Origin of the sequence: Actinokineospora auranticolor, from assembly GCF_002934265.1 — a bacterium.
In the GTDB taxonomy this organism is placed as follows: Bacteria; Actinomycetota; Actinomycetes; order Mycobacteriales; family Pseudonocardiaceae; genus Actinokineospora; species Actinokineospora auranticolor.
On the sequence record NZ_PTIX01000004.1, the window covers coordinates 1 to 57,671 of the forward strand.

General features: G+C 71.1%; 43 protein-coding genes, 3 tRNA genes, 1 other RNA gene and 1 pseudogene (1 of these 48 running past the window's edge). 31 read left to right on the forward strand and 17 right to left on the reverse strand.

Translation table 11 applies throughout. The features are described from left to right. Positions 1–1,007 precede the first annotated feature (1,007 nt). Both CLV40_RS08605 and CLV40_RS08610 read right to left on the reverse strand, forming a co-directional pair. Positions 1,008–2,315, reverse strand: a complete 1,308-nt coding sequence (locus tag CLV40_RS08605) for an ABC1 kinase family protein (RefSeq protein WP_104478719.1) — start codon at positions 2,313–2,315, stop codon at positions 1,008–1,010. Positions 2,316–2,397: 82 nt separating this feature from the next. Next, positions 2,398–3,576 carry a TOMM precursor leader peptide-binding protein gene (locus CLV40_RS08610; RefSeq protein WP_146107969.1) on the reverse strand — a complete coding sequence of 393 codons (1,179 nt, stop codon included), beginning with the start codon at positions 3,574–3,576 and terminating at the stop codon, positions 2,398–2,400. A gap of 111 nt (positions 3,577–3,687) precedes the next feature. Here CLV40_RS08610 and CLV40_RS08615 point away from each other — a divergent pair, with 111 nt between their 5' ends. Beyond that, a complete protein-coding gene (locus tag CLV40_RS08615) occupies positions 3,688–4,218 on the forward strand; it encodes a M48 metallopeptidase family protein (RefSeq protein WP_104478720.1) in 531 nt (176 codons plus the stop codon). A gap of 745 nt (positions 4,219–4,963) precedes the next feature. On the opposite strand, the gene CLV40_RS08620 is transcribed toward CLV40_RS08615, so the two are convergent. Then, complete coding sequence (locus CLV40_RS08620) at positions 4,964–6,289, reverse strand: zinc-dependent metalloprotease (protein WP_104478348.1); 1,326 nt, start codon at positions 6,287–6,289, stop codon at positions 4,964–4,966. A 79-nt stretch (positions 6,290–6,368) separates the two neighbouring features. Between CLV40_RS08620 and CLV40_RS08625 the strand changes: the two genes are divergently transcribed. Beyond that, complete coding sequence (locus tag CLV40_RS08625) at positions 6,369–7,484, forward strand: YlbL family protein (protein WP_245931174.1); 1,116 nt, start codon at positions 6,369–6,371, stop codon at positions 7,482–7,484. Between the two features lie 23 nt (positions 7,485–7,507). Here the strand turns inward: CLV40_RS08625 and CLV40_RS08630 are convergent, their stop codons facing one another. Beyond that, positions 7,508–8,065, reverse strand: coding sequence for a PPA1309 family protein (locus tag CLV40_RS08630; RefSeq protein ID WP_104478349.1), 558 nt, complete (start codon positions 8,063–8,065; stop codon positions 7,508–7,510). Positions 8,066–8,316: 251 nt separating this feature from the next. Here CLV40_RS08630 and CLV40_RS08635 point away from each other — a divergent pair, with 251 nt between their 5' ends. Together CLV40_RS08635 and CLV40_RS08640 are read left to right on the forward strand one after the other, a co-directional pair. Continuing rightward, positions 8,317–11,322 carry a UPF0182 family protein gene (locus tag CLV40_RS08635; protein WP_104478350.1) on the forward strand — a complete coding sequence of 1,002 codons (3,006 nt, stop codon included), beginning with the start codon at positions 8,317–8,319 and terminating at the stop codon, positions 11,320–11,322. A gap of 398 nt (positions 11,323–11,720) precedes the next feature. Next, a tRNA-Met gene (locus CLV40_RS08640) sits at positions 11,721–11,794 on the forward strand. Between the two features lie 233 nt (positions 11,795–12,027). On the opposite strand, the gene CLV40_RS08645 is transcribed toward CLV40_RS08640, so the two are convergent. Then, a tRNA-Met gene (locus CLV40_RS08645) sits at positions 12,028–12,101 on the reverse strand. Positions 12,102–12,919: 818 nt separating this feature from the next. Here CLV40_RS08645 and CLV40_RS08650 point away from each other — a divergent pair. The 7 genes from CLV40_RS08650 (at position 12,920) to lon (ending at position 20,139) form a co-directional block, all read left to right on the forward strand. Next, positions 12,920–13,420: a PadR family transcriptional regulator gene (locus CLV40_RS08650; protein WP_104478722.1), complete on the forward strand. Its 501-nt coding sequence runs from the start codon at positions 12,920–12,922 to the stop codon at positions 13,418–13,420. Positions 13,421–13,472: 52 nt separating this feature from the next. Continuing rightward, entirely contained in the window at positions 13,473–14,573 is a 1,101-nt protein-coding gene (prfB, locus tag CLV40_RS08655; protein ID WP_104478351.1) for a peptide chain release factor 2, read from the forward strand. Between the two features lie 90 nt (positions 14,574–14,663). Next, a complete protein-coding gene (gene ftsE / locus CLV40_RS08660; protein ID WP_104478352.1) occupies positions 14,664–15,353 on the forward strand; it encodes a cell division ATP-binding protein FtsE in 690 nt (229 codons plus the stop codon). Positions 15,354–15,412: 59 nt separating this feature from the next. After that, the gene (gene ftsX / locus CLV40_RS08665; protein WP_104478353.1) at positions 15,413–16,315 is read left to right on the forward strand and encodes a permease-like cell division protein FtsX; all 903 of its coding nucleotides are present in this window, start codon (positions 15,413–15,415) and stop codon (positions 16,313–16,315) included. Positions 16,316–16,325: 10 nt separating this feature from the next. Then, entirely contained in the window at positions 16,326–16,802 is a 477-nt protein-coding gene (gene smpB / locus CLV40_RS08670) for an SsrA-binding protein SmpB (protein ID WP_104478354.1), read from the forward strand. Between the two features lie 10 nt (positions 16,803–16,812). After that, positions 16,813–17,739 carry an amidohydrolase family protein gene (locus CLV40_RS08675; RefSeq protein WP_104478355.1) on the forward strand — a complete coding sequence of 309 codons (927 nt, stop codon included), beginning with the start codon at positions 16,813–16,815 and terminating at the stop codon, positions 17,737–17,739. Between the two features lie 39 nt (positions 17,740–17,778). After that, entirely contained in the window at positions 17,779–20,139 is a 2,361-nt protein-coding gene (gene lon, locus CLV40_RS08680; RefSeq protein WP_104478723.1) for an endopeptidase La, read from the forward strand. Here the strand turns inward: lon and CLV40_RS08685 are convergent. Then, complete coding sequence (locus tag CLV40_RS08685) at positions 20,093–21,430, reverse strand: acyltransferase family protein (protein WP_104478356.1); 1,338 nt, start codon at positions 21,428–21,430, stop codon at positions 20,093–20,095. The two genes, lon and CLV40_RS08685, sit on opposite strands and share 47 nt — an antisense overlap. Before the next feature lie 344 nt (positions 21,431–21,774). On the opposite strand from CLV40_RS08685, the gene CLV40_RS37825 reads away from it, so the two are divergent. After that, positions 21,775–24,507: a S8 family peptidase gene (locus CLV40_RS37825; RefSeq protein ID WP_181043391.1), complete on the forward strand. Its 2,733-nt coding sequence runs from the start codon at positions 21,775–21,777 to the stop codon at positions 24,505–24,507. 48 nt (positions 24,508–24,555) lie between these two features. Here CLV40_RS37825 and CLV40_RS08695 read toward each other — a convergent pair whose 3' ends face one another. Both CLV40_RS08695 and ssrA read right to left on the reverse strand, forming a co-directional pair. Then, complete coding sequence (locus tag CLV40_RS08695) at positions 24,556–24,828, reverse strand: ankyrin repeat domain-containing protein (protein WP_219823935.1); 273 nt, start codon at positions 24,826–24,828, stop codon at positions 24,556–24,558. A 231-nt stretch (positions 24,829–25,059) separates the two neighbouring features. After that, positions 25,060–25,432: a transfer-messenger RNA gene (gene ssrA, locus CLV40_RS08700) on the reverse strand. Positions 25,433–25,598: 166 nt separating this feature from the next. Here ssrA and CLV40_RS08705 point away from each other — a divergent pair. Genes CLV40_RS08705 through CLV40_RS08715 form a run of 3 tightly spaced genes read left to right on the forward strand, consistent with a single transcriptional unit; the run spans position 25,599 to position 28,043 of the window. Further along, entirely contained in the window at positions 25,599–26,270 is a 672-nt protein-coding gene (locus CLV40_RS08705; protein WP_104478358.1) for a sensor domain-containing protein, read from the forward strand. Position 26,271: 1 nt separating this feature from the next. Continuing rightward, positions 26,272–27,411, forward strand: coding sequence for a sensor histidine kinase (locus CLV40_RS08710; protein ID WP_104478359.1), 1,140 nt, complete (start codon positions 26,272–26,274; stop codon positions 27,409–27,411). After that, positions 27,399–28,043 (forward strand): response regulator transcription factor, encoded by a 645-nt coding sequence (locus CLV40_RS08715; RefSeq protein ID WP_181043392.1) that lies wholly within the window; start codon positions 27,399–27,401, stop codon positions 28,041–28,043. The genes CLV40_RS08710 and CLV40_RS08715 overlap by 13 nt, the downstream gene beginning before the upstream one ends. 242 nt (positions 28,044–28,285) lie before the next feature. Here CLV40_RS08715 and CLV40_RS08720 read toward each other — a convergent pair whose 3' ends face one another. After that, positions 28,286–28,762, reverse strand: a complete 477-nt coding sequence (locus tag CLV40_RS08720) for a SixA phosphatase family protein (protein WP_104478360.1) — start codon at positions 28,760–28,762, stop codon at positions 28,286–28,288. A gap of 94 nt (positions 28,763–28,856) precedes the next feature. Here CLV40_RS08720 and CLV40_RS08725 point away from each other — a divergent pair, with 94 nt between their 5' ends. Further along, positions 28,857–30,431, forward strand: coding sequence for a sensor histidine kinase (locus tag CLV40_RS08725; RefSeq protein ID WP_181043393.1), 1,575 nt, complete (start codon positions 28,857–28,859; stop codon positions 30,429–30,431). Then, on the forward strand, positions 30,428–31,096 hold the full coding sequence (locus tag CLV40_RS08730) for a response regulator transcription factor (RefSeq protein WP_104478362.1): 669 nt from the start codon (positions 30,428–30,430) through the stop codon (positions 31,094–31,096). The genes CLV40_RS08725 and CLV40_RS08730 overlap by 4 nt, the downstream gene beginning before the upstream one ends. Here CLV40_RS08730 and CLV40_RS08735 read toward each other — a convergent pair. From CLV40_RS08735 to CLV40_RS08750, 4 genes are all read right to left on the reverse strand, one after another. Further along, a complete protein-coding gene (locus CLV40_RS08735; RefSeq protein ID WP_104478725.1) occupies positions 31,056–31,697 on the reverse strand; it encodes a DedA family protein in 642 nt (213 codons plus the stop codon). The genes CLV40_RS08730 and CLV40_RS08735 overlap by 41 nt on opposite strands. Positions 31,698–31,717: 20 nt before the next feature. Next, entirely contained in the window at positions 31,718–32,455 is a 738-nt protein-coding gene (locus tag CLV40_RS08740; protein WP_146107970.1) for a hypothetical protein, read from the reverse strand. Beyond that, complete coding sequence (locus CLV40_RS08745) at positions 32,455–33,357, reverse strand: ABC transporter ATP-binding protein (RefSeq protein ID WP_104478364.1); 903 nt, start codon at positions 33,355–33,357, stop codon at positions 32,455–32,457. The genes CLV40_RS08740 and CLV40_RS08745 overlap by 1 nt, the downstream gene beginning before the upstream one ends. Positions 33,358–33,438: 81 nt before the next feature. Further along, positions 33,439–33,903, reverse strand: a complete 465-nt coding sequence (locus CLV40_RS08750; protein ID WP_245931175.1) for a DUF2127 domain-containing protein — start codon at positions 33,901–33,903, stop codon at positions 33,439–33,441. Positions 33,904–34,179: 276 nt separating this feature from the next. Between CLV40_RS08750 and CLV40_RS08755 the strand changes: the two genes are divergently transcribed. The 3 genes from CLV40_RS08755 to CLV40_RS08765 are packed head-to-tail and all read left to right on the forward strand — an operon-like array spanning position 34,180 to position 35,717. After that, the gene (locus CLV40_RS08755) at positions 34,180–34,548 is read left to right on the forward strand and encodes a P-loop NTPase family protein (protein WP_146107971.1); all 369 of its coding nucleotides are present in this window, start codon (positions 34,180–34,182) and stop codon (positions 34,546–34,548) included. A 17-nt stretch (positions 34,549–34,565) separates the two neighbouring features. After that, complete coding sequence (locus CLV40_RS08760; protein WP_146107972.1) at positions 34,566–35,063, forward strand: hypothetical protein; 498 nt, start codon at positions 34,566–34,568, stop codon at positions 35,061–35,063. Positions 35,064–35,105: 42 nt separating this feature from the next. Next, positions 35,106–35,717 carry a tetratricopeptide repeat protein gene (locus tag CLV40_RS08765; RefSeq protein WP_104478726.1) on the forward strand — a complete coding sequence of 204 codons (612 nt, stop codon included), beginning with the start codon at positions 35,106–35,108 and terminating at the stop codon, positions 35,715–35,717. On the opposite strand, the gene hrpB is transcribed toward CLV40_RS08765, so the two are convergent. Continuing rightward, positions 35,714–38,101 (reverse strand): ATP-dependent helicase HrpB, encoded by a 2,388-nt coding sequence (gene hrpB / locus CLV40_RS08770; protein ID WP_104478368.1) that lies wholly within the window; start codon positions 38,099–38,101, stop codon positions 35,714–35,716. The genes CLV40_RS08765 and hrpB overlap by 4 nt on opposite strands. A 111-nt stretch (positions 38,102–38,212) precedes the next feature. On the opposite strand from hrpB, the gene CLV40_RS08775 reads away from it, so the two are divergent. Next, complete coding sequence (locus CLV40_RS08775) at positions 38,213–38,668, forward strand: MauE/DoxX family redox-associated membrane protein (protein WP_281261654.1); 456 nt, start codon at positions 38,213–38,215, stop codon at positions 38,666–38,668. Positions 38,669–38,683: 15 nt separating this feature from the next. Further along, positions 38,684–39,514, forward strand: coding sequence for a DsbA family protein (locus tag CLV40_RS08780; RefSeq protein WP_104478369.1), 831 nt, complete (start codon positions 38,684–38,686; stop codon positions 39,512–39,514). 4 nt (positions 39,515–39,518) lie between these two features. On the opposite strand, the gene CLV40_RS08785 is transcribed toward CLV40_RS08780, so the two are convergent. Continuing rightward, on the reverse strand, positions 39,519–40,829 hold the full coding sequence (locus tag CLV40_RS08785) for a phenylacetate--CoA ligase family protein (RefSeq protein WP_104478370.1): 1,311 nt from the start codon (positions 40,827–40,829) through the stop codon (positions 39,519–39,521). Between the two features lie 131 nt (positions 40,830–40,960). On the opposite strand from CLV40_RS08785, the gene CLV40_RS08790 reads away from it, so the two are divergent. The 4 genes from CLV40_RS08790 (at position 40,961) to vanX (ending at position 43,974) form a co-directional block, all read left to right on the forward strand. Further along, positions 40,961–41,033 (forward strand) — tRNA-Ala (locus CLV40_RS08790). A 337-nt stretch (positions 41,034–41,370) separates the two neighbouring features. Then, positions 41,371–42,339 carry a D-lactate dehydrogenase VanH gene (vanH, locus tag CLV40_RS08795; protein WP_374066448.1) on the forward strand — a complete coding sequence of 323 codons (969 nt, stop codon included), beginning with the start codon at positions 41,371–41,373 and terminating at the stop codon, positions 42,337–42,339. After that, positions 42,332–43,369, forward strand: a complete 1,038-nt coding sequence (gene vanA / locus CLV40_RS08800) for a D-alanine--(R)-lactate ligase (RefSeq protein ID WP_104478372.1) — start codon at positions 42,332–42,334, stop codon at positions 43,367–43,369. The genes vanH and vanA overlap by 8 nt, the downstream gene beginning before the upstream one ends. Next, positions 43,366–43,974, forward strand: coding sequence for a D-Ala-D-Ala dipeptidase VanX (vanX, locus tag CLV40_RS08805; RefSeq protein WP_104478373.1), 609 nt, complete (start codon positions 43,366–43,368; stop codon positions 43,972–43,974). The genes vanA and vanX overlap by 4 nt, the downstream gene beginning before the upstream one ends. Here the strand turns inward: vanX and CLV40_RS08810 are convergent. Further along, the gene (locus CLV40_RS08810) at positions 43,971–45,062 is read right to left on the reverse strand and encodes a sensor histidine kinase (RefSeq protein WP_181043394.1); all 1,092 of its coding nucleotides are present in this window, start codon (positions 45,060–45,062) and stop codon (positions 43,971–43,973) included. The two genes, vanX and CLV40_RS08810, sit on opposite strands and share 4 nt — an antisense overlap. After that, positions 45,055–45,744, reverse strand: a complete 690-nt coding sequence (locus tag CLV40_RS08815) for a response regulator transcription factor (protein WP_104478374.1) — start codon at positions 45,742–45,744, stop codon at positions 45,055–45,057. The genes CLV40_RS08810 and CLV40_RS08815 overlap by 8 nt, the downstream gene beginning before the upstream one ends. 88 nt (positions 45,745–45,832) lie before the next feature. On the opposite strand from CLV40_RS08815, the gene CLV40_RS08820 reads away from it, so the two are divergent. The 5 genes and pseudogenes from CLV40_RS08820 to CLV40_RS40715 all read left to right on the forward strand — a co-directional run. Beyond that, positions 45,833–46,318, forward strand: a complete 486-nt coding sequence (locus CLV40_RS08820) for a M15 family metallopeptidase (protein ID WP_104478375.1) — start codon at positions 45,833–45,835, stop codon at positions 46,316–46,318. Positions 46,319–47,239: 921 nt separating this feature from the next. Then, complete coding sequence (locus CLV40_RS08825) at positions 47,240–48,070, forward strand: winged helix-turn-helix transcriptional regulator (protein ID WP_342752253.1); 831 nt, start codon at positions 47,240–47,242, stop codon at positions 48,068–48,070. 339 nt (positions 48,071–48,409) lie between these two features. Beyond that, positions 48,410–49,258 carry a prephenate dehydrogenase gene (locus CLV40_RS08830; protein ID WP_104478377.1) on the forward strand — a complete coding sequence of 283 codons (849 nt, stop codon included), beginning with the start codon at positions 48,410–48,412 and terminating at the stop codon, positions 49,256–49,258. A gap of 134 nt (positions 49,259–49,392) precedes the next feature. Then, positions 49,393–51,333: an ABC transporter ATP-binding protein gene (locus CLV40_RS08835; protein WP_104478378.1), complete on the forward strand. Its 1,941-nt coding sequence runs from the start codon at positions 49,393–49,395 to the stop codon at positions 51,331–51,333. A gap of 44 nt (positions 51,334–51,377) precedes the next feature. Further along, a pseudogene (locus CLV40_RS40715) lies at positions 51,378–57,671 on the forward strand (amino acid adenylation domain-containing protein); it runs 3,041 nt beyond the window's last position.

Sequence of the window (57,671 nt, forward strand, 5' to 3'; positions counted from 1 at the left end):
CACCGGAGCTACCCGCGGGTGATCAAACGGAAAATGAGCAACTTCCCGGTCAAACGCGCACGACACCGACAACAACTCCGAAACAGCCGACCACCTCACTCGAACATCACCCTCACCCCGCCCAGCACGACCCGACACCGCCGCCGACCAGCCGAAACCACCTAACCGACCAGCATTGCGCCTAGGCAGGCATCGCGTTGGTGACCCGAATCCTTGTGCAGGCACGTCGCTGCGACGGCATCTTCGCCATGCCCGCACCAAGACCCATTGCCGACACCTTGAGTCCACAACCCAACCCGCTGCGGCTTGACAACCACATCGGGAATCATTGGAGGGCCTGTGCGGGGTTCGGGGCGGTGGTCTTCGTGTCAGCAGAGGTGCGTGGCTGGCGTGTGGCTGATCAGTACCGAGGCCCTGGACTTCTCGTCGAGTTCGTGCGGCGGCTGGCGAAGCCGGAACGAAGCTGGCTGGGTGGGCGGAGCTGTGCCCCTGACGGGCGCGGCTGTTCGCTGGAGCCAGTCCACGTGCGGGCTGTCGGGCGATCGGTAAGTCACCCGGCACGCACACTCAGCCTGACCACGCCCAGGTGTTGTGCCGAGCGGTCGCGGCCCATGGTCACCGGTGCGCGACTTGGCTCCGGACACCGCGAGGGGTTTGAGCAGACAGGCAGCCGGAGGACAGCTCAGACTGGGCCGGGAGCCGTGACGACGTGTTTCGTCGGTTGCTTCGAGGTCGAAGCCGGTGGCTGGCGACTGTGCCCGAAGGGGCGGCTTGTCCGGCCGCGGGGTTGCTGGTCGCGGCGTAGCCTGCTTAGCCGTGAGCGACGACGGCAGAGCCGAGGTCTGTTCCCGTTGTGGTCGGTCTCGGGCCGATGCCTCCGTGGTGGAGGCGTTGGCTTGGGTTCGGGAGCAGGACGGGGGTGGGGTGCGGTGGTTGTGTTCGGCTTGTGCGCGGGCTCATGTGCGGGACATCGAGGGGAAGTTGCCGCCTGAGTACTGGTCGGGGAGCTAGTTCTCGTCGGCGAAGCCCGGTTGCCACCGGGAGATGATGTCGCGCATCGAGAACTCGGCGTCGAGTTGGCAGAGGATGCCGGTGGCGCCCGCGGTGACGCGCTGGATCAGCAGGTACTGGGGTGGCAGGTTCAGCGAGCGGCCGGTCTTGAAGTCCTGGCCGCGCAGGTCGCCGACCCGTTCGGCTTGGCGTTGCATCCAGTGGCGGGTGAAGTGGAAGGTCTCCACCGACGCGGGTTCGGCGAACGGGGCCAGGTAGGCCAGCACGTGCTCCGGGTCGAGCCGCATGCCTTGGCGGATGAAGCCCTCGTCGCGCATCAGCTCCATCAGCTCGGCCGAGTCGCCTTGCAGCGCCAGGCGGGTCATCCGGCCCAGGGGGCGGGGCAGGCCCTCGGGGAGCCGGGCGACGGCGCCGAAGTCGATGGCGCAGAGGCGGCCGTCCGGGGTGAGCATGAAGTTGCCCGGGTGCGGGTCGGAGTGCAGCAGCCCGGCGCGCGCGGGGGACGAGAAGTGGAACTCCGAGAGGAGCCTGCCCGCCAGGTCGCGCTCGGCGCGGCTGCCCTCGCGGATGATCGCGGCCAGCGGCTTGCCGTCCACCCACTCGGTGATCGTCACCTTCGGCGAGCTGGCCACGACGCGCGGGACCAGGACCTGCTCGTCCCCGGCGAACGCCTTGGCGAAGCGCCGCTGGTTGTCCGCCTCGGCGCGGTAGTCCAGCTCCTCGGTCATCCGGTCGGTGAGTTCCTGCAGCAGCGGCTTGATCTCCATGCCCGGCGCGAACGGCTGGAACAGCCTGCTGAACCGCTGCAGCTGCCGCAGGTCCGACAGCAGCGCCTCGTCCGCGCCCGGGTACTGGACCTTGACGGCGACCGGCCTGCCGTCGTGCCACACGCCGCGGTGGACCTGGCCGATGCTGGCCGCCGCGGCGGGCTGGTCGTCGAACTCGGCGAACCGCTCCCGCCAGCCGCGGCCCAGCTGCTGCGCCATCACCCGGTGCATCGCCGGGGTGCTCATCGGCGGCGCCGCGGCCTGCAGCTTGGTCAACGCCTCCCGGTACGGCTCGGCCATGTCGTCGGGCACCGCCGCCTCGAACACCGACAGCGCCTGGCCGAACTTCATGGCGCCGCCCTTGAGCTGCCCCAGCACCTCGAACAGCTGCTCCGCGGTGCGCGCCGAGAGCTCGGCGCTCACCTGCTCCGCGCTCTGGCCTGCCAGCCGCTTCCCCCAGCCGCCGACGGTCCGGCCCGCGACCCCCAGCGGAATGCTGGCGAGCCGCGCCGTGCGCGCGACGGTCTTGCGTGGCATCTCGGTCACCGGTCGATTGTCCCTTGTCGAGGCAAGCGGTCGCAGAGGAATACGTCGCGCGGCACCTGTCGACCAGCACACATCAACGTCCGATATCTCCCCTATCGATGAGTTTGGGGGAGCTTTCGGCGGTCGACCGCCCCGGCGGCCGACGGGAACCGGTGGTGGGTTGTTGGCGGCGAGCGCCCGGGAGCAGGTGCCGGTACGTGGGGCGGGTCGCCGCGCGGCACACGCACTCGGGGTGCGGCTCCCACGCCGTGCGCCGCAGCGTGGCGGCGAACGCGTCCACGGCCACGGTGGCGTTCCACGTGCTCGGCGGCGGCGTCCACGGGTCGCGCAGCCACGCCACCGCGCGCAGGGCCTGCGCCGCCGCGACCCCGGCGGTGACGTGCGCCGTCGCCAGGTCGGCGGGTTGGCTGCGGCCCGCCAGCTGCGCGGCCACCAGCGGCCAGCACGGATCCGCCCGGGCCCGGTGGTGGTCCAGGCAGCGCACGCAGCAGCTCAGCCCCGGCACCACCAGCGGCCCCACCAGCCCCTCGCCGTCCCGGCTGCTCACGCACAGGTGCGGCAGCCCCCGTTCGGCCAGCCCGGCCACCACCACCGGGTCCGGCACCAGCGCGTCGGTCAGCAGCACCAGGTCGGGGCGGACGTTGGTGAATCCACGCGTGTTGACCGACGGGTCGGCGCGGCGGACCGCGTCGTGCGCCGCCGCCCGCCGCGCCCGCCCGACGTCGTCGGTCCGCAGCTCCGCGCCCACCTCCGCGGCCGTCACCACGCCGGACGCCCGCACGGTCACGTGGCCCACCCCGGCCTGGGCCAGCAGGCAGGCGACGGCCACCGCCAGCCTGCCGTCGCCGCGCACCTCGACCCCCGCGTCGCGGCGGTCCGCGGGCAGCGGCGCGACCGGCCGCCACGCGGCCAGCGCGTCGTCCGCCAGGAGCCTGCTCGCCACGGCCGGGGCGGGCGCGGCGGCGTCCTCGACCACGCCGCGCGCCGTCAACTCGCCCAGCAGCTCGCGCAGCGCCGACCGGTCCGGCGGGCCCAGCCCGGCGAGCAGTTCGGCCGTGGTCCGGCCTCCGGTGAGGTCTACGGCGACCGCGACGACCGGGGCGGGCAGGTCGCCGATCAGCAGCGCGCGGCGCGGGTCGAGGCCGAACTGCACCTCGCCCGCGCGCCGGTGCAGCACGGCCACCCCCGGGCGCACGCGCGGGCGGTCGGGGAGCCGATCCCCATGGGGGAGCACGGATTCGCTCTCAGTCATGTGCTCAGCGTGGCCGATGGGGCCGTTCGGCTGCCGGAAGTTGTCCACAGGCGAGAGTCACACCCGCCCGGTCCTCCCGCGATGTCGGTGTCGCCCCTTACGGTTGTGGTTGTGGCCGAACCACAAGTCGAGGTGCGCCGGAGCAAGCGCAGAACCCGCACCGTCACGGCGTACCGCGAAGGCGACACCGTGATCGTCCTCATCCCGGCTCGGCTCTCCAAGAAGGAAGAAGCCCACTGGGTCCAGGAGATGCAGCGCAGGCTGCTGCGCAACGAGTCCCGCAGGCGCTCGCCCGCGCGCACGTCCGACGACGCGCTGCTGGAGCGGTGCGGGGAGTTGTCGGGGCTGTACTTCGGGGGGCGGTGTACGCCCAGGTCGGTGCGGTGGGTGCCGCCGATGCGGACCCGGTGGGCGTCGTGCACACCGGCTGATCGGACGATCCGGGTGAGTGAGCGGTTGCGGACGGCGCCGTCGTGGGTGTTGGACTACGTGCTGGTGCACGAGTTGGCGCATTTATTGGTGCCGGGGCACGGGGCGGACTTCTGGGAGTTGGTCAGCGCGTATCCGCGGACGGAGCGGGCGGTGGGGTACTTGGAGGGGTTGTCGGCGGCTGCGGGGTGGGGGATCGCCGGCGACGACTGAGGCCGGGGTCGGTTGGTGAGCGGTTCTCGCGTTCTGGGTGGTTCGGTCGGTGTCGGGGCAGCGGTTCGCCGCTGGTCCCGCACGGTGATGTTCCGACCCGGCGTGGTGCGGTTCTCTCGTGGTCTGGGCGCGAGTGTCGAGCTGCGCTCGATGGGGTGAATTGTCTTTGCGCGGGGCCCCTACGAGCCTGCGGTGGGGCAAGAGCGGTGGGGATGGGCGAGCCACCCCACCCGCAGGGAAGCTTGGGCGGACTCGTCCCCCACGCAAAGACAACCCACGCCCATCGAGCAGTTCTTGGGAGCGCGAAGAGTTGGGCGGGGTCGGGTTGGCACACGTCGGCGGGTAGCGGGTTCACCTTGGTGGGGTGGAGCCGGTTTGCCGGGGTGGCTGTGCGGTGTGGGCGAGTGCGGCTTGGGCGGTGGGCAGCAGGCTCGGCTTGGCCGGGAATCGCCTGGTCGGTGGCTATTTCAACACCCCGCCCGGACCCAGGACGGCCCCCGCCCTCCTCTGGGGGGACAGCCCTGCTCCAGTCTATCGGCGCTGGGGTGGTCGGGAAGGGGGCACGGAAACCTGTGGATGGACGCCGGGGATGTGGATAACCCGCTGAGAGCGGATCTGGGCGGGGCGGGCTTGGCCGGCGCAGTGGGGTGGTGTGGTGGTGGGCGGCTCGGGTGGGGGAGCTGCTGGGGGATCGATGGAAGAAGGGCCGGGGGACCCCCGGCCCTTTCACCTCAGTCTGCTGCCGTCAGGACTCGTCTTCGTGCTGGTCGCGTTCGGCTTCCTCGGTGCGTTTCAGTTGGGCGATCGGGTCGTCTTCCAGGGTGTCCGCGCCGCCCAGGCGGTCGCTGAACTCCAGGGGGTCGTCCAGGTCCGACGCCGTGGGCATCAGGTCCGGGTGGGCCCAGAGGCCATCGCGCTTGTCGATGCCGTGCTGGTCGGTCACGAGTCGCCAGAGGGAGGTGGCGGCTCGGAGGCGGCGGGGGCGCAGTTCGAGGCCCACGAGGGTCGCGAAGGTCTGTTCGGCCGGTCCGCCCGAGGCGCGGCGGCGGCGGAGGGTTTCGCGCAGCGCGTCGGCGCCGGGGAGGCGGTCACCGACCGCGTCGCCCACGACGATGTCGACCCAGCCCTCGACCAGGGCCAACAGGGTTTCGAGGCGGGTCAGGGCGGCCTTCTGCTCCGGGGTGGTCTGCGGTTCCAGCAGACCCGACTGCATGGCCTGCTCGATGGTCTCCGGGCTGCTCGGGTCCACCTGGGTGGCCAGCTGTTCCAGCGCCGAGATGTCGACCTTGATGCCGTCGGCGAACTCCTCGACGGTGGCCAGCAGCCGCTGGCGCAGCCACGGCACGTGCGCGAAGAGGCGCTGGTGGGCGGCCTCGCGCGCGGCGATGAACACCATCACCTCGCTGGCCGGGCGCTCGAGGCCCTTGGTGAACTCCTCGATGTTGGCGGGCAGCAGCGCCGCCGTCCCCACCGGGCCCAGCGGCAGGCCGATGTCGGTCGCGGTGAGCACCTCGGAGCCGAGCTGGGCCAGCGCGTTGCCCAGCTGCGAGCCGAAGGCCATGCCACCCATCTGCCCGACCATCGCCAGCAGCGGACCCGCCTGCTGCTTGGCCTCCGCGGGCAGCGCCTCGACCCAGGCGCCCGCCATCCGCCTGGCCACCGGGTCGCACAGCCGCTGCCAGGTGGGCAGCGTGTGCTCGATCCAGTCGCGCGCGGTCCACGCCCTGGTGGCCGTGGCGCCCGCGGGCAGCGTGGTCACCGGGTCCAGCCACATCTCGGCCAAGTGCACCGCGTCGGTGACGGCCTTGGCGGCCTCCGGCGGCGCGGTGAAGCCGATCTGGCCGCCGAGCTTCTGCACGGCGATCTGCTTGGCCAGGTCGTAGTTGACCGGCCCGCTCGACGAACCCGCCTGGCTGATCATCTGTCCGAGCTGGCTCAACATCTGCCCGAGCTGGTCGAACGGGTTCCCCCCGGCACCGCCCGGACCACCCGGACCCGGGTTGTTCGGGTCCTTGTTCTTGTCCCGGTCGTCGGGGTCCGGCGCGCTGAAGCCGAACGTGAACTCGCTCATGGGTCCACGGTACGCGGCGTCGCCAGCCGCGCGCCGTCCGGTGATCCGCCGTCGGCGAACGCACGTACCCTGTGCGTTTGTGAGCACCGCACCGGATGCCCCAGCGACCCAGCAGCCCACCCCGGACGCCGGGTCGCCCCCGGCGCCGTCCCCACGGACGCTGTCCCGGCGGGGGTGGACGGTCATCGTGGCCTTCGTCGTGTCGCTCGGCCTGTTGCTGGTCGGCCTGCTGGTGCCCATCCCGTACGTGTCGCTTGGCCCCGGCCCGACCTACGACACCCTCGGCTCGGTCGAGAACGTCCAGGTCGTGTCCGTCGACGGCGCGCCGACCTACCCGACCAGCGGTCAGCTGCGGATGACCACCGTCTCGGTGAACAGCGAGATCACCCTCTTCGGCGCGCTCGGCCTCTGGGTCAGCGGCCGCTACGCGCTGGCCCCCCGCGAGGACTACTTCAAGCCGGGGGAGACCGAGGAGCAGATCGAGCAGCAGAACACGAAGATGTTCCAGGACTCGCAGAGCAACGCCGAGATCGCCGCGCTGCACCACCTCAAGTACCCGACCAAGCCCATCGCCAAGGAGATCACCACGGGCGCGCCCGCGGACAAGGTGCTCGTGCCCGGCGACGAGTTCGTCGAGGTCAACGGCAAGAAGATCACCGTGGCCACGGACGTGCGGGCGGCGCTCGCGGGCACCAAGCCGGGCGACACCATCCCCGTCACCTACCGCCGCGACGGCCAGGAGAAGCAGGGCACCATCACCCTGGGCACCTCGACCGACTTCGGCGGCGACCCCCAGGCGGAGGGGTTCATGGGGGTGCGCACCACCGACCGCCCGGACGTGGACTTCAAGACCACGATCCACCTGGAGAACGTGGGCGGTCCCTCGGCCGGGTTGATGTTCTCGCTGGCCATCGTCGACCGGCTCACCCCCGGTGACCTCGCGGGCGGGCAGAACATCGCGGGCACCGGCGAGATCGAGGAGGACGGCCGGGTCGAGCGCATCGGCGGCATCCCGTTCAAGATGACCGCCGCCAAGGAGGCGGGGGTCACCACCTTCCTGGTCCCGGAGGGCAACTGCGCCGAGGCCAAGGACAACGCCCCGGACGGCCTGCGGCTGGTGAAGGTGGCCACCCTCGACGACGCGGTCGCCGCGCTGGACAACCTGAAGGCCGGGCGGCCGGTTCCGGGCTGCTGAGGACTGGGGTTCCGGTGCCGGGCTCAGTCGCGCAGGGTGTCGAGCAGCGCCGCGGTGAGGTTGGCGGCCAGGTCCGGGTGCTCGACGAGCTCGTCGATCGGCTCACCCGATCCGGTGGAATCGGGATTCGTGCTGGCGACGGCGCGCAGCCGCAGCACGCAGGCGACCGAGCCGTCGCGCAGCGCCGCCGCGACCAACCGGGCCTCGCGCGCCTGGGGGTGCTCGGCGGCGAGCCTGCCCAGCGTGTCGCCGTCGGCGGCGGGCAGGTCGGCCTCCGCTTCCGGCGGCAGCATGACGATCTCCTGGACCAGCGCGCAGCCCACCACCGCGGGCGGCCACATGATCGTGGTCAGCGCGGCGCCGAGGTCGCCGTCGGGCAGCGCGTCCTGCGCGACCGGGGTCAGCGTCGACGCCGGGTCCACCTGGTCGGCCAGCTCGGGGCGCTCGTCCAGCAGCTGCGCGGTGGGCACGAACGCGAACAGCTGCGCGGGCTGGTCCCACCCGCCCGCGTTGACGAACTCCTCGACCTCGCGGGTGGCGGCGGGCAGGTCGTGGGTACCGGGATCGCTCACGACGACCATGGTCGCATCCGGCGCGCGGCCCGATGCCGAGCGGTCGGGCCGGTGATCGCCCGGGGTGGGCGCGTTCGCCGGGAGTTATCCACATGCTCGCCAGTCATCCACACAATTCGGACACCCTCGCGGGAACCCGAACCGGTCCTAATAGAGTTGAACAACCAGGGCGGTCCGCCCACCCGTCGTCCGAACCGTGCTAGTCGAGCAGTTGGTTGAAGTTAGTACGTCGATAGTCCGCTACTGATGGAGCGTGCCCAGTGGCCACTCGGCCCCCGATCGGCCTGCCGAAGCTGTCCCGGCGCAGCCGCGTCCTGCTCTACATAGCCGCCGCCCTGATCCTGCTCCTGCTGGTCGGCTCGCGGCTGCTCAACACCTACGTGAACTGGCTGTGGTTCGGCGAGGTCGACTTCCGGTCGGTGTTCACCACCGTCCTGTGGACACGCGTCGTGCTGTTCTTCGCCACCGGCGCGCTGGTCGGCGGTCTGCTCGCGGTGAGCCTGTGGGTGGCCTACCGCACCCGCCCGGTGTTCGTCCCGGTGTCCAGCACGGACGATCCACTCGCCCGCTACCGGTCCACGATCGTGGGCCGGGTCAAGCTGTTCGGCATCGGCCTGCCGGTGATCATGGGCGTGATCGCGGGCTCCGCCGCGCAGTCGGACTGGCAGCAGGTGCAGTTGCTGCTCAACGGCTCCGACTTCGGCGTCACCGACGCGCAGTTCGGCATCGACCTCGGGTTCTACGCGTTCACGCTGCCGTTCATCACCTGGCTGATCAACTGGTTGTTCATCGCCGTCGCGGTCGCCTTCTTCGGCGCGCTGATCACCCACTACCTGTTCGGCGGGATCCGGTTGGCGGGCAAGGGCGGGCAGCTCGCCGCGCCCGCGCGCATGCAGCTGTCGATCACGGCGGGCGTGTTCGTGCTCGTCTACGCGGTCGACTACTTCTTCGAGCGCTACGAACTGCTCTTCAACAACCACGACCTGTTCAGCGGCGCGAACTTCACCGACCTCAACGCGGTGCTGCCCGCCAAGCTGATCCTGATGTTCATCGCGGCGTTCTGCGCCGTGGCGTACTTCGCGGGCGCGTTCCTGCGGAACCTGCAGCTGCCCGCCATCGCCACCGCGCTGCTGATCCTCTCCGGGATCCTGGTCGGCGCGGCGTGGCCCGCGATCATCCAGCAGTTCTCCGTGCGGCCGAACGAGAACGCGAAGGAAGCGCTGTCCATCCAGCGCAACATCGACGCCACCCGGGCCGCCTACGGGCTCACCCCGAACAAGGTCAAGACCGAGGACTACCCGGGCGTCACCACCGCTTCGCCGCAGCAGATCCGGTCCGACCAGCGCAACCTCAACACCATCTCGAACGTGCGCCTGCTGGACCCGAACATCCTCGCCCGCACCTTCACCCAGCGCGAGGGCCGGGAGAACTTCTACGGCTTCCCGGACAAGCTCGACGTCGACCGCTACACCGTCGACGGCAAGACCCAGGACTACATCGTCGCCGCGCGCGAGATCAAGACCAGCGGGCTCACCGAGACCCAGGGCGGCTGGATCAACCGGCACATGGTCTTCACCCACGGCAACGGGTTCGTCGCCGCGCCCGCGAACACGGTCAACTCGGCGCTCGGCGAGGGTGACGACCAGGGCGGGTACCCGGTCTTCAAGGTCAGCGACCTGGCCAACAAGGGGCCGATCAAGGTCGACCAGCCGCGCATCTACTACGGCGAGCTGGCCACCGACAACTACGCCATCGTCGGCGGCAAGGACAACGGCAGGCCGCTGGAGTACGACACCTCCACGAGCACGTCCGGCTACGACGGCAAGGGTGGTGTGGCGATCGACAACCTGTTCAACAAGTTGGTCTTCGCCGCGTACAACACCGAGCGCAACATCCTGTTCTCGTCGCAGATCGGCGACGGCGCCAAGATCATGTACAACCGGAGCCCGCGGGACCGGGTGAGCAAGGTGGCGCCGTGGCTGACCCTCGACGGCGACCCGTACCCGGCGGTGGTCAACGGCCGCATCCTGTGGATCATCGACGGCTACACCACGCTGGAGAACTACCCGTACGCCCAGCGCACCGCCCTCGGTGAGGCCACCAACGACTCGCTCGGCGGGGTCCAGGACAACCGCACGATCAGCTACATCCGCAACTCGGTGAAGGCCACCGTCGACGCCTACGACGGCACGGTCTCGTTGTACTCCATCGACGACAAGGACCCGGTCCTCAAGGCGTGGGAGGGCGTGTTCCCCGGCACGGTGAAGCCGGGGTCGGAGATCAGCCCGGAGCTGCGCTCGCACTTCCGGTACCCGGAGGACCTGTTCAAGGTCCAGCGCGAACTGCTCTCCCGCTACCACGTGGCCGACGCGAACGAGTTCTTCTCGCAGAAGAGCTTCTGGAGCGTCCCGCGCGACCCGACCGAGGACGGCGCGTCCAACGGCGCGAACACCAGCGGGGACAAGCAGCCGCCGTACTACGTGCTCGCGCAGGCGCCCGGGCAGGAAACCGCGACCTTCCAGATCACCAGCGCGCTGACGCTGCTCAGCCGTGACTTCCTCGCGTCGTGGGTATCCGCGTCGTCCGATCCGGACGACTACGGGCAGATCAGGGTGTTGCGACTACCCTCGACCGGCCAACAGGCGGAGGGGCCGGTGCAGGTGCAGAACCGGTTCCAGACAACCCCGAAGGTCACCGAGAACCGGACGCTGCTGCAGAACCCGAGCGTCACACCGACCTACGGCAACCTGCTGACGTTGCCGGTCGCGGGCGGGTTGCTCTACGTGGAACCGCTCTACGTGCAACGCAAGGACGCGAACTCCTTCCCGCAGCTGGCCCGGGTGCTCGTCGCCTTCGGCAGCAAGGTCGGGTTCGCGCCGACGATCGACGAGGCACTGGACGAGGTGTTCGGGGAGGGCACGGGCGACACCGCGACCAAACCGGGGCAAACCGGCGGCGGCACGTCGACACCGCCGACCACGTCGTCGTCGCAGCCACCGACGAGCAGCGCGCCACCACCGAGCACCGGGGGCGGCACCAGCGCCGAGGTCGACGCGGCGGCCCAGGCGATCGACAGCGCCCTGGGCAACCTCCGCCAGGCCCAGCGCGACGGTGACTTCGCCGCGATCGGCAAGGCGATGGCCGACCTGGAGGCCGCGGGCAAGCGCTACCAGGACGCGCGGGCCAAGGCGGGCGCCACACCGTCCACCCCACCGTCCTCACCGGGCGCCTCACCCTCACCCACCCCGCCCTCCGGTGGCGGCTGACGCCCCCTGAGCTAGTCCCCTGACGCGGCCACCCGGCCGGGCTGACCTCCAGCCCACCGGGTGGCCGCGTTGCGTTCCGGGCCGTGCTCGACCCTGGACTGCGGTGCGGGGCCGTTTCGCGGGCGGCTCGCCGTGGTGGACCGGTCGTCGTCGCGGGCCACGGACCGGGGTCGGCTCGTCGTTCGGCGCGACCGACCGGGTGCGCCGCGATGATCCGGACGATGTCGTGGGCAGGGCCTGGGTTGGCCGCGGTTGCGGAGGGGCCACAGACCGAAGCGCGACTCTGGCTGCCGTGCGGTTGGTGTTGGGTCTCTGGCCAGGGCTGATCCGCCGCGGCTGTGTTCCCGGGCACGCGATTTGCTTTCCTCCGCGGCCCCCTGTAGTGTTCATTTTACCGACGCGGGGTGGAGCAGCTCGGTAGCTCGCTGGGCTCATAACCCAGAGGTCGCAGGTTCAAATCCTGTCCCCGCTACAAACGACGAACGGCTCTACTGGCACTTAATGCCAGTAGAGCCGTTCGTTTTGTGTTGAGGACATGCCGTCCCATGCGCTGCGGTGCGGGCAGGCCTGCCCCTGGTCCAGGTCATCGTTGCACCGCTGGTGGGTGCGGTGGCGAGGTGGGCCTGGGGCCCGAGTGGTGGGTGTGGCTGGGGAGTACGAGAAAACGAAATGCCCGTGTGCTGAGCACACGGGCATTTCGTCTTGTAGCGGGGACAGGATTTGAACCTGCGACCTCTGGGTTATGAGCCCAGCGAGCTACCGAGCTGCTCCACCCCGCGTCGGTAAGAGAAGACTATCAGGGGGCTCAACCGGCTTTTTCAGGGGGGTGGGGTTGGGGGCGCGGAAGGGGGGCGCGGGCCGGGGTGGGGGGATCTTGGGGAATGGGGTGCGGGGGTGGGGCGGTGGGTGGAATGTCCTCTGTGGATGGTCGGTGTAACCCGGGTCATTTAGTGAGGACTGTCCTCAGCGGCGGGGCGGGGTTCGGGTGGGGCGCGCGAGCGGGAGCGCGGGGAACGGGTGACATATCGATCAGCACTGGTTTCGGTGTGAGTGTTCGACTGGGAGGCCGGGAGTTCGAGTATGGGCGAGGTTCCGGCGTGCGCGTGCATCCGCACGGTCGTCTGCGGCACCTGTTTGGCAGTGGGGGTTTTCGGCCGTGGTGTCCACACTGGACCGGTCCACCCTGGTCCGCCCGGCGGCGCTCCCGGTGTGACAGTTTTCCCATCAACGCATCGTTCGTCGAGGGTTCGCCGGGGCTCGTGGCCCGTCCGGGCGGCCCGACCTGGGGGATTGGACGTGATCTAGGCCACATCGGCGGGTATTTTCCGGCCGATTCCCGCTTCTCGTACCGACTACGGGGCGCCGTCGGGGCGCTGGGCCGAACGGGTTGTGGGGTGGGAAGAGATCCACTCCTTTGGGGGAGCAAGTCGCTGCGGTCCACGTGGGACCGTCCGGTTTTGGGCCGGATGGGGCCTCTCGCTTGCGCGATCGGTCCCGGGTCGAATGTCCTTCCGGGGCGCGCGGGCGATCAGCCACTGTGGACTGCGCTGCCTGGCCACTGTGGACAGCGCGGCGCATACGTGGGACCGTGGTCAACGTGTCTGAATTGAATGCAACCGCCGCGGCTCTTCTCGGACTGCTGCACGAGGGACCGCAGACCGGTGGTCAACTCGTGTCCGCCGCCAGGGAGCGCTTCGGCTCTTTCTTCAGCGTCACCCGCAGCCAGGTCTACCGGGAGCTGCCCGCGCTGGCGGACGCCGGTCTGGTCCGGCTCGGGAAGCAGGGGCCCCGTTCCAGCCAGCAGTACGTGATCACCGCCGCGGGCAAGAAGGCCTTCAAGTCGTGGCTCGGCGGCGAGCCGGGTCCGGACCACCTGCGCAGCCCGCTGATCCTGCGCCTGGTGCACGCGAGCACGCTCACCGCCAAGCAGCGCGTGGGACTCATCGACTCGGCCAAGCAGGTCTACAACGGCGAGCACGAGGCGGCCAAGACGGCCGTCAAGACCGCCGAGGACCCGTACGCCAAGGCAATCGCGGAGTTCGGCGTGGCGCGGGCCAAGGCCGTGCTGAAGCTGCTGGACTCCATCCCGAAGTCCTAGTCGGCAGACCTCCGCCGCAGCGGCGGCGCCCGTGTCCGCGTAGTCTTCCGACGTGAACCCGGACGTCGCCGCCCTCCTCAAGGAACTCTCCACCTCGCTGGCCAACGTCGAGGCGGTGATGGACCTCGAAGGCCTGCGCGCGCAGATCGCCGAGCTGGAGGAGCAGGCCGCCAAGCCGGACCTGTGGGACAACCCCGACGAGGCCCAGCAGGTCACCAGCAGGCTGTCGCACCGGCAGGGTGAGCTGCGCCGGATCGAGGACCTGCGCTCCCGCTTCGACGACCTCAGCGTGCTCTACGAGCTGGCCGAGGAGGACGGTGGCGACGCCGACACCACGGCCGAGGCGGACGCGGAGTACGCCAAGCTCAAGGGCGACATCTCGGCGCTCGAGGTGCGCACCCTGCTCTCCGGCGAGTACGACGGCCGCGACGCGCTGATGACGATCCGGTCCGAGGCCGGTGGCGTGGACGCCGCCGACTTCGCCGAGATGCTGATGCGCATGTACCTGCGCTGGTCGGAGCGGCACGGCTACTCCATCGACGTCTACGACACCTCCTACGCCGAGGAGGCGGGCATCAAGTCGGCGACCTTCAAGGTCACCGCGCCCTACGCCTACGGCACGCTGTCGGTCGAGCAGGGCACGCACCGCCTGGTGCGCATCTCGCCGTTCGACAACCAGGGCCGCAGGCAGACCTCGTTCGCCGCGGTCGAGGTCGCCCCGGTCGTGGAGCAGACCGACCACGTCGAGATCGACGAGAAGGACCTGCGGGTCGACGTGTACCGCTCGTCCGGTCCCGGTGGCCAGGGCGTCAACACGACCGACTCCGCGGTCCGGCTGACCCACCTGCCGACCGGCATCGTGGTGTCCTGCCAGAACGAGCGCTCGCAGCTGCAGAACAAGGCCTCCGCGATGGCCGTGCTGCAGGCGAAGCTGCTGGAGCGCCGCCGCCAGGAGCAGCAGGCCAAGATGGACGCGCTCAAGGACACCTCCACCGGCTCCTGGGGCAACCAGATGCGGACCTACGTGCTGCACCCGTACCAGATGGTCAAGGACCTGCGGACCGAGTTCGAGGTGGGCAACCCGAGCGCCGTGCTCGACGGCGACATCGACGGCTTCCTGGAGGCCGGGATCCGCTGGCGCCGCACCCGGTAGTAACGGCCCGAACACACGCTGTGACCTGCGGAAACCATAACGGGGCAGCAGGCTACGGCTCGATAACGACCAGAGGTAGACTCGCCGACCGTGATCCGGCTCGAACAGGTTTCCAAGGTCTACAAGACCTCCACGCGGCCCGCACTGGAGAACGTTTCCGTGCAGGTCGACAAGGGCGAGTTCGTCTTCCTCATCGGCGCGTCGGGGTCCGGGAAGTCGACCTTCCTGCGGCTCCTGCTGCGCGAGGAGGTGCCCAGCAAGGGCCGGGTCTACGTGGCCAACTTCGACCTGACCCGGATGGCGCGCCGCCGGGTGCCGCGGCTGCGGCAGTCGATCGGCTGCGTGTTCCAGGACTTCCGGCTGCTGGCGAACAAGACGGTGGCGGAGAACGTCGCCTTCGCCCTGGAGGTCATCGGCAAGCCCCGGCACACCATCCGCAAGGTGGTGCCGGAGGTGCTCGAGCTGGTCGGCCTGGAGGGCAAGGCGGGCCGGATGCCGCACGAGCTCTCCGGTGGTGAGCAGCAGCGCGTGGCGATCGCCCGGGCCTTCGTGAACCGGCCGCTGATGCTGCTCGCCGACGAGCCGACCGGAAACCTGGACCCGGACACCAGCCAGGACATCATGCTGCTGCTGGAGCGGATCAACCGCACGGGCACCACCGTCCTGATGGCCACCCACGACCACTCCATCGTGGACTCCATGCGGCGCCGGGTCGTCGAGCTCGACCTGGGCCGGGTCGTGCGCGACGACGCCCGCGGCGTCTACGGCGTCGGCCGCTAGCGCCCCGCCACCGCCCGCCGAGAAGAACCGCCCCGGACAAGCGAGGAACCCCACCCCCGATGCGTGCCAGCTTCGTGTTCAGCGAGGTCGTGACCGGTCTGCGCCGGAACATCACGATGACCATCGCGATGATCATCACGACCGCCATCTCGCTCGCCCTGCTCGGCGGTGGTCTGCTGGTGGTGCGGATGATCGACAAGACCAAGACGCTCTACCAGGACAAGGTCGAGGTCAGCGTCTTCCTGACCAACGACATCTCCGCCTCCGACAGCGGGTGCGTCAACGACCCGTGCAAGGGGTTGCAGGCCGCGCTGCGCGCCGACCCGGCGGTGGAGGAGGTGGCCTACGAGAACCGGCAGGCGTCCTTCGAGCGGTTCAAGCGGATCTTCGAGGCGCAGCCGGAGCTGGTGAAGCTGACCCGGCCGGAGTCGCTGCCCGCGTCCTTCCGGGTCCGGCTCAAGGACCCGGACCGGCCGGAGGTCATCACCCAGGCCTACAGCGGCAAGCCGGGCGTGGACAACGTGGTCGACCAGAGCGAGTTCCTGGACCGGTTCTTCAACGCGCTCAACGGGTTCCGGAACATGACCTTCGCCATCGCGCTGTTCATGGCCGTGGCGGCGCTGCTGCTGATCTCCAACACCGTGCAGCTGTCCGCGTTCACCAGACGCACGGAAGTCGGGATCATGCGCCTGGTGGGCGCGACCCGCTGGTACACCCAGCTGCCGTTCCTCCTGGAGGCCATGGTCACCGGGTTGATCGGCGCGCTGCTGGCCATCGGGTTGCTGGTGCTGCTGAAGATGTCCTTCCTGGACGACGTGCTGGCCGACCCCATCAAGGCGAACGTGGTGCGGTCGGTGGACGGGATCGACATCCTGCTGGTGTCGCCGTGGCTGATGCTGGTCGCGCTGGGCATTTCGGCTGTCACCGGATATGTCACGCTGCGCCTGTACGTCCGCACGTAAAGTCTGGTCCATGGCTAAGGAACGCGGCCGCAAGGCGATCGTGACCAACCGCAAGGCCCGTCACGACTACTCGATCATCGATACCTACGAGGCCGGTGTGGTCCTCGTGGGTACCGAGGTCAAGAGCCTGCGCGAGGGTCGCGCGTCGATCGTCGACGCGTTCGCCACGGTGGACGACGGCGAGGTGTTCCTGCGCAACCTGTTCATCCCGGAGTACACGCAGGGCACGTGGACCAACCACGAGCCGCGGCGCACCCGCAAGCTGCTGCTGCACCGGGCCGAGATCACCAAGCTGATCGGCAAGATCAAGGAGACCGGGGTCTCGCTGGTCCCGCTGTCGATGTACTTCAACGACGGCAAGGTGAAGGTCGAGCTGGCGCTGGCCCGGGGCAAGAAGGCCTACGACAAGCGCCAGGACCTGGCCAAGCGCGACGCCAACCGGGAGATCGCCAAGGCCATGGGCCGCCGCGCCAAGGGCATGGCCTAGGCGCGCGGTCGTGTCCGGACCGGGGTCCGATGCCGAGGTCGCGGCGTGGGTGCGCGGCCTCGGGCTGTCGGGGCTGGTGGACGTGCACGTGCACTTCCTGCCGGAGCGGGTGCAGGAGAGGGTCTGGGCCTACTTCGACGACGCCGAGCGCCGCTACGGCCGGGCCTGGCCGATCCACTACCGCTCGTCGGAGGCCGAGCGGTTGGCCGCGTTGCGGGGGCTCGGCGTGGTCGGGTTCGCGCCGCTGGTCTACCCGCACAAGCCCGGCATGGCCGAGTGGCTGACGTCGTGGGTCCTGGACTTCGCCGCCCGCGTGCCCGAGGCCGTCCCGACCGCGACGCTGTTCCCCGAACCGTCCGTCGCCCGCTACCTGGGCGCGGCGCTGGCCGCCGGTGCCCGGTGCGTGAAGGCGCACGTGCAGGTCGGCGGCTACGACCCGCGCGACCCGCTGCTGGCGCCCGCCTGGGGCCTGCTGGCCGAGGCGGGGGTGCCGGTGGTCGTCCACTGCGGACACGGGCCCCTGCGCGGCGCGCACACCGGTCTGGCGGTGTTCGAGGAGGTGCTGCGCGCGCACCCGCGGCTGGTCGTGGTGCTGGCGCACGCGGGCATGCCGGAGCTGTCGGGCGCGTTGGACTTGGCGGAGCGTCATCCGGGCGTGCACCTGGACACCACGATGGTGGGGGTCGGGTTCACGCTCGGCGACGCGCCGCTGCCCGCGGACTGGACCGCGCGGCTGGCCGACGTGGCCGACCGGGTCGTGCTGGGGACCGACTTCCCGAGCATCCCGTACGACTACGCCACCCAGCTGCGGGCCATCGCGGACTGGGCGCGGGCCCCTGAGCTGGGGGAACCGTTCCTGCGGGCGGTGCTGCACGACAACCCGGCCCGGCTGCTCGCTCTGGGCGAACGCCAGCGGGAAACAAACACCACCCGATAGAGGTTGAGCTGATCAGACTCAACATTCTGGAGGGTGAACATGTCCGAGGCTCTGACGCTGCCGGTGCTGCCGCTGGATGACACGGTCCTGCTGCCCGGCATGGTCGTCCCCGTCCAGCTGACCGGTTCCGACAACGCCACCGAGGCGCGCGCGGCCGTGGAAGCCGCGCAGGCCGGGACCGAACCGGCGCGGGTGGTGCTCGTGCCGAGGCTGGAGGGCAAGTACGCCCGGGTCGGCACGTTGGCCGTGGTCGAACAAGTCGGGCGGCTACCCGGCGGTGAGCTGGCCGCGGTGGTGCGCGGCACCGGCCGCGTGCGGATCGGCGCGGGTACCACCGGCCCCGGCGCGGCGCTGTGGGTGCAGGTGGAGACCGCGGACGAGACGTCCGACGAGCGCACCCGCGAGCTGGCGCGCGAGTACAAGGGGCTGGTCACCACCATCCTCCAGCAGCGCGGCGCCTACCAGGTGATCGACACCATCACCCAGCTCGACGACCCGGCCCAGCTCGCCGACATGGCCGGGTACGCCTCGTACCTGTCCGACGAGCAGAAGGTCTGGCTGCTGGAGACCACCGAGGTCTCCGCACGGCTGGCGAAGCTGCTGGAGTGGGGTCGCGAGCACCTGGCCGAGCTCGACGTCGCCGAGACGATCCGCAAGGACGTCAAGGAGGGCATGGAGAAGCAGCAGCGCGAGTTCCTGCTGCGGCAGCAGCTGGCGGCGATCCGCAAGGAACTCGCCGAGTTGGACGGCAAGCCCGCGTCCGAGGAGCAGGACTACCGCGCCCGGGTGGAGGCCGCGGACCTGCCGGAGACCGTGCGCACCGCCGCGCTGTCCGAAGTGGACAAGTTGGAGCGCACCTCGGAGCAGTCGCCGGAGGTCGGGTGGATCCGCACGTGGCTGGACACCGTGCTGGAGCTGCCGTGGGGCACCCGCACCGAGGACGCGTACGACATCAAGGGCGCGCGGGCGGTGCTCGACGCCGACCACGCGGGCCTGGACGACGTGAAGGACCGGATCGTCGAGTACCTGGCCGTGCGCAAGCGGCGCGACGAGCGCGGGCTCGGCGTCGTCGGTGGTCGGCGCAGCGGCGCGGTGCTGGCGCTGGCCGGTCCGCCCGGAGTCGGCAAGACCTCGCTGGGCGAGTCGGTGGCGCGGGCCATGGGGCGCAAGTTCGTCCGGGTCGCTTTGGGCGGAGTCCGCGACGAGGCGGAGATCCGCGGCCACCGACGCACCTACGTCGGCGCGCTGCCGGGTCGGATCGTGCGGGCCATCAAGGAAGCCGGGTCGATGAACCCGGTGGTGCTGCTCGACGAGATCGACAAGGTGGGCGCGGACTACCGGGGCGACCCGACCGCGGCGCTGCTGGAGGTGCTGGACCCGGCGCAGAACCACACCTTCCGGGACCACTACCTGGAGGTCGAGCTGGACCTGTCCGATGTGGTCTTCCTGGCCACCGCGAACGTGGTCGAGGCGATCCCGGAGCCGCTGCTGGACCGCATGGAGCTGGTGCGGCTCGACGGCTACACCGAGGACGAGAAGGTCACCATCGCGTCCGGGCACCTGCTGCCCCGGCAGCTGGAGCGCGCCGGGCTGACCGCCGACGAGGTCGAGGTCGGCGAGCCCGCGCTGCGGCTGCTGGCGGGGGAGTACACCCGCGAGGCCGGGGTGCGGCAGCTGGAGCGGGCCATCGCGCGGGTGCTGCGCAAGGTGGCGGCCCGGTTGGCGCTGGGCGACGCGGAGTTGCCGCTGCGCGTGGACGTCGGTGATCTGCGGGGCTACCTCGGGCAGCCCAAGCACACGCCGGAGTCGGCGGAGCGGACGGCGGTGCCGGGTGTGTCGACCGGGTTGGCGGTGACCGGCGCGGGCGGTGACGTGCTGTTCGTCGAGGCGTCGTTGGCGGAGAAGGACAGCGGCGGGCCCGGGGTGACGTTGACCGGGCAGCTGGGTGACGTCATGAAGGAGTCGGCGCAGATCGCGCTGTCGTACCTGCGTTCGCACGGCCCCGAGCTGGGGCTGCCGGTCGCGGAGCTGGCCGGTCGCGGGGTGCACGTGCACGTCCCGGCGGGCGCGGTGCCCAAGGACGGCCCGAGCGCGGGCGTCACCATGACGACCGCGCTGGCCTCGCTGCTGTCCGGTCGCCCGGTGCGCTCGGACGTGGCGATGACCGGTGAGGTGTCCCTGACCGGTCGGGTCCTGCCGATCGGCGGCGTGAAGCAGAAGCTGCTCGCCGCCCACCGCGCGGGCATCACCACGGTCCTGCTGCCGCAGCGCAACGAGCCGGACCTCGACGAGGTGCCGGACTCGGTGCGCTCGGCGCTGACCGTGCACCTGGTCAGCGATGTGCGGGACGTGCTCACGCTGGCACTGGCTCCGGGAGCGGGCGCGCGGTTGGCCGCGTGACCTGGACCGGGTTCGGGTGGGTCGTCACCGGCTTGGTGGCGGCCCGCCCGCGGTCGTGGCGCAGGCCGAGGACGACGCCGGTGACCACGAGCGCGATCCACGGCAGCGGGCCGTCGAGGACGCCGGGGCCGTCGGGGGAGAAGCCGTGCACGACCAGGCCGAGCAGGCCCGCCGCCGCGGTGAGGTAGGCGCCGACCAGCGGCACCGTCGCGGGGACGGCCCGGCCGCCGCCGACCTCGAACCGGCCGAACACCCTCACCAGCAGGTGCAGCACGTAACCGGTGGCGCCCAGCCACATCGGCGCGGCGGCGAACCACTGCGTCGAACCGGGTTCCGGGGTGTGGTAACCGAAGCCCATGACCGCGATCCCGGCCACCACGACCAGCGCGGGCATGTGCCACAGGTAGATCGTGGTGCAGCGGGCGCCGAGCGCGTCCACCGCCGGACCGGCGAAGCGGATCAGCTTGTCGCGCAACAGGAGGAGTAGACCCAGCTGACCGACCGCCAGTGGCAGCAGCACGGCGGCGGGCGGGCTCATGTTCGACATCGGCGCGCCCGGCATGCCGATCATGCTCGGCGCGTACGGTCCGAACGCGACCATCGCGGCCACGGCGCCGAACCCGGCGAGGGCCACCAGCGCCTGGGAACGCTTGCCGGTGTTGGCGAAAAGCCCGTCGGCGTAGCAGATGCCGAGCTGGTGCACGGTGACCCACACCACGACCGCGTTGGCGAACCCGACCTCGGGGACACCGGCGAAGCGGACCACGTCGACGAGCACCGCGAGCGCGGCGAGGGGGAGCAGGACGCGGACGCCGAAGCGGTCGTGCAGCGCGGTCATGACCGGCGTCAGCGCCACGACGACCAGGTAGACGACCAGGAACCACAGCAGCTGCGCGGTGATGCCGCCCGCGATGTCGACCGGTTGGGCCGGGACACCCGCGCTGAGCAACAGGTTCGGCAGCGCCAGCCAGACCGCGGCGAGCGGGAGCACGGGGAGCACGAGCCTGCGCAGCCTGCTCGCCAGCCAGGCCCGCGTGTCCCGCGAGCCGCGGAAGGAGTGCAGGTTCGCCGCGCCGCCCGCGAAGAACACCATCGGCATCACCTGCGACAGCCAGGTGATCAGCCACCAGCCCGGCGTGGCGAGCGCGTTCCCGGTCTCGATGACCTCGCCGTGCGCGCCGCCCCGGCCGAGCACCGGCATCAGCCAGTGCTGCAGGACCACCAGCAGCACCGCGCCCACCCGCACCACGTCCAGGAACGGGTCCCGGCGCGACCCCGTCTTGCCCGACATCACTGCCCCCTAATCGCCGCTGCTCCCGACACACCGAAAGCATCTCGGCGCGCGGCCGTCCGCACAGCCGTGCCAGCAGGCGTCATCGTTTGGGGGTGGGCACCACCGCGCGGGGTAGGGCTGTCCCCACCCCTGACCTGGGAACAGCGCGCCGACGGGGTGATAACACCGTCGTGAATGCGCTTGTTCTGGGTGCGGACACCGGGACTATGGACTGAATAGCGGAACCTGTTCCCGTTGGCTGGCGCGCGCGGGTGTGATCGTGGTTGCTTTTGCGGACGGTATGCCGGAATTGTTCGCGAACGTCGTCCCTGATCCCTGCTGCGCTTTTTTGGAGTCACACGATGAGAGAAGTTCGCGCGAGCCTGCGCAGACGCACCCTTTGCGCGGGAGCCGCCGCGGTCACCGCCATGGCGCTGGTGGTGGGCGCGGGGAACGCGCACGCGGCCGAGGGCATCGTCCTCGGCGCGGGTTCCCCCGACGCCATCCCCGGCAGCTACCTGGTGACGCTCAAGGACACCGCCGCCATAATGTCCAATGTGGACGACACGGTGGCCGCGGTCGCCGGTCGCTACGGCGCCGCGGTCAAGACCACGTGGCGCTACGCGCTGCGCGGGTTCGCCGCGAGCATGTCCCCGACGCAGGCCGCCCGGCTGGCCGCCGACCCGACCGTCGCCTCGGTCGAGCAGGACGCCGTCGTGCGGATCGCCGGTACACAGCCGAATCCGCCGTCCTGGGGGCTCGACCGCATCGACCAGCGGAACCTGCCGCTGGACTCGAACTACAACTACGACACCACGGGTCAGGGCGTCACCGCCTACATCATCGACACCGGCATCCGCACCACGCACCGCACCTTCGGCGGTCGGGCGACCTGGGGCACGAACACCGCCGACAGCAACAACACCGACTGCCACGGGCACGGCACGCACGTCGCGGGCACGGTCGGCGGCACCGAATACGGTGTGGCCAAAGACGTCAAGCTGGTCGCGGTGAAGGTGCTCAACTGCTCCGGGCAGGGCTCCAACACCGGTGTGGTCAGCGGCATCGAGTGGGTGACCCGCAACGCCACCAAGCCCGCGGTCGCGAACATGAGCCTCGGTGGCGGCGCGGCGAGCACGGTCGACGCCGCGGTGCGCAGTTCCGTGGCCGCCGGGATCGTCTACGCGGTCGCCTCCGGCAATGACAACCGGGACGCCTGCAATTCCTCACCGGCCCGCGTCACCGAGGCGATAACGGTGAACGCGACGCAGAACAACGACGCGCGGGCCTCGTTCTCGAATTTCGGCACCTGCACGGATATCTTCGCGCCGGGGGTGGACATCACCTCGTCGTGGAAGGACAGCGACACCGCGACCAACCGCATCTCGGGCACGTCGATGGCGACCCCGCACGTGGCTGGCGTCGTGGCGCGGTACCAGGAGGCGCACCCGAGCGACAGCCCGGCGGCGGTGGCCACCGCGCTGCTCGCGCAGGCGACGCCGAGCAAGGTCACCAACCCGGGCTCGGGTTCGCCGAACCGGCTGCTGTTCGCGGGTGAGGGGACCGGTGGGACGGCCACCGTCACGCCGCCGGGGAACCAGACGGGAACCGTTGGTACGCCCGCGAACCTGACGCTGTCGGCCACCGGCGCGACCGGCCCGTACCGCTGGACGGCGACGGGTCTGCCCGCCGGGCTGTCGATCTCCACGGGCGGGGTCGTCTCGGGTACGCCTACTACGGCTGGTACCTCCAACGTGACCGTCACCGCGACCCCGACCTCGGGGACGGCGGGTAGCGCGTCCTTCACGTGGACCATCAACCCGCAGCCCGCCGGGGACGCGGTCGTCACGCCGCCCGGTGACCAGACCGGCCGCGTGGGGACGCCGGTGAACCTGGCGTTGCGCGCGACCGGCGCGACCGCGCCGTACACGTGGACCGCGACCGGCCTGCCCCCGGGCCTGTCGATCTCCAGCGGCGGTGTGGTTTCCGGAACGCCGACCACCGCGGGGAACTACACGTTGACGGTGACCGCCACCCCGGCGGCCGGGAACCCGGGCAGCCTCAAGTTCAGCTGGACCATCTCGGAGGCGCCCGGCGGTGACGTGACGATCGCCGATCCGGGGACGCAGACCGGGAAGGTCGGGGTGAAGGCCGGTCTGAAGCTGGTCGCCACCGGCGGGACGGGGCCGTACACCTGGTCGGTGTCGGGTCTGCCCACCGGTCTGACCGCCGACAACGCGGCCGGGTCCACCACGCAGGTCATCCGCGGCACGCCGACGAGTGCCGCGACGTACCGGGTGACGGCCACGGTCACCGCGGCCACGGGCGGGTCGGGCACGGTCACGTTCGACTGGGTGATCACGCAGGGCGGGGTGACCGTGGTCATCTCCGACCCGGGCGCCCAGACGGCGCGGGTCGGGCAGCAGGTGTCGGTCCCGCTGACCGCCACCGGCGGCACGGGCCCGTACACCTGGTCGGCGCGCGGCCTGCCGGGCGGCCTGTCGATCGACGCGAACGGCGTGATCAACGGCAAGCCCACCGCCGAGGGCCGCTGGGCCGCGGCCATCACGGTCAACGCGTCCGACGGTTCGGGCACGCTGAGTCTGGATTGGACGATCACCCCGGGCAGCGGCTGCGCGCCGAGCCAGGTGATCGCCAACGCCGACTTCGAGGGCGGCGCCACGGGATGGGCCGCCACGACCGGCGTGATCGGCCAACACGGCGGTCAAGGCCAACCCGCCCACGGCGGCACTCACGCGGCGTGGCTGGGCGGCCGGGGCAGTGTGGCGACGGAGAGCACGAGCCAGCAGCTCACCCTTCCGGCGGGATGCTCGACGTACACGCTGACTTACTGGCTGCACATCGACACGGTCGAGAACACCGACACCGAACGCTACGACACCCTGACCGTGCGGCTCGGTGACAACGCCCTCAAGACGTACTCGAACCTGGACAGCGCAACCGGCTACCAACAGGTCACCGTCGACGTGTCGGCCTACGCGGGCCAGTCCGTCAACCTGTCCTTCACCTCCATCGAAGACGAATCCCTCCAAACCTCCTTCGTCCTCGACGACGTAACCCTCTCGGTCAGCTAACCCACCAACCGGACCGGCGGCCAAGTCCCCAGGGGCTTGGCCGCCGCCCTATGCCCGATCGAGGTGCGCCTGGAGCAGCTTGACCGCTAAGTCATGCCGATACGACAAGGCCATGTCCATCGGGGTGCGCCCCTTCGGATCGGGGAGCCGAGGATCCGCGCCGAACGCCAACAGCACCGCCGTCAGGTGGACACTCAACGGCTCCCGCGTCTGGTTGGCCGCGTCCCCCTCGGCATCAATGGCGTGCGTCAACAAGGTGAAGTCCACGAACACCTCATCAGGATCACTGCCCGCACTCAATAACCGGGACAGCTCCTCCACCTCGAAGTTCTCAACCGCATGATGCGCAGGAGTCCAGTACCGGCTATCACTCACCGCAAGCCCTCTTCGTCTCCGCTGGTGTAGGACGCATCGTGTCCCCACCCCGCAGCTCGACCGCTCCACCACGCTGGTTCAGTTCCGTACCGCACCGTGGGGGTCTGGGGGGTCGCCCCCCAGAAATGACAACGGACGACGCGGTCTGCGCTTTCCGCAGACACGCGTCGCCCGAGTCCGTGGAGGTGCCGGGAATCGAACCCGGGTCCTCTGTCGCTTCACCAGGACTTCTCCGTGCGCAGTTCGCATTGTCTCTGCTTGGCCCCACCGGTCACGCGAACAAGCCGGTGTGACGGGCCCAGTCACTGTTTGCTTCCCGCCTGGTCCCCGTGACCGGGACCGGCGGTGAGCCTCCTAGCTGATGCCGGCTACCGGGGCGGAGGCGTCCCCGGGCCGACAGACACGAGCTCGCTTAGGCAGCGAGGTCGTAGTCAGCGCGACTGTTAGTCTTGGCGCTTATTGGTTTGCGAGCGACGCTTGAGGTGGTCATCTCGCCTGCACCTGCACGCTTCCCCTGACTCGACGTCCAGAGTCGAAACCGTTCACCCCCGTGGGTTGGTGTTGCTCGTTCTGCACAGCTTAACGCGTGCCGCGCCTCGTTTCATCCCGGTATCGATGGTGGGGACAGCCCCACCCCCGACTCGGTAGCGTCCCCCATGGAGACGTGCCCTGGTGACCGCGATGCTGGTTGCGACGGCACGAGGAGGACGAGAGACATGACCACCACCTTCCACCAGGACGGCACGCGGCCGAACCCGTCGGTCCTGGGGTCGCTCGGGTACCTGCTGATGAACCTGCCCGTCGGGATCGCCGGGTTCGTCACCTTCGTGGTGCTGCTCAGCGTGGGGGTGGGCACCGCCGTCGTCTGGGTGGGGTTGCCGGTGCTGGCGCTGGCGGTGGTGGCGGCGCGGGTGTCGGCGCGGGTGGAGCGGGCCCGGGTGTACGCGATGCTCGACACCTACATCGCCAGCCCGTACCCGCCGCTGCCGGAGCGGGGGCGGTGGAAGGCGCGGGTGCGGGACTCGTCGACCTGGAAGGACATGGCGTACTTCCTGGTGCTGCTGCCGGTCGGGATCGCCGAGTTCACCACGGTGGTGGTCTTCTGGTCGCTGGCGCTCGGGGCGACGTTCCTGCCCGTCTACTACCGGTTCCTGCCCGACGGCGAGTACCGCGTGTTCGACACCGAGAACCCGGTCTGGGTCGTCGACTCGTTCGTGGAGGCGCTGGCCTTCACCGGGCTCGGCTTGGTGGTCTTCGCCATCGCCATCCCGCTGACCAGGGCGATGGGGCGCGGCCACGCCAGGTTCGCCCGGGCCCTGCTGGGGCCCGCGCCGTCCGCCGTCCGCTTCGACGCCGCCGCGTCGAGCCCGCTCGCGCACGAGGTGTGACGTGACCGACCCGAGCGAGCGGCCGCTGCCGCACCCGGCCAAGGCGATCCTCTACTTCCTCGGCGGGTTCCCGCTGAGCCTGCTCACCTTCGTGTTCACGGTCGTGGCCATCGCCGTGGGCGTCGGCACCGTGATCGTGTGGGTCGGCGTGCCCATCCTGATCGGCGGGGTGTGCGCGGCCCGCGCCTTCGGCAACGCGCACCGGGCGCTGGCCCGCGGGCTGCTCGGCGCCGACCTGCCCGCCCGGCCGGTGCGCGACCCGGCGGACGGGCGGTCGCTGCTGCGGCAGTGGCGCGACCTGCTCACCGACGGCCGCACCTGGCGCGACATCCTGTTCATCCTGATGGAGCTGCCGCTGTCGGTGTTCGGCTTCGGCCTGGCCATCGCCAGCATCCCGCTGGTCCCGCTGGCTCTCTTCATCATGCCGCGCTACGCCTGGCTGCACGCCCGCCTCGCCGAGACCATGCTCGGCCCGGACCGCACCGCCGACCTGACCGCCCGCGCCGAGCGCCTGCAGGCCTCCCGGGCCCGGGGCGTGGACGCCGCCGAGGCCGAGCGCCGCCGCATCGAGCGCGACCTGCACGACGGCGCCCAGCAGCGGCTGGTGGCCGTGGCCATGGGGTTGGGCCGGGCCAAGGGCAAGCTGGACGCCGACCCGGACCTGGCCCGCGCGCTGATCGACGAGGCGCACGCGGACGCCAAGCTGGCCGTCGCCGAGCTGCGCGACCTGGCCCGCGGCATCTACCCGGCGGTGCTGGGCGACCGCGGCCTGGACGCGGCGCTGTCGTCACTGGCGGCCAAGTGCCCGGTGCCGTGCGAGGTCACCGTCCGCGTCGACCCGCGGCCGCCCGCCGCGGTGGAGAGCACGGCGTACTTCATCGTCGGCGAGTCGCTGACCAACATCGCCAAGCACTCCGGGGCGAGCGCGGTGACGGTGAAGGTGTGGCGGGCGGATCGCGCCAGCGGTGACCAGGTCATCGTCGAGATCACCGACAACGGCGACGGCGGCGCGGTGCTGCGGCCGGGGGGAGGGCTGTCCGGCCTCGCCGACCGCGCTGCCACGATTGACGGTGTGATGACCGTGGTGAGCCCCATCGGTGGGCCGACAGTGATCAGGGCCGATCTGCCGTGCGTGTGGTGATCGCCGAGGACTCCGTGCTGCTGCGGGTGGGCGTGACCAGGCTGCTCGCCGACGAGGACATCGAGACCGTGGCGGCGGTGGAGAACGGCGACGAGCTGCTGCTCGCCGTCTCCGAACACCGCCCCGACCTGGCGATCGTGGACGTGCGGATGCCGCCGAGCTTCACCGACGAGGGGCTGCGGGCGGCGCTGCGGGCGCGGGAGGAGCTGCCGGGGCTGCCGGTGCTGGTGCTCTCGCAGTACGTGGAGGAGCGCTACGCCGTCGAGCTGCTGGCGGGTGGCGCGGGCGGGGTCGGGTACCTGCTCAAGGAGCGGGTCGCCGACGTCGCCGAGTTCGTCGACGCGGTCCGCCGGGTGGCGGCGGGTGGCACGTGCATCGACCAGGAGGTGATCGCACAGCTCATGGCACGCGGACGGCGCAACCCCATCGACCTGCTCACCCCCCGGGAGCGGGAGGTCCTCGGCCTGATGGCCCAGGGCCTGTCCAACGTGGCCATCGCCCGGTCGCTGACGGTCTCCGACGGGGCGGTCGAGAAGCACGTGGGCAACATCTTCTCCAAGCTCGGGCTGGAGCCCAGCTCGGAGGAACACCGCCGCGTCCGCGCCGTCCTGACCTTCCTCGACCGCGGCTGACCCGGGGCCGAGCCAAGGGTCTCCCACTGCTCGACGTCGTTTGCGTGACCCGTGCACGCGGCGGGTCAGATGGTGTCCGGCCGCCGCTGGCATCGCGGGCGTTCGTGGCCCGCGCATCGGTCCATCGCGGAGCGGCTTCGGACCTGGTTGTGGCTTGTGGTCGACACCGGTGATCGCCCGAAGGAGACCGAGGACCGGGCTGTGCCGGACTCCCGGGATCGCCTGCGGACCGGCCGGTTCGGCTAGCCGCGGATCGTCTCGGTGCGGGCTAGGCGGGAGGAGCGGGCCGAGGTCGTCAGGTGTTTGCCCGGCCAGGTGAGTACCGCCAAGGCCGCCGTCTTGAACTCGGGGCGGGTGCCGGTGAGGGTTTCGACCACGTCCTCCAGGTCCGGGTTGTGGCCGATCAGCAGGACCGTGCGGGCGGTGTCCGGAACGGACCCGAGCACGGTGAGGATGGACTCGGCGCCCTCGCCGTAGAGCTGTTCGTCGAAGGTGGTCGGGGGGACGGTCGGTAACTGGGCCGCCGCCAGCTCCCAGGTCTGCCTGGTGCGGGTGGCGGGGGAGACCAGGGCCAGGTCGATCCCCTCGACGTGCTCGGCCAGCCACTTGCCGACGGCGGGCGCGTCGCGGCGGCCCCGGTCGTTGAGCGGTCGTCGATAGTCGGGGACGCCCTCCGGCCAGGCCGACTTCGCGTGCCGCAGGACCACCAACCGGCGCATGGGCCTCTTCCTCCTGTCGTCGTGCACACCCCATCGAACCAGCTTTACTTTCGTCAGTGTCGACAACGCTCCCACTGCTTGTAGCGTCACGCCGGTGGAGTCGAAGCGGACGGTCGCGACCGATCTCTCGATAGGTGTGACGCTCACCGCTCTCTTCGTCCTCGAGGTGACCCTCAACCTCCCCCTCTCCCGGCTCAGCTGGGACGTCTACGCGCTGTTCGTCGCGATCGTCGCGACTGTCCCGCTGGCCAGGCGGCGCCCGGTCCTGGCGGTGCTCGTCACCGCGGCGGGCCTGGCCCACCTGATCCTGACCGGCACCGGCAGCCTCAGCTTCACCTTGGCGGTCGTGTTCACCGGCTTCATGATGGGCATGCGCCTGCCGACGGCCCGCCCGGCAGTGCTGGTGTTCACGGGTCTGGTCCTGGTCGGACTGGGCTACACCCTCGTCGTGGCCGCCGTCCGGGGGCGGTTGGACACGCAGTTGCTGCAATGGCTGTGGATGGTCCTGGGGCTGCTGCTGCTCGCGGTGTGCCCGTGGTTCGCGGGGCGCTACCTGCGCCAGCGCGCCGAGTTGCAGCGCGCGGGGTGGGAGCGCGCCGAGCACTTGGAGCGGGAACAGCGGATCGTCGCCGAGCGGGAGCGGCTGCGCGAGCGGGCCCGCATCGCCCAGGACATGCACGACTCACTCGGCCACGAACTCGCCCTCATCGCGCTCCGTGCTGGCGCCCTCGAAATGGCCCGCGACCTCGACGAACACCACCGCCACGCGGCCGGTGAGCTGCGCGCGTCCGCGGGTGCGGCCACCGACACGCTGCGCACCATCATCGGCATGCTCGGCGAGGCCGAGCCCGCGCCGCTCACCCCGGTCGCCGAGACGCCCGCCGAACTGGTCGAGCGGGCGCGGGCGTCCGGGATGGACGTCGACCTGCGGTCCGACGGCGACGAACCCGCCCCCGGCGTGGTGGAGATGGCGGTGCGGCGGGTCGTGCAGGAGGCGCTGACCAATGTGGCCAAACACGCCCCCGGCGCCGCCGCGACCGTCCTGGTGTCCCGGCAGGCCGGGGTGACCGTCGTCGCCGTCACCAACGGCGCCCCGACCGGCGCGGTCACCGCGACCGGTTCCCGCCGCGGCCTCATCGGACTGCGCGAGCGGGTTCGACTGCTCGGCGGCACCCTCACCGCGGGCCCGGAGGGCGATGGGTTCGCCGTTCGGGCCAGCCTCCCGCACGACGCGGCCGCGCTGCCCGACGCGGAGGAGACCACCGAGGTGGTCCTCGGGCGCGTCCGGCGGCGCGTTCGACGCGGGCTGGTGGTGGCCATCGGCATGCCCACGGCGATCACGGTCGGTCTGGTGGCGCTCATCTTCGGCTACTACGCGTACTCGGTCACCAACTCGGTCCTGCCCACCGAGGTGTTCGACGGCCTGCGGGTCGGTCAGTCGAGCGCGGAGGTCGAGGCCGTGCTGCCCGACCTGGAGATGATCGACCCGCCGCGGGGCGCGCCGAACCCGCCCGGCGCCGGGTGCCGCTACTACCGGGCCACCGGTGACGTGTTCGACCTGCGGCCCGCCGTGCACCGGCTCTGCTTCGCCGTGGGCCGACTGGTGGCCAAGGACGCCTACAGCAACAACCGCGACGAGGGTTCCACCGGGGAAAGGGGATCAGGGTGATCCGCGTGCTGCTCGCCGACGACGAGGCCATGGTGCGCGCCGGGGTGCGCGCCATCCTCGCCTCCGACGACGGGATCGAGGTCGTCGCCGAGGCCGCCGACGGCCGCGAGGCGGTCGAGCTGACCCAGGCGCACCGCCCGGACGTGGCGGTGCTCGACATCCGGATGCCCGGCATGGACGGGCTGGCCGCCGCCGCCGAGATCCGCCGGACCCAGCCGGACACCGCGGTCGTCATGCTCACCACCTTTTCCGAGGACGCCTACATCGCCCGCGCCCTCGGCGACGGTGCCAGTGGGTTCCTGCTCAAATCCGGCGACCCCCGCGAGTTGCTCGCGGGGGTGCGCGCGGTGTCGGAGGGCGCCGCCTACCTCTCGCCCAGGGTGGCCTCGCGGGTCATCGCCGAGCTGTCGACCGGCCCCGCCGCGCGGATGGGCGCCCGGGTCGACGCGCGGGCCAGGCTCGCCGCGCTCGCGCCGCGCGAGCTGGAGGTGCTGGCGCTGGTCGGGCAGGGGTTGGCCAACGCGGAGATCGCGCGGCGCCTGCACCTGGTCGAGGGCACCGTGAAGGCCTACGTCAGCGGGGTGCTGGCGCGCCTCGACGTCCGCAACCGGGTGCAGGCGGCGATCATCGCGTACGAGGCCGGTCTCGTCGGCCCGACGAGCTGACCCGGTCCCGGCGAGCGCCCCGGACCCGTTGCACCACGAACCAGGCCACGGCCAGGACGACCGCGCCGAGCACGACCTTCTCGAGGATGCCCGCGTAGTCCTCGACCAGGTGCCACTGCTGGCCGAGCAGGTAGCCCGCGAGCACGAACGCGGTGTTCCAGATCAGGCTGCCGAGCGTGGTCAGCAGCGTGAACCTGGCCAGTGGCATGCGGTGCACGCCCGCCGGGATCGAGATCAGGCTGCGGAACACCGGGACCATGCGGCCGAAGAAGACCGCTTTGCCGCCGTGCCGGTCGAACCACGCCTCCGTCTTGTCCACATCGGACACCTTGAGCAGGGGCACGCGGTCGGCGATGGCGCGGAGGCGGTCGCGGCCGAGCGCGGCGCCGAGCCAGTAGAGCGCGAGCGCGCCCGCGACCGAGCCCAGGGTGGTGAAGAAGATGGCGCTGAACAAGGAGATCCGGCCAAGGCCCGCGGCAAAACCGGCCAGGGGTAGGAAGATCTCGCTCGGCAGTGGCGGGAACAGGTTCTCCAGTGCGACGAGCAGGCCCGCGCCGGGCGCGCCGAGGACGTCCATGACGTCCAGGGCCCAGCCCGCCATGCCGCCGTCCGGTGCGGCGCTCACGCGTCCCGCTTCCGCAGCACCGCGATGCCCGCGAGGAGTGCGACCGCGGCCCAGACCACCAGCACCACCGCGCCCCGGGTCGTGTCGGCGCGCTCCATCAGGTCGACGCCCGCGATGCCGGGGACGTAGTGCGACAGGTCGCGCAGGAACTGCGTGGTCTGCATGCCCAGCGGCAGCACCATGATCAGCATGAACATCGCGACCAGCGTGCCCGCGACGCTGCGCACCGCGGTGGCGACGCCGACCGTGAGCACGCACATGAGGCTCGTGTAGAGCGCGACGAGCAGGCACGTCCCGGCGAAGTCGGCGGCGCTGTAGGGCAGGCCGCGTTCGGCCATGGTCAGGTCGGCCAACCACACCCCCAGCGCGGTCAGCGGCAGGCTCACCACCGCCATGGCGGACGCCAGGGCCAGCGACTTCGACGCCGGGACCCGCCACCGCACCGGCACCCACTGCAGGGTCGTGCGGACCTGGCCGGTGCCGTACTCGCCCGCGACCAGCAGCGCCACCAGCGCGATCACCGCGAACTGCACCAGGTACACCGTGGCCTCGATCGGCAACTGGGTCGCGGGCCAGGCGTTGGCACCCGGGACGCCGTCGCGCAACTGGCCGCGGATGGCCAAGCCGTTGGGCACCACCATGCCCACCATCAGCAGCACCGCGGCGACCAGGCACCAGTAGGTCGACCGGACCGTCCACGTCTTCGTCCACTCCGCCGCGATCGCGCCCCGCATCACCGGGTCACCGCCGCGCACTCGACGCTGTCCGCGGTCAGGTCGAGGTAGGCCTGCTCCAGGGAAGCGTGCTCGGCGCGCAGTTCGTGCAGGCGCACTCGCAGCTGGAAGGCCAGGTCGCCGACCTGCTCCGCGGTCGCCCCGGTGACCTCCAACTCGGTCGGGCCGATCCGGCGCGTGGTCGCGAGCCCGCGTTCGAGCGCGTCGACGGCGGCGGGTTCGGGGGCGCGCACGCGCACGACCGAACCCGCGGCGGCGATCACCGCGCCGATGCTCGCGTCGGCCAGGAGCTTGCCCTTGCCGATCACCACGACGTGGTCGGCGACCAGCTGCATCTCGCTCATCAGGTGGCTGGAGACGAAAACCGCGCGGCCCTCGTCGGCCAGTTCCCGCACCAGGTCCCGGATCCAGCGGACGCCGTCGAGGTCGAGGCCGTTGACCGGCTCGTCGAACATCAGCGTGCCGGGGTCGCCGAGCAGCGCGCCCGCGATGCCCAGCCGCTGGCTCATGCCCAGGGAGAGCGTGCCCGCGCGCTTGCCCGCCACGTCGGTCAGGCCGACCGCGTCGAGCACCTCGCCGACCCGCTTGGTCGGGATCCCGTTGCTGCGCGCCATCGCCGTCAGGTGCGCTCGCGCGCTGCGCCCGGGGTGCAGGGCCTTCGCGTCCAGCAGCGCCCCGAGTTCGCGCAGCGGGTACCGGTGCTCGTGGTACCGCTTCCCGCCGACCAGGGCCGTGCCCGCGGTCGGCTCGTCGAGCCCGAGGATCATGCGCATGGTCGTTGACTTACCCGCGCCGTTGGGCCCGAGAAACCCGGTGACCCGCCCCGGCTCGATCTCGCACGTCACCCCATCGACCGCCAGCGCCTTCCGGTAGCGCTTGGTCAGTCCCCGCAATGTGATCACTGCGTCCCCTTTCTGCTGCGGGGACGGTAGGTGTGGCGGGGTGTCCGGCGCCTTGGTCGGAGGGCAGTGATCGGACCTTACTTAGGTAAGGCGGTATTCGCGGATGACGAGGTAGATGACGACTACGTCAAGTAGCGCGAATATCGGGAGGACAATGCTGCCCGTGTCGATCGCGCGGTAGATCTCGTAGGCGACGAAAAGTCCGAGGACGACCGCGGCCACGGGATACGCCCGGCGATAGTGCTTCATCAGCGCGATGACGAGGGCGAGCTTGATCAAGCCGTGCAGGATCAGGTAGATGATCGCGAACGTCTTGGTGCCGCCGTCGGTGAAGTCCTGTGCGGCGTGGGTGAGGTGGTGGGCGAGCGTCCCGTCGCCTATCAGGTCGCGGGTGATGATGGCGTGGACTACGCCGGTGATGACGGTGGGTGGGATGAGGGCCAAGGCCAGGCCGGCGAGGAGTTGGCCGCCGCCGTCTATGCCTTTGAGGAGGACGGCGTAGCGGAACAGCGTCTCTTGGGTCTTGTTGGCTTTGGTCGCACACACGGGCTCCAGCATGCGCCTGTTCGGTGGGGCCCGTCTTGTCGATCTCCGTGTGCGATCCTGGGGTGTGGGTTCGGTGAACTCGGTTTCCGGTTCGTGGGTCAACGGGCCGAACATCCAGATCGGGTCGGCGGGGAACGTGACCCTGGCTTTTGGGCGACCGGCTGCCAGATCCAGCGGCTGGGGCCGGCTGGGCGGGACGAGTGGGTGCCTCGGCACCGGCGGACGCCGAGTTACCTGCTGGACGCGCGACGGGAGGTCGTACCGTTCTGGCCTCGGGTGGCTGTGCAGGACGCGTTGCTGCGATGGCGGGATGAGGCGGATTGTCCGGCGTCGCTGCTGGTGGTGCATGGGGCGGGTGGTCAGGGGAAGACCCGCCTGGCGAACGCGTTCGCGGGGGAGTGCGTCGAGGCGGGCTGGGGTGTGGCGCGGGCGGTGTCGGGGCGGGTCTCGCCGGGGGATGTCCTGCCGGATGTGGAGTCTGCGCCGGAGTGGTCCGGCTCGGACCTGATCGTCGTGGACTACGCGGAGCGCTGGCCGCTGGACACCTTGGTGCAGGTGATCCGGTCGTCGCTCCCTTCGGTACTAAGCGCACCGTCCGGATCCTGCTCCTGGTCCGTTCGCTGGCCAACCTGCGTTCCGGCTTGAACCACCACCTGGACCGCTTGCCGATCGAGATCGCCGACCCGATCGCCCTGACCGACCTGGCGGGCAGCGTGGATGACCGGTGGGCCGCGTTCGAGCAGGCGGCGACGGCCTTCGCCGAACACGTGGTGGTCGACGCGGTGCCCGGTCCACCCAGCCACCAAGCCCAAAGCGCTGTCGTGCTCGCCACCTTGTTCGGGCCCCTGCCCACCGGCGACCTCGCACGCCAACTGCTCACTTCGGCGGGGGTGTCCGACCCGGCAGCGGTCTTGGCCTGGCACGACACCGCGTACCCGGAAATGTCGCCCCGGGATTTGGCCCTCAATCCTTTCCGCCCCGACCGGCTCGGCGAGGACTGTGTGGCCGACATCCTCGCCCACGACCGCCGCGCCAACGAGATGGTCGCCGCCGTGCTGGCGGGGATCTCAGGCCACAAGGTCGTCGATGACGAAACCACCCATCGACACTTTCACCGACACCATATCGGCCGTTATCGCCCTCTACTTCTACGCCGCTAAATAAGCCTCTTGGGCCCGGCCAAATACCTGGCCGGTCTCGCCATGAGCCTGATCAATCTCGGCGTCAATGCCACCAAGGCGGGGGAGAAGACGGCTGCGCTGGCGCCCACTCGAGAAGGAGTGGAATTATATCGTGAACTGGTCGAGGCGGATCCGGTCAAGCGCCTGCCCGGTTTCGCCTCCGGCCTCAACAACCTCGGGAGCCGACTTTCCCTAGCGGGGGAGCAGTGGGAGGCGCTGTCCTTCCTCCGTGAAGCGGTAGACATCCGTCGCGCACTCGTTGAGGTAGACCCGATCGCCTATCGCGCTGAGCTTGCTACGACCCTCAGCAACGCCAGTTCCCAGTTCGCTCTGGTCGGGGAGGTTCCCGCCGCGTTGGCGTTCGCCCATGAAGCGGTTGAGATCCTTCGTGGACACGCACGTGCGGATCCGGTGGCCTACCTTCCCGCATTTGCCAGATGCCTATGGAGACTGGCCTGTGTGCAATCTGCGCACGGGATGCTCGAACGTGCAGACGCGCGTCGGGAAGTGCTGGCGGCGATGGATGAGTCCTGCGGAATCTACCGAAGTCTGGCTGCGGAGTGGCCTGGGATCTATGCCGAGGAGTATGAGGTCATGGCGAAAGCTCGAGAGTCTCTGGTTGGAGGGGACTAGGTGCGGCGGCGTTGGGTGGTGTGGCGGGTGGGGTCGGCGGCCAGGGGGTCGTCGGGCCAGCGGTGTTTGGGGTAGCGGCCTCTCAGTTCGCCTCGGACCTGGTGGTAGCCGGTTGTCCAGAAGGACGTCAGGTCGGCGGTGACCGCTACTGGGCGGGAGGCCGGGGAGAGCAGGTGCAGGACGATCGGGACCTTGCCGTCGACGATCGTGGGGGTGGCGGTCCAGCCGAAGACCTCTTGGATCTTTACCGGTAGGGCGGGGGTGTCTCCGGTGTAGTCGATCTTCAGGGCTGAGCCGGAGGGGACGGTCAGGCGTTCCGGAACGAGTTCTTCCAGGCGGGTGGCCTGGGGCCAGGGGAGGAGAGCGCGGAGAGCCTGGGTCATGTCCAGGCGGGAGAGGGTGGCGCGGTTGTGGGCGTTGCCGATCCAGGTTTCGGCGGCGGAGAGGAGCGCGGTGTCGTCCACGGCGGGCCAGGGGTCGCCGAGGGTGCGGTGCAGGAGGGCTAGGCGGGTGCGTAGGGACTGGGCTGCGGGGGTGAAGCGGACCAGGGATAGGCCGGTGCGGCGTAGGCCATCCAGGACTGCGGCGCGGACGGCGTCGGCGGGTGGGGTGGGGAGTGGGCGTTCTTGGAGGACGATCGCGCCGATTCGACGGACTCGGCGGGCTACTACGTCGCCGTCGCGCCAAGTGACCTCGTCTTCGGCGGTGATGCCTACTACCTCGGCAGCCAGGGCCTCGTCGGCGCGGGCGGCTAGGCGGACCCTGCCATGGGCGGCGCCTGGGACGCGTTCGGCCACGGCGATGGCCAGCCACTCGGGGTCGCCCAGGCCGTTGCCGGGGAGGAGTTCGACGGCGGTGCCGTTGGCCATGAGGTAGACGGGCTGGTCCTTGGCGCGTCGGCGGGCCAGGCGTTCGGGGTGGGCCAGGGCTACGACCAGGGCGGGGTCGTCGGTGCCGGTTGGGGTGTTGTCGACCAGGGCGGCGAGTCTGCGGGTTTCGCGGCGCCAGCGCGGGGAGTCGATGCGCAGGGCCGAGTCCAGGTCGGTAGTGGAGGCCAGGGTGTCGTCGTCCAGTAGGGCGACGATTTGGGCCGCGCGGGTGGTGCCTACGCGGGGTGCGCCGTCCAGGAGGGCTCGGGCCAGGCGGGGGTGCAGGCCTAGGGCAGCCATGGAACGGCCGCGGGCGGTGACGGAGTCCTCGGTCAGGGCGCCTAGGGCGGTGAGGGCTTCGCGGCCTGCGGCGAGGGGGCCTGCTGGGGGCTCGTCCCACCAGCGGAGGCCGCTGCCGTCGGGGGTGCCCCAGCAGGCGAGTTCCAGGGCCAGGCGGGTCAGGTCGGCGGTGCGGATCTCTGGCTCGGGGTAGCGGGGGAGCGTGCCGTGCTCGTGTTCTGGCCAGCAGCGGTAGACCCAGCCTGGGGCTTCGCGGCCTGCGCGGCCTGCGCGCTGATCGGCTACCGCGGCGGAGACGCGGACGGTCGTCAGGCCCGACATGCCCCGGCGGTGGTCGACGCGGGAGACGCGGGACTGGCCTGCGTCCACCACGATCCGGACGCCTGGCACTGTGAGGCTGGACTCGGCTACGGCGGTGGAGAGCACTACTCGCCTGCGGCGGCCTGGGGTCAGGGCGGCGTCCTGCTCGGCTGAGGCGAGTCGGCCGTGCAGGGGGAGTAGGTCGGCGTCGATGCCGTGCAGGGCTGCGGTCACTCGGCGGATCTCGGCGGCGCCGGGGAGGAACACCAGCACATCACCGTCATGTGTGGACAGTGCCGTTCGGACTGTCCTGGCCACGCACGAGTCGAGCCGTTCGGCCCTGGTGGGTGGGGAGTAAAGGATCTGGACCGGGTGTGTCCTGGCCTCGACGCGGATCACGGGGGCATTGCCGAGCAGCTCGGCGAGCCTGCCCTCGGCGACGGTCGCGCTCGTCGCCAGCAGCCGCAGGTCCGGGCGGAGGCCGTCGCGGGCGTCGAGCAGCAGGGCCAGCAGGAGGTCGGCGTCCAGGTGGCGCTCGTGGCACTCGTCGAGCAAGACCGTGTCCACACCGGACAGCTCCGGGTCGTGCTGCAATCGGCGGACCAGTAGGCCCGAGGTGACGACCTCGATCCTGGTCTCGCGGGAGGTCTTGCGGTCGCCGCGCACCGCGTAGCCGACTGTGCGGCCGACGGGTTCGCCCAACAACGAGGCCATGCGTGCTGCGGCGGCCCGTGCGGCCAGTCGGCGCGGTTCCGCTACTACGACTTTGCCGCCGGATTCGGCCAGCGCCAGGGGCACGAGTGTGGTCTTGCCGGTTCCAGGGGGTGCGACGAGCACGGCGGTACCGCGTTCGTCCACCGTCCGGGTGATTTCCGGGAGGGTGGCGCGCACCGGCAGGTCCGGGAGTCCAAGCACACAACAAGGTTCTCAGGTTGCGCTCAGCGTGCGCGGGTAGCCTCCGTGGTCGTGACGGAACCGGCGGTGGCTGAGCGGGTCCGGTCGGGCGAACCCGTGGTGCTCGACGTGATCGGCACGGTGCTGCGGCTCGGGCTGGCGGCGGTGTGGCTGGTCTCGGGCTGGCTCAAGGTGCGCGACCCGAACCAGACCTTCATCGCGGTGCAGGCCTACGACGTGCTGCCCGGCGGTGTGGTCAGCGTGGTCGCCGCCGCGATGCCGTTCCTGGAACTGGCCCTGGGCGTGCTCCTGGTGCTGGGCCTGGGCACGCGGCTGACCGCGGTGCTGTCCGGTGTGGTGCTGCTGGCGTTCATCGCCGCGGTGGCGCAGTCGTGGGCCAGGGGCCTGAGCATCGACTGCGGCTGCTTCGGCGGCGGCGGCCAGGTCGCCGCGGGCGACACGCGGTACCCCGAGGAGATCGCCAGGGACATCGGGTTCCTGGTGCTGGCGGTGTGGCTGGTGGTCCGGCCGCGCACCCGGTTCTCGCTGGACGCCCGGCTGGGGCGGGCGGCGGAGCCGGTCGGTTAGGGAGGTTCGGGACAGGTGGGCGGAGCGGAGCGCAGCGCGCGCAAGCGGCGGCAGGGAGCGCAGACGGGTGCCGGGGCGCGACCGACCGGGTCCGGCAAGGGCGCGGTGGCGGCGGCGCGCAAGTCGGGCGTCGACCGCAAGACGGCCATCGGCATCGTCGTGGTGCTGGTCATCGCGGTGGCGGTCGTCGGTGGCGTGATCTTCACCAGGAGCCAGAAGGACGACACGTCCGGCCAGGCCATCGCGGTCAAGAACACCGGTGTCGAGGTCCCGGCGGTGCGCGACGGCGCTGCGGTGCTGGTCGGCAAGGACGCGGCCAAGGTCACCGTCGACGTCTACGAGGACTTCCTCTGCCCGGCCTGCGGCTCGTTCGAGAGCGCGTACGGCGCCTCGGTGGAGGAGAAGCTGGCGGCGGGGGAGATCAAGGTCCGCTTCCACATGCTCAACATGCTCAACGACCGCTCCGACCCGGCGGGCTACTCCACCGACTCGGCCAACGCGGCGCTGCTGGCCGCGGACGAGGGCAAGTTCCTCGCGTTCCACAAGAGCCTGTTCGGCAGCCAGCCGGAGGAAGGCGCCCGCGGCTGGTCGAAGGACCAGTTGATCGCGCTCGGCAAGTCGCTGGGACTGACCTCGCAAACGTTTGCGGACGGCATCCGGTCGGGCAAGTACGACAAGGACGTCAGCGACGCGTTCCAGAAGGTCCGCACCACGGACTACCTGCAGCAGGAGTACAACGGCCAGAAGAGCTTCGGTACCCCGACCCTGGCCATCGGCACCAAGATCGTCGACACGTCCGACCCCAAGTGGCTGGACAACGCGGTGGCGGCGGGCGCGGGCTCTTAGTCGCCTAGTCCAGACCGGGCAGCGGGGCGGGCCCCTCGGTCCAGCGGCGCAGTCGCTGGGCCTTGCCCGTCTCCGCGCGCGGGACCGTGCCCGCGGGCAGCACCTTGACCACGCAGGTCAGCCCGAGGCGTTCGCGCAGGGCGGTGCCGAGCGCGTGCGTGACCGCGTCGGCGTCGCCGTGGCTCTCGACGGCGACGCGCAGCTCCGGCCGCGCGGGGTCCCGCCGGTCCTCGACGAGCAGGTAGTGCGGGCTGACCCGGGCGTCGGCGAGCACGACGGCCTCGACCTCGGTGGGGAAGACGTTGACACCGCGGATGACGAGCATGTCGTCGGTGCGACCAAGCAGTTTGGACATCCGCCGCAGCGTGCGCGGGGAGCCGGGCACCGGACCGTCGAGCGTGGCCACGTCGCCGGTGCGGTAGCGCAGCAGCGGCATACCGGTCTTGGTGAGGGTCGTGAAGACCAGTTCGCCGGGCGTGCCGTCGGGGACCGGGTTGCCGTCGGCGTCGACGCACTCCGGGTAGAAGTGGTCCTCGGCGACGTTGAGCATGCCGTCGGAGTCCAGGGACTCGCAGGCCACACCCGGTCCGATGATCTCGGACAGGCCGTAGATGTCGAGGGCGCGGATGCCCAGCAGGCTCTCGATCTGGTCCCGCATCTCGTTGGTCCACGGCTCCGCCCCGTGCAGCCCGGCGCGCAGGGAGTTCGTCCCGACCCCGGCCCCGGCGAGCGCCTCGCCCAGGTGGATGGCGTAGGAGGGCGTGCAGGTCAGCACGTCGGGGCGCAGGTCCTGGATGAGCCGGACCTGGCGGTCGGTCAGGCCGCCGGACATCGGGACCACGGTGGCGCCGAGGTGCACGGCGCCGTGGTGGATGCCGAGGCCGCCGGTGAACAACCCGTAGCCGTAGGCGTTGTGGATCACGCTCTTCGGCGTCGCGCCCGCCCCGGCGAGGGCCCGGGCGACCACCTCGGCCCAGATGCGCAGGTCGTTGGCGGTGTACGGCACGAGCGTGGGGCGACCGCCGGTGCCGGACGAACCGTGGACGCACACCACGTCATCGGCGTCGACGGCGCGCAACCCGTACGGGTAGTGCTCCCACAGGTCGCGCTTGCGGACGGTGGGCAGCCTCGGCAGGTCGTCGAGTTCGACGTCGGCGCCGGACCGCACGCCGCAGTCCCGCAGCCGCTCGGCCTGGACACCCCCGGCGACCAGCAGCCGGCCCACCAGCCCTTGGAGCCGGGCCTGCTGCACGATCCGCCGCTCGGCGGGGTCCAGTCCCACGGCCCCGTCCACGCCCAACGCCACAGCCGTCATCCCACTGGTCTACACCCCACGCCCCGGACCAGGGAAGACCCGCTTCCCGCACCCCCGATTTCCACCCTGGCAACCGGTGTTGTAGCGTATCCACATCGCGACAGGGACAACGTCCCGAGCGCGACTGACCCGGGGCTGTGGCGCAGCTGGTAGCGCATCACACTGGCAGTGTGAGGGTCAGGGGTTCGAGTCCCCTCAGCTCCACGCATGGGAGGCGAGTGCTCGTGGAGAGCACTCGCCTTTTGCGTTTCGCGTTTGTTTCTGGGGGGCGACCCCCCAGACCCCCACGGTGCGGGCGGTTTCTGAACCAGCGTGCTGCGAAGGTGCGGTGCGGGTGGTTCCTGAACCGGCCTGGTGAAGAGGGGATCGATACGGTGGGTGGTCCTGGGACTACGGGCTGGTGACATATCGTCCGGATATGGAGAACCGCATACGTGGTGGGGACGGCGCGCTGTCTATACTGCCTGGTATGGCCTATAGCGAACCGGCACGAACAGCGGAGCTCCGCACCCGATCGCTGGCGTCCGCGTCCCCCTCGGCTGTGCTGACAACCGGGATCACCATTTATGGGTGCGCGCAGGATGAGGCCGCGCTGTTTCGGGAAATGACGCCTCGGTTCGGAATCAATCCGACAATGACCGATGAGCCGGTTTCGGAAGCCAATGTTGAATTGGCCGCGGGGAACCGGTGCATCAGCGTCGGGCACAAGACCCGGGTGACCAACGACGTGCTGCTCGCGCTGAGCGAGGCCGGGGTCGAGTACATCTCGACGCGGAGCGTCGGGTTCAACCACATCGACGTGGAGTACGCCGAGCGCGTCGGCATCGTCGTGGGGAACGTCAACTACTCGCCGGACAGCGTGGGCGACTACACGCTGATGCTGATGCTCATGGCGGTGCGGAACGCAAAAGCGATGATCCGCCGCGTGGACGTGCACGACTACCGGCTCAACGACGTGCGCGGCCGGGAACTGCGGGACCTGACCGTCGGCGTGGTCGGCACCGGGCGCATCGGCGCCGCGGTCCTCGACCGGCTGCGCGGGTTCGGCTGCCGGGTGCTGGCCTTCGACGCCATTCCCGCGACCGACGCGAACTACGTGTCCCTCGACGAATTGCTGGCGGAGAGCGATATCGTCTCGCTGCACACGCCGCTCAACGAGGGGACGTACCACCTGCTCGACGCGCGGCGCATCGAGCGGATGCGGGACGGCGCCTACGTCATCAACACCGGGCGGGGCCCGCTGATCGACACCGAGGCGCTCATCGCGGCCCTGGAAAGCGGCAAGTTAGGCGGCGCGGCGCTGGACGTCCTCGAAGAAGAAGAGGGGATCTTCTACGCGGACTGCCGCAACACCACCATCAAGAGTTCGCTGTTGCTGCGGCTGCAAAAACTGCCGAACGTGCTCATCAGCCCGCACACCGCTTACTACACGGATCACGCACTGAGCGACACCATTGAAAACTCCATCGCAAACTGTCTGGAATTCGAAAGTGGGAAGCGGCATGGATAGGCTGAAGATCGGAATCATTTTCGGCGGCTGTTCCGAGGAACACCCTATCTCTGTCAAGTCGGTGCGCGAGGTCGAGAAGAGCCTCGACACCGAGAAGTACGAGCCGTTCTACATCGGGATCACCCAGAGCGGTTCGTGGCTGCTGTGCGACAGCCCCGAGGGCGACTGGGAGAGCAGCGGCAAGCCCGCCGTGCTCTCGCCGGACCGCGGCGCCCACGGCCTGCTGGTCCTCGAGCCGGGCCAGTGCGAAACCGTGCGGCTGGACGTGGTCATGTCCGTCATGCACGGCAAGTTCGGCGAGGACGGCGTGATCCAGGGCCTGTTCGAGCTCTCCGGCATCCCGTACGTGGGCTGCGACATCCAGAGCTCCACCCTGTGCATCGACAAGTCCCTCACCTACCTCGCCGTCCGCAACGCGGGCATCGCGACGCCGGACTTCTGGATCATCACCCCGGACGAGACCGTCGACGCCGACGCGCTCACCTACCCCGTCTTCGTCAAGCCCGCCCGCTCGGGTTCGTCCTTCGGCGTCACCAAGGTGACCCGCAAGGAGGAGCTGGCCGAGGCGCTGGAGACCGCGCGCCAGTACGACTCCAAGGTGCTGATCGAGGGCGCCGTCGTCGGCAGTGAGATCGGCTGCGCGATCCTGGGCAACGACCAGGACCTGTTCGCCGGTGAGGTCGACCGGGTCGCGCTGACCCACGGCTTCTTCAAGATCCACCAGGAGGCGGAGCCCGAGAAGGGCTCCGAGAACTCCACCTTCATCGTGCCCGCGGACATCCCCGAGGAGTCCCGCGCGCGCGTCCAGGAGACCGCGAAGCGCATCTACAGCGCCCTGGGCTGCCGGGGCCTCGCCCGGGTGGACCTGTTCCTCAAGGAGGACGGCGAGGTGGTCCTCAACGAGGTCAACACCCTGCCCGGCCTGACCTCCTACAGCCGCTACCCCCGGATGATGGCCGCCGCCGGGCTGCCGCTCGGTGACGTGATCGACCGCCTGGTGTCGCTCACCCTCACCGGGAAGGCCCAGTGATCGACGACTTCGTCTACGCAGACGAGTTCGTCCCGGGCATCCGCTGGGACGCCAAGTACGCCACCTGGGACAACTTCACCGGCAAACCGGTGGACGGCTACCTGGTGAACCGGATCGTCGGCACGAAGGCCCTGTGCGCGGCACTGGAGAACGCGCAGGAGGAAGCCGCCGCGCGCGGCTTCAGCCTGCTCCTCTGGGACGGCTACCGCCCGCAGCGCGCCGTCGACAACTTCCTGCACTGGTCGCGGCAGCCGGAGGACGGGCGCACGAAGGCGCGGCACTACCCGAACATCGAGCGGTCCGAGATGTTCGAGAAGGGCTACGTGGCCGCCAAGTCGGGGCACAGCCGGGGCAGCACGGTCGACCTGACGATCTACCGCCTGGACACCGGTGAGCTCGCGCCGATGGGTGGCGACCACGACCTGATGGACCCCGTGTCGCACCACGGCGCGGACGGGATCAGTCCACAGGAGACGGAGAACCGCGAGCACCTCCGCGCCATCATGGAGGTCAGCGGGTTCAGCGCGTACGCCTACGAGTGGTGGCACTACTCGCTCAAGGGCGAGCCCTACCCGGACACGTACTTCGACTTCCCCATCACCTAGTCGAGGTCGGGTCGCGGTGCGGCGGGCAGCCGCACCGCGACCCGGAGCCCCCCGGTGGGCCGGGGGGTGAGGGTCAGCGTCCCGTCGTGGGCGCAGGTGATGCTCTTGACGATCGCCAGGCCGAGGCCGAAACCCGCCTGGTCGCTGTGGATCCGCTCGGTGCCGCGCTGGAACGGCTCGGTGAGCGTCGAGACCAGCTCCGCGGCAAGCGGTTCCCCCGTGTTCTCGACGACGAGCACCGCGCTCGCCGGGTGGACGCTGGTCGTGACCCACACCTTGCCCTCCGGCAGGTTGTGCGCGATGGCGTTGTGCACGAGGTTCGTGGTCAGCTGCAGCAGGAGCGCGGACGATCCCTCCGCGGGGCAGATGTCGCCGCGGGTCGCGATCGTGAGCCCGCGCCGTTCCGCAAGGGGGAGCAGGGTTTCGGTGGCCTCTTCCGCCAGCAGCGACAGGTCGACCGGTTCCCGGCTGAAGGTCCGCTGCTCGGCGCGGCTGAGCATGAGCAGCGCCTCGGTCAGCTCGATCGCCCTCGCGTTGACCAGGGCGAGGCGCGCGACGAGTTCGTCGGTGTCCCGGTCCGGGTCGTCGCGCGCCACCTCCAGCAGCGTCTGCGTGATCGACAGCGGGGTGCGCAGCTCGTGGGAGGCGTTCGCGGCGAAGCGGCGCTGCTCGGCGACGTGCGCCTCGAGCCGCGCCAGCATGGTGTCGAAGGCGTCGGCGAGCTCGCGGAACTCGTCCTTGCGGCCCTCCAACCGGATCCGGTGCGACAGCGACGCGTTCGCCGCCTTGCGCGCGGCGTCGGTGACCCGGGTCAGCGGCGCGAGCATGCGGCCCGCCAGGAGCCACCCGCCGAGGAAGCCGAACACCAGCAGCAGCCCCAGCACGACGGCCGCGGTCGGGGCGAAGGCGCGGATCAGCGCCCGGCCGGGCGGCGCGATCACCACCGGCCGCGGCAGGGGGACCGCGCGCTGGTAGCCGAGCAGGAACACGCCGACGGCGGCGAGCAGCAGCGTGCCCGCGACCATCAGGAAACCGACGTAGCTGAGGGTGAGTTTGAGCCGGGCGCTCAGACCGCGCGCCCTATCCACGGTCCTCGCCCGCGGCGCTCGGCGCCGTGTCGATGCGGTAGCCGACACCCGCCACGGTCGCGATGACCCAGGGCTCGCCGAGCCGCTTGCGCAGCGCCGAGACGGTGATGCGCACGGCGTTGGTGAACGGGTCGGCGTTCTCGTCCCACGCCCGCTCCAGCAGCTCCTCGGCGCTGACGACGCCGCCGTCGGCGTCGACGAGCACCTCGAGCACCGCGAACTGCTTGCGGGTCAGCGCGATGTACCGGCCGTCCCGGTAGACCTCGCGGCGGAACGAGTCCAGCCGCAGCCCCGCGATCTCCCGCACCGGTGGCCGGTTGCGGGCGCGCCTGCGGTCGAGCGCGCGCAACCGGAGCACGAGTTCGCGCAGCTCGAAGGGTTTGGTGAGGTAGTCGTCCGCGCCGAGCTCGAACCCGGAGACCTTGTCGTCGAGGCGGTCGGCCGCGGTGAGCATGAGGATCGGCATGCCGGTGTCGCGGGCGACGATGTGCGCGGCGATCTCGTCGCCGGAGGGGCCGGGGATGTCGCGGTCGAGCACGGCGATGTCGTAGGCGTTGACGCCCAACATCTCCAGCGCGGTGTCGCCGTCGCCCGCCACGTCCGCCGCGATCGCCGCCAGCCGCAGGCCGTCGCGGATGGCCTGGGCCAGATAGGGTTCGTCCTCGACGATCAGCACGCGCATGGACCGGCGCTCCGAGCAGGCGGCATATCGCCAGCGTATCGAAAACCGCATACGCGTCCGCAACACCGCGTGGTCTTGACTCCGGCGGGTGACCGACAGCGAGACCGCGCCCAGCCCCGTCTTCGGCCCGGCCGACGGCGCCGTCCCCCACGGCGCCTCGGTCTTCGACGACGAGGTCGCGGGCGTGGTCAACCTGGACCCGGCCCTGCTCGCCGCGCTGCGCGGGGCCGCGACCGCCGCCGCCCGGGACGGTGTGGTGCTGCGGGTCAACAGCGGCTGGCGGTCCCCGGCGTACCAGGAGCACCTGCGCCGCGGCGCGGTGGCGCGGTACGGCTCCGAGGAGGAGGCGGCCCGGTGGGTGGCCACGCCGGAGAAGTCCATTCACGTGGCGGGGCACGCGGTCGACGTCGGTCCGCCCCCGTCCGCCGCGTGGTTGTCCGCGCACGGCGCCGAGTTCGGGCTGTGCCAGGTCTACCGCAACGAGCCGTGGCACTACGAACTGCGCCCCGAGGCGGTCGAGCACGGGTGCCCGCCGATGCTCGCCGACCCCTCGGAAGACCCGAGGCTGCGGTGACCCCCGCACCGGCCGGTTCGCGCGTGGCGAACACGCGGTTCGAGTGCGTGGCCGGGACGCTACCGGGGAATGAAGCGATCGCCGCGCCGCGTCGTGGCGGTCACCACGTCTGGCGATACACCTGGTTCGGACAGCCCAATGTCAGCGGCCCGCGACCGGCCGGGTACCTTAGCCGGCGCCTTCGAATGATCAAGACCTGCGATCGGTCTAATTGAACCCGCGAACAGCCTAATTGGATTCATCCGGCGCGTGCGGATTTTGGTGCGCGGCAGTATACTAATGCAAAACCCGATAGTCAACGGCATTTGTGAACATACGAATGCGATAGTCAGTGACAACCTGTCCGGGGTGTCGTTTTGTTTGGCAATTGCCGCATGACGATCGGTCATGCCATGCTGACGCCGTGTGCACTCGCCGGGGACCGATGGGGCGCGACCTCCGCGTCCGACCACGGGGCTACCGCAGTTCCCCGTCCGGCGGCACCGCTGACCCGACCGGCGCCGGGCGCGTGCGGTCGGCCCGGTACCGACCAGGTCGGCCACACCGGGCATCGGCCCTTGTCGGGCTGAGATAGCGGTCCGCGCACACGGCCTGCCAGAGGTGTTCGAGGGGATCCCCAGCGTCGAGGACCCCGGGGCGGGCGCGGGCGGGGCACGGCGTCCAACCACCGAGGCTGAGCGGTTGGACGACGCGCTCCCAGGCTGTACCGAAAAAACGAAAACGTTGACGTAGACGAGATCCAATGGGGGCTAGGTGGATCCGACGAGAGTTGACATATTCGCTCTCCCGGCCGTCGAAATCGAGCTGTCCCGGCTGTCGTCCGTGTGCTCGCCAAGAACCTCGGGTGAGGACCCGGAGCACGTCGAGACGCTGTTGTTGGCAGAAGGGGAGCTTCCGCCCATTCTGGTACACCGACCGACGATGCGGGTGGTCGACGGCCTGCACCGGTTGAAGGTGGCACGGGTACGCGGAGACCGGACAATCGCGGCGCGGTTCGTGGACGGCACCGAATCCGACGCGTTCGTCCTGGCCGTCGAGGCGAACATCCGGCACGGTCTGCCGCTTTCGCTCGCCGACCGCAAGCGCGCGGCGGCCCAGATCATGGGGACGCACCCGCAGTGGTCCGACCGGCGGGTGGCGTCGGCGACCGGCATCTCCGCGGGCACCGTGGCCGACCTGCGCAGGCGCGGCGGGGAAGGCGGCAACGAGGCCAGGATCGGGCGGGACGGCCGGATCCGGCCCGTGGACAGCACGGAGCGCCGCAAGCAGGCCGCCGACCTGATCCGCAGCGACCCGGGGCTGTCCCTGCGCCAGGTCGCCAAGCAGGTCGGCATCTCCCCGGAGACGGTCCGGGACGTGCGGGGCAGGCTGGAGCGCGGCGAGAGCCCGACCCCGGACGGGAACCGGGCGCTGCGGCCCAAACCGCACCCGCTGACCTGGCCGGAGCCGGACCTCGGCCGCGCCGTGGACCGGGAGCGCCTCGCGGTGCTGGAGCGGCTCAAGGCCGATCCCGCCCTGCGGCTCAACGAGGTCGGCCGGATCCTGCTGCGCATGCTCGCCATGCACTCCATGGACGGGCAGGAGTGGGAGCGGATCCTGCGCGGTGTGCCGCCGCACCTCTACGGCGTGGTCGCGGCGTTCGCCAGGGACCACGCCCGGGTGTGGGCGGGGTTCGCCGACCACCTGGAGAACCGGGCGACCGACGTGTCGCACGACGAGCACGACCTGCGGGGAGTCTCCTCCCGGTCGTGATCGGGGACGCCCCGGTGGGGCGGTGGCCCGGGGTGTGCCGACGGGCTGACGGCACACGGGACGGGTGATCACGCGGCGGCGAACCGGGCCGCGGCAAGCGAATACGGGCAGCGCGCGGTGTGGCCGGGCTTCGACGACGAGGCCGGTCCCACCCCGCGCGGTCGTGCCGTGCCCGCACTCCGCGGCGCGGCGGTGCCGTGCTCCGTGCTGCCTGCCCTGCCGACATTCTCGACGTTCTCGACGTGGTCCGGGCGCGGGCGCTCGGCGATCGGTCTCCGGACTTCGCAGGTGTCCAAGCCCGAGGTTGGACACCGTCCAAGTGGACGGCAGGGAGTAGCGGTGGACATCGGGAAGGCGCTCGTCGTGGGCACCGGGTTGATCGGGACCTCGGTCGCGTTGGCCCTCCGCGAGCGCGGGGTGGCGGTGTACCTGGCCGACGTCGACGCGCACGCCGTGCGGGTGGCCGGGGAACTCGGCGCCGGGCTGCGCTGGTCCGGTCAGGGAGTGGACCTGGCGGTGATCGCCGTGCCGCCGCACGCCGTGGCGGCACGGCTGGCCGAGTTGCAGCGGCGGGGCGCCGCGCGCGCGTACACCGACGTGGCCAGCGTCAAGGCGGGCCCGGTGGCCGACGCGCGACGGCTCGGGTGCGACCTCGTCTCTTACGTACCAGGGCATCCGCTGGCGGGCCGTGAGGTGTCCGGCCCGGCGGCGGGCCGCGCGGACCTGTTCGCCGGTCGCCCCTGGGCGCTGTGCCCCGGCCCCGAGGCGGGCGCGGACGCCTTGGACCTGGCGCGGGAACTGGTGTCGCTGTGCGGCGCTGAGGCCGTGACCGTGGACGCGGGCGCGCACGACTCGGCGGTGGCCCTGGTGTCGCACGCCCCGCACGTGGTGGCGTCGGCGGTGGCGGCGAGCCTGGCGGGTGGCGACGACACCGCGCTCGGCCTGGCGGGGCAGGGATTGCGGGACGTGACGCGGATCGCGGCCGGGGACCCGGTGCTGTGGCGGTCGATCCTCGCGGGCAACACCCTGCCGGTGGCCGGGGTGCTGGAGCGGGTCGCGGCCGACCTCACCGCCGCGGCCGCGGCGCTGCGGTCCGGTGACCTGGATACCGTGGCGGACCTGCTGGGTCGGGGCGTGCGCGGTCACGGTCGGATCCCCGGTGCGCGCGGTCGAGTCCTGAGCGGGTAAGGGAATCGCCGCGGGCGGCCGGTGCGCGGGGTCCGCGTCCAAGTGCCGAAATGCTCGCTTGGACCAACTCGTGGACACCGACTCGATTCAGCACGATTGGGTTCGCCGACTTCGCGTGTGAGAGGGATGCCCGCATGGACGTGGTGTTGCGCTTCGGGGCACCGAACAAGACTGACGACGACCCCGACCCCTGGTCGACCGAGGTCCGCCGGGGGACGGTGCGCCGGGTGCTCGCCTACTTCCGGCCGCACCTCGGGAAAGTGGCGCTGTTCGTGCTCGTCGCCGTGCTGGAGTCCGCCGTCGTCATCGCGACTCCGTTGGCGCTCAAGGAACTCATCGACGGGGGCATCCTCAAGGACGACCTGGGCCTCGTGGTCTGGATGGCCTGCCTGGCCGCCGGGTTGGCCGTGGTGGGCGCGGGGTTGACGCTGGTGTCGGCCTACATCGCCGGGTGGATCGGCGAGGGGGTCGGCTACGACCTGCGGGTGCAGTCCCTCGACCACGTCCGGCGGCTGCCGATCGCGTTCTTCACCCGCACCCAGACCGGGGTGCTGGTCGGCAGGCTGCACACCGAGCTGATCATGGCCCAGCAGGCGTTCAGCCACCTGCTGATGGCGGCCACCAGCGCGCTCACGGTGGTGCTGGTGCTGGTCGAGCTGGTCTACCTGTCCTGGCTCGTCGCCGCCGTCACGGCCGTGCTGATCCCGGTGTTCCTCGTGCCGTGGGTCTACGTGGGACGGTTGATCCAGCGGCGCACCACCCTGCAGATGGACGCGAACGCGGGCCTCGCGGGCGTGCTCCAGGAGCGGTTCAACGTGCAGGGGGCCATGCTCGCCAAGCTCTACGGCCGCCCCGACGAGGAGGTGGCCGAGTACCGGGACCGGGCCGGGGTGATCCGCCGGATCGGCGTGAGCCTGTCGGTGTGGGGTCGGATGGCCTTCGTCATCATGGGGTTGATGGCCTCGCTGGCCACCGCGCTGGTCTACGGGATCGGCGGCGAACTGGTGCTCGCCGGTGCGTTGCAGCTGGGCACCCTGGTCGCCATCGCCACCCTGCTCGGGCGGCTGTTCGGGCCGATCACCCAGTTGTCGGGGTTGCAGGAGACCGCGCAGACCGTGGTGGTGAGCTTCTCCCGGATCTTCGAACTGCTCGACCTCAAGCCGCTGATCGAGGAGCGCCCGGACGCGGTCGCGCTGGAGCGGGGCGTGGCGCCGGACATCGAGTTCGACGACGTGTCGTTCCGCTACCCCACCGCGGACGAGGTGTCGCTGGCGTCGCTGGAACACGTGCGGGCCGGGCGCGGCACCGAGGAGATCCCGGTGGAAGTCCTGCGCGGCGTCGGTTTCCGCGTTCCGGCGGGCACGCTCACCGCGCTCGTCGGACCGTCCGGCGCGGGCAAGAGCACCCTCACCCACCTGGTGTCGCGGCTCTACGACCCGGTTTCCGGTGTCATCCGCGTCGGCGGGCACGACCTGCGGGACCTCAGCTTCGCGTCGCTGCGCGACACGGTCGGGGTGGTCAGCCAGGACGCCTACCTGTTCCACGACACCATCCGGGAGAACCTGCTCTACGCGCGTCCCACCGCCACCGAGGACGAGCTGGTCGAGGCGTGCAAGGGCGCGCAGATCTGGGACCTGATCGAGTCCCTGCCGCGCGGGTTCGACACCATCGCGGGCGACCGCGGCTACCGCCTGTCGGGCGGGGAGAAGCAGCGGCTGGCCATCGCCCGGCTGCTGCTGAAGGCGCCGTCGGTCGTCGTGCTCGACGAGGCGACCGCGCACCTGGACTCCGAGTCGGAGGCGGCCGTCCAGCGGGCGCTCAAGACCGCGCTGCGCAGCCGCACCTCGCTGGTGATCGCCCACCGGTTGTCCACGATCCGCGAGGCCGACCAGATCCTGGTGATCGAGGGCGGCGGTGTGCGGGAGCGCGGGACGCACGACGAGCTGCTGGCCGCGGGCGGCCTCTACGCGGAGCTGTACCGCACGCAGTTCGCCCGGTCGGAGAGCAACGGTTCCCCGCCGGACGGCAACGGTTCCGCGCCGGTGCGCCAGGTGGTCCGCGAGGGCGGGCGATGAACACCGCGGCGCGGGCCGCGGTGCCGGACCTCTTCGCGTCCCGAGTGGACCGCGCACCCGACGCGGTGGCCGTGGTCGACGGGGACCGGGTGCTGACCTACCGGCAGCTCGACGCGCTCGCGGGCCGGTTGGCCGCGCGGTTGGCGGCTCGGGGTGTGCGTCGTGGCGACCGCGTCGCGGTCCTGCTCGACCGCTCGGCGGACCTGCTGGTGGCGCTGCTGGCCGTGTGGAAAACCGGGGCGGCGCAGGTGCCCGTGGACGCCGCCTACCCCGCGCGGCGGGTGGCGTTCATGGTGGCGGACTCCGGGGTGTCCGCGGCGGTGTGCTCGCCTGCCACGCGCGAAGCCGTGCCTGACGGCGTCGAGGCGGTCGTTGTCACGGATGAGGACGCGGGCGACGCGCTCGCCGTCGAGGTGCGCCCGGGGGACCTGGCGTACGTGATGTACACCTCCGGTTCGACGGGCACCCCGAAGGGCGTGGCCGTACCGCACCACGGTGTCGCCGCGCTGGTGGGCGATCCCGGCTGGGCGGTGGAACCCGGTGACGCGGTCCTCCTGCACGCGCCGCACGCCTTCGACGCGTCCCTGTACGAGATCTGGGTGCCGCTGGTGTCCGGTGCCCGCGTGGTGATCGCGGCGCCGGGGCCGGTCGACGCCCGACGCCTGCGGGAAGCGGTCGCGGGTGGGGTGACGATGGCGCACCTGACTGCGGGCAGTTTCCGGGCGGTGGCGGAGGAGTCGCCCGAGTCCTTCGCGGGGCTGCGCGAGGTGTTGACCGGCGGTGACCTGGTGCCCGTGCACGCGGTCGACCGGGTGCGGCGGGCGTGCCCCGGGGTGCGCGTGCGGCACATGTACGGCCCGACGGAGACGACGCTGTGCGCGACGTGGCACGTACTCGAACCGGGTGACGTCCTGGGGCGGGTGTTGCCGATCGGTCGGCCGCTCGCCGGCAGGCGGGCCCAGGTGCTCGACGCGTCGCTGCGGCCCGTGGCGCCCGGTGTGGTCGGTGACCTCTACCTGTCGGGCGCCGGTGTGGCGGACGGCTACCTGGGGCGGCCGGGTCTGACGGCGGAGCGGTTCGTGGCGGACCCGACCGCCGCGGGTGCGCGGATGTACCGGACCGGGGACCTCGCCCAGTGGACCGGGGACGGCGAACTGCTGTTCGCGGGCCGGGTCGACGACCAGGTGAAGGTCCGCGGGTTCCGGATCGAGCCCGGTGAGGTCGAGGCGGCGCTGACCGCCCAGCCGGACGTGCACGAGGCCGTCGTGCTGGTGGTCGACGAGCGCCTGATCGGGTACGCGGTGTCGGCCGTCGATCCCGACCTCATCCGCGCGCGCCTTGGCGCGGTCTTGCCCGAGTACCTGGTCCCGACCGTGGTGATCACGCTGGACTCGTTGCCGTTGACCGCCAACGGAAAGGTTGACCGGGCCGCGCTGCCCGTTCCCGACTTCACCGCGTCCGCATCGGGGCGCGAACCCGCCACCGAGGCGGAACGGGTCCTGTGTGGACTGTTTGCCGAAGTCCTCGGGCTGGACCGGGCCGGTGTCGACGACGGCTTCTTCGCGCTGGGCGGGGATTCCATCATCGCGTTGCGCCTGGCAGCCCGCGCGGCCAAGGCGGGTCTGCTCGTGTCGCCGTCCGAGATCTTCCGGGAGAAGACCCCGGCGCGTCTCGCGGCCGTGGCGCGCCCCGCCCCCCTCGACGGCGCTGTCGACGACCCGCTGATCACGCTGACCGCCGAGGAAGCGGCGGAGTTGGCGGTCGTCGCCCCAGGAGTGGAGGACGTCTGGCCGCTGGCGCCGCTCCAGGCGGGCCTGCTCTTCCAGACGACCCTCGACGACCAGGGCGTCGACATCTACCAGACGCAGTGGCTCGTCGAGCTGACCGGGCCGCTGGACGTGGCCGGGCTGCGGGGCGTGTGGGACGCGGTCTTCGCCCGGCACGCCGAACTCCGGCTGAGCTTCCACCGGCTCGCGTCCGGCCGGGCCGTGCAGGCCGTCGCCCGGCACGTCGCCCTGCCGTGGCGGGAGGTGGACCTGACCGGCGCGGACGACGTCGAAGCGGCCGTCGCGGCGTTGATCGAGCAGGAGCAGCGCGAGCGCTTCGACCTGGCCAACGCGCCGCTGTTCCGGCTGGTGCTGGTCCGGCTGGCCGCGGACCGGCACCGGTTGCTGGTCGTCAACCACCACATCCTGACCGACGGCTGGTCGGTGGCGGTCATCCTCAACGAGGTCTCCGAGGCGTACGCGGCAGGTGGGCGGTTCCCGCTGCGGTCGACCGCCTCCTATCGGGACTACCTGGTCTGGCTGGAGAGCCAGGACAAGGACGCCGCGCGCGCGGCCTGGCGGGCTGAACTGTCCGATGTGGACGAGCCGACGCTGATCGCGAAGACCGACTCCGGGGTGGACTACGGCTACCGCGTCACCCACCTGCCGCCGGACGTGCGCACCAGGCTGATCGAGTTCTCCCGCGACCACGGGCTGACGCTGAACACCGTGGTGCAGGGCGCCTGGGCGCTCGTGCTGGCGCGGCTCGCGCGGCGCACCGACGTCGTGTTCGGCACCACGGTCGCCACCCGCCCCGCCGAGCTGCCGGGCGTGGAGTCGATGCCGGGGCTCATGATGAACACGGTGCCGGTCCGGGTCCCGCTGGACGGCGGGCAGCGGGTCGTCGACCTGCTCACCGGGGTGCAGCACCGGCAGGTGGCGCTGATGCCGCACCACCACCTGGGCCTGACCGAGATCCAGAAGGCGGCCGGACCGGGCGCGGTGTTCGACACGCTGCTGGTCTTCGAGAACTACCCGCGCGACTTCGCCGAGCGGTTCACCTACCTGGGCACGGTCGAGGGGACCCACTACCCGGTGACCGTCGGCGTCATCCCGGGCGAGGAGTTCCGGATCCAACTCGCCTACTGGACCGGGCAGGTCGAGCGGGCCGTCGCCGATTCCCTGCTGGAGTGGTTCGTCGGGGCCATCGACGCGGTGGTCACCGACCCGACCGGCCTGGTGGGGCGGATCGGCGTCGGGCCCGGCACGGTCCACCCCGCCGAGCCCGCGTTGGTCTCGGGGGAGCCGCTGCCGGTGTTGGTCGGGCGCGTGGCGGCCGAACGGCCGGACGGTGTGGCCGTGGTGGACGGTCGCGGTGAGTTGTCGTACGCGGAGTTGTGGGACCGGGCCGTGCGGTTCGCGGGTGTCCTGCGGGCGCGCGGGGTCGGGCGGGAACGCCGTGTCGGTCTGGTCGTGGAGCGGTCGTCGTGGTGGCTGGTCGGGATGTTGGGGGTGTCGCTCGCGGGTGGCGTGTTCGTCCCCGTGGACCCGGCCTACCCTGCCGAGCGCGTGCGGTTCGTCTTCGGCAGCGCCGACCCGATGCTGGTCGTGTGCTCCGGTCAGACGCGCGGCGCGGTGCCCGCGGAGTTCGGCGACCGGCTGGTGGTCATCGACGAGGTGGACTTGGCGACCGGCGCCGGTGTCGAGCTGCCGTCCTTGGACGTGCGGGACGCGGCGTACGTGATCTACACCTCGGGGTCGACGGGGACGCCGAAGGGTGTCGTCGTGACCTACTCGGGCCTGGGGAACCTGGCGCTCGCGCACATCGACCGCTTCGGTGTGACGCCGTCGTCGCGGGTGCTCCAGTTCGCGGCGCTCGGCTTCGACACCATCGTGTCCGAGGTGATGATGGCGCTGCTGGCGGGGGCGGCGCTGGTGATGCCGCCGGACGAGGACCTGCCGCCCCAGGCGTCGTTCACGGAGGCGTTGCGGCGGTGGGACATCACGCAGGTGAAGGCGCCGCCGTCGGTGCTGGCCACCGCCGACGAGCTGCCGGACCGGCTGGAAACCGTTGTCGCGGCGGGGGAACTCTGCCCGCCCGGCCTGGTGGACCGGCTGTCGGTGGGCCGTCGGATGATCAACGCGTACGGCCCGACCGAGACCACGATCTGCGCGACGATGAGCCTGCCGCTGGCGCCGGGCGGTGACGTGATCCCGTTCGGCAAGCCGGTCGCGGGTGTGCGCGGCTACCTGCTGGACTCGTTCCTGCGCCCGTTGCCGCCGGGGATCACCGGTGAGCTGTACCTGTCCGGGATCGGTGTGGCCCGCGGCTACCACGGTCGATCGGCGCTGACGTCGGAGCGGTTCGTCGCCGACCCGTTCGCCCCCGGCGAGCGGATGTACCGCACGGGCGACCTGGCGTACTGGACCGACCGGGGCGGGCTGGTGTCCGCCGGTCGGGCCGACGACCAGGTGAAGATCCGCGGGTTCCGGGTCGAGCCCCGCGAGGTCGAGTTCGCCCTCTCCAGCCACCCGCGGGTGGCCCACGCCGTGGTGGTCGTCCGCGACGGCCGCCTGGTGGCCTACGTGTCGCCCGACGATGTCGACCCCCGGGAGCTGCGGGACGACCTCTCGTCCCGGTTGCCCCCGTACATGGTGCCCGCCGCGGTGATGGCGCTGGACGCCCTTCCGCTGACGCCGCACGGGAAGGTCGACCGGCGCGCGTTGCCGGAACCGGACTTCTCGTCGAGGTCGGTCGGCCGGGAGCCCGCCACCGCGGCCGAGCGAATCCTCTGCGGGGTGTTCGCCGAGGTGCTCGGTATCGACCGGGTCGGGGTCGAGGACAGCTTCTTCGAGTTGGGTGGCGACTCGATCTCGTCGATGCAGGTGGCGGCTCGCGCGCGCCGCGACGGCATCTCCCTGACGCCGCGACAGGTCTTCGAACTCCGGACCCCTGAACGGCTCGCGCAGCTGGTGGCCGATTCGCCGCTGCCGCGACCGGAGTCCTCGACGGCCGACGATGGTGTCGGCGACGTCGAGCTGACACCGGTCATGCGGATGTTCGCGGATGGTGTCGCGGGAACGGGATTCGCGCAGTGGGCGGTGCTGGCCGTGCCTTCGGATCTGGCGGAGGAGGCCTTGGTGGCCGCGCTGGCCGCCGTTGTCGACACGCACGACATGTTGCGTGCGCGGGTCGTCGACGGCGAAGCGGGACGACGCTTGGTCGTGGGTGAGCGCGGTTCGGTGGACGCGGCCGGGTTGGTCCGGCGTGTCGTGGTCGACGGCTCGCTCGACAACGCTACGGCGGACGCGGCGCGCGGGGCGGTGGGCCGGTTGGACCCGCTCGCGGGCGTGGTCGTCCAAGCCGTGTGGTTGGCCGCGGGGCCGGATCGCCTGGGGCGCTTGGTCGTGGTGGCGCACCACTTGGTGGTGGACGGGGTCTCCTGGCGGATCCTCGCGTCGGACCTGCGAGCGGCCTATGAGGCGGTGGCCGCCGGACGTGATCCGAGGCTGGAGCCGGTGGCTGTGTCGTTCCGGCGTTGGGCGGGTCTGCTGGCGCAGTGGGCGGTCTCCGCCGAGCGGGTCGCCGAGCTGGACGCGTGGAAAGCGGTTGTCGGACAGGGCGATCAGCCGGAAGCCGTCGCGGCGGGCGAGGTGCGGTCGCGGTCGTGGGTGGTGCCCGCGGCCGAGACGTCTGTCCTGGTGGGACGGGCCCCGGTGGTGTTCCACTGCGGGGTGCACGAGGTACTGCTGGCCGGGTTGGCGGGCGCGGTGGCCCGCCTGCGCGGTGGGGACGTGGTGCTGGTCGACGTGGAGGGCCACGGCCGCCACCCCGTGGACGGCATGGACCTCTCCCGCACGGTCGGCTGGTTCACCAGCGCGCACCCGGTGCGCCTCGACGTCTCCGGGATCGACTTGGCCGCCGCGGTCGCCGGGGGCACCGCGGCCGGGACGTTGCTGAAGGCGGTCAAGGAGCAGTCGCGGGCGGTACCCGGCGACGGGCTCGGATACGGGTTGCTGCGCCACGCCAACAGCGAGACCGGACCGGTGCTGGCGGCGCTGCCGTCCGCGCGGATCGGGTTCAACTACATGGGCCGGTTCGTCGCGGGCGACCAGGGCGGCACCCGGCCGTGGCAGCAGGTCGGGGACATCGGGGGCGCGATGGACCCGAGCACGCCGCTGCCGCACGACCTGGTCGTCAACGCGATCGTCCAGGACCTGCCCACCGGTCCGGAACTGGCGCTCATGGTCGAGTGGTCGGACGGCCCGGTCGCCGAGGCCGAGGTGGAGCGGCTGGCGGGGGAACTGCTCGCCGTGCTGGCCGGGCTGGCCCGGCAGGCGGGCGACCCGGCGGCGGGCGGGCGCACCGCGTCCGACTTCGCCCTGCTCGACCTGGACCAGGACGAGATCGAGAGCTTCGAGGCGCTGGCGGCGCAACTCAGTGAGGGGCAGACATCGTGACCACATCGAACCCGTCCTCCGGGGCCGCGCTCGCGGAAGCCTGGCCGCTGTCGCCGATGCAGGCGGGCATGCTCTACCACTCCTCCTTGGACGGTGAGGCGCCCGACATCC

Bases quoted from the DNA above. Each gene is read 5' to 3' on its own strand.
- CLV40_RS08785 (WP_104478370.1), bottom strand. From the start codon at position 40,829: ATGACGGCTGTGGCGTTGGGCGTGGACGGGGCCGTGGGACTGGACCCC.
- CLV40_RS08815 (WP_104478374.1), bottom strand. From the start codon at position 45,744: ATGCGCGTGCTGATCGTCGAGGACGAACCCTATCTGGCCCAGGCCATC.
- CLV40_RS08610 (WP_146107969.1), bottom strand. From the start codon at position 3,576: ATGACTGAGAGCGAATCCGTGCTCCCCCATGGGGATCGGCTCCCCGAC.
- CLV40_RS08630 (WP_104478349.1), bottom strand. From the start codon at position 8,065: ATGGTCGTCGTGAGCGATCCCGGTACCCACGACCTGCCCGCCGCCACC.
- lon (WP_104478723.1), top strand. From the start codon at position 17,779: ATGTCCGAGGCTCTGACGCTGCCGGTGCTGCCGCTGGATGACACGGTC.
- CLV40_RS08825 (WP_342752253.1), top strand. From the start codon at position 47,240: ATGCGGGTGGTCGACGGCCTGCACCGGTTGAAGGTGGCACGGGTACGC.
- smpB (WP_104478354.1), top strand. From the start codon at position 16,326: ATGGCTAAGGAACGCGGCCGCAAGGCGATCGTGACCAACCGCAAGGCC.
- CLV40_RS08605 (WP_104478719.1), bottom strand. From the start codon at position 2,315: ATGCCACGCAAGACCGTCGCGCGCACGGCGCGGCTCGCCAGCATTCCG.
- CLV40_RS08620 (WP_104478348.1), bottom strand. From the start codon at position 6,289: ATGAGCGAGTTCACGTTCGGCTTCAGCGCGCCGGACCCCGACGACCGG.
- vanA (WP_104478372.1), top strand. From the start codon at position 42,332: ATGGATAGGCTGAAGATCGGAATCATTTTCGGCGGCTGTTCCGAGGAA.
- CLV40_RS08735 (WP_104478725.1), bottom strand. From the start codon at position 31,697: ATGGCGGGCTGGGCCCTGGACGTCATGGACGTCCTCGGCGCGCCCGGC.
- CLV40_RS08705 (WP_104478358.1), top strand. From the start codon at position 25,599: ATGACCACCACCTTCCACCAGGACGGCACGCGGCCGAACCCGTCGGTC.
- CLV40_RS08720 (WP_104478360.1), bottom strand. From the start codon at position 28,762: ATGCGCCGGTTGGTGGTCCTGCGGCACGCGAAGTCGGCCTGGCCGGAG.
- CLV40_RS08685 (WP_104478356.1), bottom strand. From the start codon at position 21,430: ATGTCGGGCAAGACGGGGTCGCGCCGGGACCCGTTCCTGGACGTGGTG.
- CLV40_RS37825 (WP_181043391.1), top strand. From the start codon at position 21,775: ATGAGAGAAGTTCGCGCGAGCCTGCGCAGACGCACCCTTTGCGCGGGA.
- CLV40_RS08835 (WP_104478378.1), top strand. From the start codon at position 49,393: ATGGACGTGGTGTTGCGCTTCGGGGCACCGAACAAGACTGACGACGAC.
- ftsX (WP_104478353.1), top strand. From the start codon at position 15,413: ATGCGTGCCAGCTTCGTGTTCAGCGAGGTCGTGACCGGTCTGCGCCGG.
- CLV40_RS08765 (WP_104478726.1), top strand. From the start codon at position 35,106: ATGAGCCTGATCAATCTCGGCGTCAATGCCACCAAGGCGGGGGAGAAG.
- CLV40_RS08740 (WP_146107970.1), bottom strand. From the start codon at position 32,455: ATGCGGGGCGCGATCGCGGCGGAGTGGACGAAGACGTGGACGGTCCGG.